General features: G+C 61.9%; 35 protein-coding genes (2 of these 35 cut by a window edge). 22 read left to right on the top strand and 13 right to left on the bottom strand.

Annotated features, from left to right (window positions below):
- Positions 1-637 carry the 3' portion of a hypothetical protein gene (locus CAF65_RS24435; RefSeq protein WP_085718578.1) on the top strand. Its footprint begins 317 nt before the window's first position, so 637 of the gene's 954 nt are visible here — the last part of the coding sequence; its start codon lies beyond the left edge, outside the window; it ends in the stop codon at positions 635-637.
- Positions 638-1,148: 511 nt separating this feature from the next.
- On the opposite strand, the gene CAF65_RS24430 is transcribed toward CAF65_RS24435, so the two are convergent.
- The 3 genes from CAF65_RS24430 to CAF65_RS24420 are packed head-to-tail and all read right to left on the bottom strand — an operon-like array spanning position 1,149 to position 3,617.
- Positions 1,149-2,219, bottom strand: coding sequence for an MFS transporter (locus CAF65_RS24430; RefSeq protein ID WP_218191729.1), 1,071 nt, complete (start codon positions 2,217-2,219; stop codon positions 1,149-1,151).
- A gap of 40 nt (positions 2,220-2,259) precedes the next feature.
- Positions 2,260-2,853 (bottom strand): NADPH-dependent F420 reductase, encoded by a 594-nt coding sequence (locus tag CAF65_RS24425; RefSeq protein WP_085718577.1) that lies wholly within the window; start codon positions 2,851-2,853, stop codon positions 2,260-2,262.
- An 11-nt stretch (positions 2,854-2,864) separates the two neighbouring features.
- Entirely contained in the window at positions 2,865-3,617 is a 753-nt protein-coding gene (locus CAF65_RS24420) for a 3-oxoacyl-ACP reductase family protein (RefSeq protein ID WP_085718576.1), read from the bottom strand.
- 110 nt (positions 3,618-3,727) lie between these two features.
- Between CAF65_RS24420 and CAF65_RS24415 the strand changes: the two genes are divergently transcribed.
- Positions 3,728-4,693 carry a LysR family transcriptional regulator gene (locus CAF65_RS24415; RefSeq protein WP_085718610.1) on the top strand — a complete coding sequence of 322 codons (966 nt, stop codon included), beginning with the start codon at positions 3,728-3,730 and terminating at the stop codon, positions 4,691-4,693.
- A gap of 47 nt (positions 4,694-4,740) precedes the next feature.
- Here CAF65_RS24415 and CAF65_RS24410 read toward each other — a convergent pair whose 3' ends face one another.
- Positions 4,741-5,829: an alkene reductase gene (locus tag CAF65_RS24410; protein WP_085718575.1), complete on the bottom strand. Its 1,089-nt coding sequence runs from the start codon at positions 5,827-5,829 to the stop codon at positions 4,741-4,743.
- Between the two features lie 33 nt (positions 5,830-5,862).
- Complete coding sequence (locus CAF65_RS24405) at positions 5,863-6,612, bottom strand: SDR family oxidoreductase (RefSeq protein ID WP_085718574.1); 750 nt, start codon at positions 6,610-6,612, stop codon at positions 5,863-5,865.
- Positions 6,613-6,671: 59 nt separating this feature from the next.
- Here CAF65_RS24405 and CAF65_RS24400 point away from each other — a divergent pair, with 59 nt between their 5' ends.
- A complete protein-coding gene (locus CAF65_RS24400; RefSeq protein ID WP_256578722.1) occupies positions 6,672-7,667 on the top strand; it encodes a LysR family transcriptional regulator in 996 nt (331 codons plus the stop codon).
- Between the two features lie 150 nt (positions 7,668-7,817).
- On the opposite strand, the gene CAF65_RS24395 is transcribed toward CAF65_RS24400, so the two are convergent.
- Positions 7,818-8,105 carry a barstar family protein gene (locus tag CAF65_RS24395; protein ID WP_085718572.1) on the bottom strand — a complete coding sequence of 96 codons (288 nt, stop codon included), beginning with the start codon at positions 8,103-8,105 and terminating at the stop codon, positions 7,818-7,820.
- 123 nt (positions 8,106-8,228) lie between these two features.
- On the opposite strand from CAF65_RS24395, the gene CAF65_RS24390 reads away from it, so the two are divergent.
- The 8 genes from CAF65_RS24390 to CAF65_RS24355 all read left to right on the top strand — a co-directional run bounded on the left by CAF65_RS24390 (position 8,229) and on the right by CAF65_RS24355 (position 20,134).
- Positions 8,229-9,659 (top strand): IS1182 family transposase, encoded by a 1,431-nt coding sequence (locus CAF65_RS24390; protein ID WP_085718571.1) that lies wholly within the window; start codon positions 8,229-8,231, stop codon positions 9,657-9,659.
- 1,004 nt (positions 9,660-10,663) lie between these two features.
- The gene (locus tag CAF65_RS24385) at positions 10,664-11,974 is read left to right on the top strand and encodes an MFS transporter (RefSeq protein WP_085718570.1); all 1,311 of its coding nucleotides are present in this window, start codon (positions 10,664-10,666) and stop codon (positions 11,972-11,974) included.
- Between the two features lie 23 nt (positions 11,975-11,997).
- On the top strand, positions 11,998-13,227 hold the full coding sequence (locus CAF65_RS24380; RefSeq protein ID WP_085718569.1) for a Zn-dependent hydrolase: 1,230 nt from the start codon (positions 11,998-12,000) through the stop codon (positions 13,225-13,227).
- 63 nt (positions 13,228-13,290) lie between these two features.
- Positions 13,291-14,316 (top strand): histone deacetylase family protein, encoded by a 1,026-nt coding sequence (locus CAF65_RS24375; RefSeq protein WP_085718568.1) that lies wholly within the window; start codon positions 13,291-13,293, stop codon positions 14,314-14,316.
- Between the two features lie 233 nt (positions 14,317-14,549).
- Positions 14,550-16,454 carry a sigma-54-dependent Fis family transcriptional regulator gene (locus CAF65_RS24370; RefSeq protein WP_085718567.1) on the top strand — a complete coding sequence of 635 codons (1,905 nt, stop codon included), beginning with the start codon at positions 14,550-14,552 and terminating at the stop codon, positions 16,452-16,454.
- A complete protein-coding gene (locus CAF65_RS24365) occupies positions 16,454-18,172 on the top strand; it encodes an ABC transporter ATP-binding protein (RefSeq protein WP_085718566.1) in 1,719 nt (572 codons plus the stop codon). The genes CAF65_RS24370 and CAF65_RS24365 overlap by 1 nt, the downstream gene beginning before the upstream one ends.
- Positions 18,162-18,839, top strand: coding sequence for a S8 family serine peptidase (locus CAF65_RS24360; RefSeq protein WP_085718565.1), 678 nt, complete (start codon positions 18,162-18,164; stop codon positions 18,837-18,839). The genes CAF65_RS24365 and CAF65_RS24360 overlap by 11 nt, the downstream gene beginning before the upstream one ends.
- Complete coding sequence (locus tag CAF65_RS24355; protein ID WP_085718564.1) at positions 18,836-20,134, top strand: lycopene cyclase family protein; 1,299 nt, start codon at positions 18,836-18,838, stop codon at positions 20,132-20,134. The genes CAF65_RS24360 and CAF65_RS24355 overlap by 4 nt, the downstream gene beginning before the upstream one ends.
- Positions 20,135-20,246: 112 nt before the next feature.
- Here CAF65_RS24355 and CAF65_RS24350 read toward each other — a convergent pair whose 3' ends face one another.
- A complete protein-coding gene (locus CAF65_RS24350; RefSeq protein WP_085718563.1) occupies positions 20,247-21,737 on the bottom strand; it encodes an aldehyde dehydrogenase in 1,491 nt (496 codons plus the stop codon).
- A gap of 526 nt (positions 21,738-22,263) precedes the next feature.
- Here CAF65_RS24350 and peaA point away from each other — a divergent pair.
- From peaA to peaD, 4 genes are all read left to right on the top strand, one after another.
- On the top strand, positions 22,264-23,844 hold the full coding sequence (gene peaA / locus CAF65_RS24345; protein WP_085718562.1) for a quinohemoprotein amine dehydrogenase subunit alpha: 1,581 nt from the start codon (positions 22,264-22,266) through the stop codon (positions 23,842-23,844).
- 82 nt (positions 23,845-23,926) lie between these two features.
- On the top strand, positions 23,927-25,357 hold the full coding sequence (gene peaB, locus CAF65_RS24340; protein WP_085718561.1) for a quinohemoprotein amine dehydrogenase maturation protein: 1,431 nt from the start codon (positions 23,927-23,929) through the stop codon (positions 25,355-25,357).
- A gap of 1 nt (position 25,358) precedes the next feature.
- Positions 25,359-25,682 carry a quinohemoprotein amine dehydrogenase subunit gamma gene (gene qhpC / locus CAF65_RS24335; RefSeq protein WP_008016081.1) on the top strand — a complete coding sequence of 108 codons (324 nt, stop codon included), beginning with the start codon at positions 25,359-25,361 and terminating at the stop codon, positions 25,680-25,682.
- 38 nt (positions 25,683-25,720) lie between these two features.
- The gene (peaD, locus tag CAF65_RS24330; protein WP_085718609.1) at positions 25,721-26,839 is read left to right on the top strand and encodes a quinohemoprotein amine dehydrogenase subunit beta; all 1,119 of its coding nucleotides are present in this window, start codon (positions 25,721-25,723) and stop codon (positions 26,837-26,839) included.
- Positions 26,840-26,923: 84 nt separating this feature from the next.
- On the opposite strand, the gene CAF65_RS24325 is transcribed toward peaD, so the two are convergent.
- Together CAF65_RS24325 and CAF65_RS24320 are read right to left on the bottom strand one after the other, a co-directional pair.
- On the bottom strand, positions 26,924-27,328 hold the full coding sequence (locus CAF65_RS24325) for a lysozyme inhibitor LprI family protein (RefSeq protein ID WP_085718560.1): 405 nt from the start codon (positions 27,326-27,328) through the stop codon (positions 26,924-26,926).
- Between the two features lie 66 nt (positions 27,329-27,394).
- Positions 27,395-27,793 carry a GFA family protein gene (locus CAF65_RS24320; protein WP_085718559.1) on the bottom strand — a complete coding sequence of 133 codons (399 nt, stop codon included), beginning with the start codon at positions 27,791-27,793 and terminating at the stop codon, positions 27,395-27,397.
- Between the two features lie 198 nt (positions 27,794-27,991).
- Here CAF65_RS24320 and CAF65_RS24315 point away from each other — a divergent pair, with 198 nt between their 5' ends.
- Positions 27,992-28,474, top strand: a complete 483-nt coding sequence (locus CAF65_RS24315) for an SRPBCC family protein (RefSeq protein ID WP_085718558.1) — start codon at positions 27,992-27,994, stop codon at positions 28,472-28,474.
- Positions 28,475-28,767: 293 nt separating this feature from the next.
- Here CAF65_RS24315 and inhA read toward each other — a convergent pair whose 3' ends face one another.
- The gene (gene inhA, locus CAF65_RS24310) at positions 28,768-29,454 is read right to left on the bottom strand and encodes an isonitrile hydratase (RefSeq protein ID WP_085718557.1); all 687 of its coding nucleotides are present in this window, start codon (positions 29,452-29,454) and stop codon (positions 28,768-28,770) included.
- A gap of 87 nt (positions 29,455-29,541) precedes the next feature.
- Between inhA and CAF65_RS24305 the strand changes: the two genes are divergently transcribed.
- Positions 29,542-30,525, top strand: a complete 984-nt coding sequence (locus CAF65_RS24305) for a GlxA family transcriptional regulator (RefSeq protein WP_085718556.1) — start codon at positions 29,542-29,544, stop codon at positions 30,523-30,525.
- Positions 30,526-30,563: 38 nt separating this feature from the next.
- Here CAF65_RS24305 and CAF65_RS24300 read toward each other — a convergent pair whose 3' ends face one another.
- From CAF65_RS24300 to CAF65_RS24290, 3 genes are all read right to left on the bottom strand, one after another.
- Positions 30,564-31,196, bottom strand: a complete 633-nt coding sequence (locus tag CAF65_RS24300) for a BRCT domain-containing protein (RefSeq protein ID WP_085718555.1) — start codon at positions 31,194-31,196, stop codon at positions 30,564-30,566.
- 11 nt (positions 31,197-31,207) lie between these two features.
- Complete coding sequence (locus CAF65_RS24295; RefSeq protein WP_085718554.1) at positions 31,208-31,597, bottom strand: hypothetical protein; 390 nt, start codon at positions 31,595-31,597, stop codon at positions 31,208-31,210.
- Between the two features lie 175 nt (positions 31,598-31,772).
- The gene (locus CAF65_RS24290; RefSeq protein WP_085718553.1) at positions 31,773-33,596 is read right to left on the bottom strand and encodes a glycoside hydrolase family 15 protein; all 1,824 of its coding nucleotides are present in this window, start codon (positions 33,594-33,596) and stop codon (positions 31,773-31,775) included.
- 241 nt (positions 33,597-33,837) lie between these two features.
- Between CAF65_RS24290 and CAF65_RS24285 the strand changes: the two genes are divergently transcribed.
- From CAF65_RS24285 to CAF65_RS24265, 5 genes are all read left to right on the top strand, one after another.
- Positions 33,838-34,572, top strand: coding sequence for a thioesterase II family protein (locus CAF65_RS24285; protein ID WP_085718552.1), 735 nt, complete (start codon positions 33,838-33,840; stop codon positions 34,570-34,572).
- Between the two features lie 244 nt (positions 34,573-34,816).
- The gene (locus tag CAF65_RS24280; protein ID WP_085718551.1) at positions 34,817-44,050 is read left to right on the top strand and encodes a non-ribosomal peptide synthetase; all 9,234 of its coding nucleotides are present in this window, start codon (positions 34,817-34,819) and stop codon (positions 44,048-44,050) included.
- 52 nt (positions 44,051-44,102) lie between these two features.
- Entirely contained in the window at positions 44,103-45,161 is a 1,059-nt protein-coding gene (locus CAF65_RS24275; RefSeq protein WP_085718550.1) for a TauD/TfdA family dioxygenase, read from the top strand.
- An 11-nt stretch (positions 45,162-45,172) separates the two neighbouring features.
- Positions 45,173-48,271, top strand: a complete 3,099-nt coding sequence (locus CAF65_RS24270; protein ID WP_085718549.1) for an amino acid adenylation domain-containing protein — start codon at positions 45,173-45,175, stop codon at positions 48,269-48,271.
- Positions 48,268-57,671, top strand: partial view of a non-ribosomal peptide synthetase gene (locus CAF65_RS24265; RefSeq protein WP_085718548.1) — the 5' portion only. The gene runs 2,401 nt beyond the window's last position; the window shows 9,404 of its 11,805 coding nt (coding positions 1-9,404); it begins with the start codon at positions 48,268-48,270; its stop codon lies off the right edge, out of view. Before CAF65_RS24270 ends, CAF65_RS24265 begins: the two co-directional genes overlap by 4 nt.

The following is a 57,671-nucleotide window of genomic DNA, read 5'->3' as shown; positions in this document are numbered from 1 at the left end:
TTGTGCGCTCTTTACAGCATCGACTTTGATTGCCGCCGTGCCTGCGCAACACGCCACAATGTTGCCGCTGGTGGGGCTTGCGATGATGGCCTGTGGAATTGGCTTGATGCGAATCTCTGTGTGGTTTTCCCGAAACGATCGGGCATGGCTGTCTGACGTCATTCGCACGGCGCTGAGTAATCAGGTCGCGATTGCATCAAAAGTTTTGTCGTCAGGTGAACTGCGGAGCTCCCCAAAGCGGCCACCCACAGTCATCGCGATTGTCACAGCTGTACTCGCCTTCCAAGGGCTCATGCTCTGCGTTTCTGCCATAACGGATATCCAGCCTTCCCAAGGCGGTCCAAGTGGTTCGGTCCTTATGCACTATGCAGACGTTAGACTTCGCTATCTTTCCATAATTTATGGCGCCATTACTCTCGCGCTGGCTTTCGGCGTTTACCGTCAGCGCATGTTTGCCTGGCGAATGGGGTTCCTGGTGCTTTTTGGGGGGGCAGCCATCCAGATGCTTGGCTTGCTTGCCCGAGATGATCTTGGCAATGCGCGTGTTCCGTCCTTGATCTTCTGCATCTTCTCCTTGGTGATCATCCTCGCCTTGGGGCGCTGGTGGTACGCGCAGCGCGTCCATTTTCACGATTGATCGAGGGAAGGTCCGCTTTTGGCCCAGGCTGTGTGAAAACGTTTTAGAGCGGGGTTTACGGTCAGAGGCGGACCGAAAATCGCGCTCCTACGCAAATTTTTGGTCTGCTGATTAACCCAAACGTTGGCAGATTTTACGTAGCAACGCAGACTTCAAAACGGTGCATACGTTTTCACACAGCCTGGGCCGTTATCTTCCTGTCGTGAAGGGTTCATTCGACCCAACATAGCGGGTGCTTATGGTTGAAGTCGGAAAGGGGTGTGCGCTACGTCGAATTCTGATGGCATGCGACTCATTTCGACCACCTGCCCTTTCAAAACTCGACGTGTACCCTATGTCTGTACGAACAAGCGGGGCAGGTGGCTGACCTGGGGCGAAACTCCCCAATTAGGCGACTTTGCAGGACGATCAGCCCTCCGGCTCCACTGCACTTTGACTGTCTTGGTGTATTCGCCCAGCAGAATCACCACTGCCGTCAGGATGGCCAGCATTCCGCCCAGCGTGACGGCGCTCAATACGCCGAGATGGTCAACGCGCCAACTCCGATTGAAACCTGCGCACTGGACACGAAGATCGCGCCCATGGCTTCCAGTCTGTCCGGCGCCATGGCGAACAGCCAACTTTGCATGGCGATCGGCAGCAAGCCGAAACCGACGCCCCATAACACCATGAGCATGACCACGGCAGAGGCCAGGGATGCCATACCCGACAGGAGGATCATGGGGATGCCCATCAAAAGTGCCGTGCCGATCAGCGTCCAGGAAGGACTTCTGGTGACCGCCCAGCCGCCCAGCAGATTGCCGATGAACCCGGTGACACCAAACCCCAGCAACAGGGCACTGAGCGATGCCGACGACATGCCTGCTTCGTTGATCAAGTACGGTGACAGGTAGGTGTACGCGGTGAATTGCCCGACAAAAATTAGAAGAACCGCCAACAGTCCGACGCGTGTCTTGCGCAGGCGAAGGGCTTCAGCCAGTGAACCCAGGCCAGCACCTAGCTGCGCGGGTAGTCGCGGCAGCGTGCGCCAGAGCAGCAGGGTGATGATGACTGACAGTCCTGCGGCCACTGCGAATACCACACGCCAACCCAGGACTTCTCCCAGCAGGGTGCCAGCGGGCACTCCGGCAACGGTGCCAATCGAAACGCCGGAAAATATCAGTGAGGTGGCCTTTGCCGCCTGCTCGGGTCGCAGCCGCAGCCCCAGTGTGCCGCCAATCGTCCAGAATCCACCGACGGCAATACCTAGGAGCGCACGGCCCAGCAGCAGTACCCACAGATTCGAACTCAGTGCCACGGCCAAATTCGACACAGCGAGCAATGCCAAAAGGGCGCAAAGCACCTTGCGTCTATCGATGCTGCGGGCCCAGAGCAGCGCCAATGGCGCTGTCACTGCTGCGAGCAAGCCGGGCAGTGTCACCATCAGTCCGGTTTGCCCTTCGGTAATCGCCAGCTCCCGAGCGATCTGGGGTAACAAGCCTACAGGCAGGAATTCGGTGGTCACCAAAGCGAAGGCGCCAATACCCACCGCGGCTACCAAAAGCCAGGAGGCCGCAGCATTGGAAGAAGTTGAGGTTTGCACAAATTTCTCCTGAAGCGAGGCCGGGTCAGCGGCCTGCTTGTCAGTCGTGTTTGACGAGGTTGAGTCCAGGTATCGGACCATCGGGGAACTGAGCCAACAGGCCTTGTTGCAGGCTGCCCAGGTCGATGCCGAAAAAGCCCAGTCGTGTGATGAGTTCAGCGACCTTCTGCTTGGCCTCTACATGATCGCCGGCGTAGAACAGCACGCGCCTCCCGCCTTCAGCGTTCGGGTTGGTGAGCAACCGCGGAGCCAGGTGGTTGAACCCCTTCACGAGCCGGGCTCCGGGCAGCAACTCTGCGACGACGTGGGACGATGTTTTGCCGTTCAGATCTAACGGCTTGAACAGTGGGGCTTCGATCGGGTTGTTGGTATCGACCACAATCCGACCCTCCCACGGGCCCAGCCCTTCAACCGCCTTTGGAATCTTCGACCAGTTCACCGCGAGGAAGACGATGTCAGCCTGGCTGGCCTGTCGGGCCGTCACCGCCTGAGCGAGTGGACCCAGCTCAGCGACCAACGTCGCGAGACTCTCAGGTCCGCGACTGTTGGCGAGGCTGACGTTCAATCCTGCATCCACCACCAGGCGGGCAATGGCCGCGCCGATGGCACCGGCACCTATGATGCTGATATTCATGGAGACACTCCTCAGGCGGTGAAACCACCGTCAACCATCAATTCGGCGCCGGTGACAAAACTCGCTTGCGAGCTGGCCAGATAAGCCACCGCATTAGCGATATCCTTGCCTTCGCCATAGCGACCGACAGCGATGTTGGGCCGGACAAAGTCAGCCACGGGACCATCACCGGGGTTCATGTCGCTGTCGGTAGGGCCGGGATGAACGGTATTGACGGTGATGCCGCGGGGGCCGAGGTCACGAACCAGCCCGCGACTGAAACCTGCGACGGCACCTTTGGTCAGCGTGTAAGCCGATGCAGTCCCAAACGCTGCGTACTGCACCATGGAGCTGCCGATGTGGATGATGCGGCCGCCCTGACCCATATGTTTGAGTGCCTCTTGAGTGGCGACAAACACACCGGTGACGTTGACGGCGAGGATTCGCTGGAAGTCTTCGAAGGCGATGTCTTCCGGTGCGCCGAGCACACTAATGCCCGCGTTGTTGACCAGGATGTCGATTTTCCCGTAACGCTTGGCTACTTCGCCAATGGCCGCACGCACGGCCTCAGGGTTGCCCGCATCGGCCGCTAATGCGATGGCGTGACCACCCGTGTCGATGATGTCCTTCACGACTGATTCAGCACGTTCAGGCGATGCGTTGTAGGTGATCGCAACGGTGGCGCCATCGGCGGCCAGACGTTTGGCGATGGCAGCGCCGATGCTGCGCGAGCCGCCGGTGACAATGGCGATTTTGCCAGTGAGGGAGAGGGTAGTTGCGTTCATGGTAATGCCTCGGGTGTGTGAGAAGTGAGGCTATGAGACGCCTTTAATCGCGCTTCCAGTAGCGGGTAATGGCTATAATCACTTTCAATGAATGCTTGAAGGTGGAAATCATGGAGACACTGGGGAATCTGCTGTCGTTCGTGCGCAGCGCTGAGTCAGGCAGCTTCTCCGCGGCAGCGCGACGTCTGGGCCTGACACCCGCGGCCGTCAGTCGCAACGTCGCCCAGCTTGAGGCAAACCTGGGCGTGCAGCTGTTTCAGCGCAGCACGCGCCGCGTCACGCTGACCGAGGCCGGCGAGCGATTTCTCGGCAATGTCGAAGAGGGTCTTGAAAGCGTCCAGGCAGCCATTGCGGATGTCACCAGCCACGCCGGTGAGCCTGCCGGCGTGCTGCGTGTCACCGCGGCGCCGAGTTTCGGTCGGGATTTTCTGCTGCCACTGATGCCGGATTTTTTGACGCGGTATCCGAGCGTGATACCGGAGTGGTATCTGGATAATCGACAGGTGGACCTGGTCGCGGAGGGTTTTGATGCGGCGATCGGCGGAGGTTTTGAACTGGCTCCCGGCCAGATTGCCAGAGAGATCGCCCCGGCCCATCTGGTGCTGGTCGCCTCCAGGGAGTATCTGGCGCGCCAACCTCACATTGCTGATCTTGATGATGTTTCCCGGCTGGACCATCTGGCCATGCGTTCGGCAAAGACGGGCAAAGTCCGCAGCTGGGTGCTGCAAGGCCCTGAGGGTCAGCAAGGTACCCTGGACATGAAACCCCGTCTGCTGGTCAACGATCCGCAAGCGCTTTGCCAAAGTGTCTTGCTTGGCTTGGGCGTCGCACTCCTGGCGGTGCCGGATGTGTTGAAACACCTTGAAGACGGAAGCCTGCAACGGGTGCTTCCGGACTGGCACGTCAACGCCGGGCAGATCTCACTGTATTTCTCCAGCCAGAAGCGACTCCCCGCCAAAACGAGGGCTTTCGTGGATTTTCTGGTGGAGCATGCGCGACGGGAGCAATGGGTTCAGCGGCTTGATGCGCGGACGTCGGTTCGCGGGCAGGTCTTTGGAATGGGCGAATCGATGTAGATGCCAGGCCGTAGGCCGTCACTGTTGACGGCCATCGTGCCGGGGCATCAGGCGATCGCCGTTTCGTACGCCGGATAGCTGGTGTAGCCCTCAGCGCTTTGTGTGAACCAGGTGCTGGCGTCGTCCTGTGACAACGGCAGCCGGTCTCGCAGGCGTTTTGGCAAATCCGGATTGGCGATAAAAGGGCGGCCAAACGCGATGGCATCAGCGAACCCCGCTTCCACGGCGGCCTGCGCCCGTTCGAAGTCATAGTCGGAGTTGAGGATCAGCACGCCCTTGAATGCCTGACGAATGATCGACGCCAGGGGGGGTCGCTCCGACGCCCCGAACGTGCCATCCAGCGGGGGCTCGCGCAGTTCGAGATGGGCAATTCCAATCTCCGACAGCACCTGTGCGACACGCACGAATAGCGGCTCCGGATCACTGTCTCGCACACCCAGATCGTAGCTGCTGGGCGATAGTCGCACGGAGGTCCGATCGGCACCGATCACCTCGGCGACAGCCTCAGTCACCTCCTTCAGCAGGCGGATACGATTGTCTATCGAGCCGCCATAACTGTCGGTTCGAAAATTCCCGCTGTCGCGCAGGAACTGGTCAATCAGATAGCCGTTGGCGGCATGGACCTGCACGCCGTCGAACCCGGCTTCGATGGCATTGCGGGTGGCTTGCTGGAACTGCTCCACCAGCTCGGGAAATTCTTCCGTACTGAGTGCCCGCGCAGCGATGTAAGGCTGTTTTCCCGCATAAGTGTGCGCCAGGCCAGGCGCGGTGGTCACCGACGCCGAGACGGGTTGCCCACCCCGCAGGAAGCTCGGGTGAACGACGCGGCCCATATGCCAGAGTTGCGCGATGATACGGCCGCCTTTGGCGTGTACGGCATCGGTAATGAGCTTCCACCCGGTCACCTGTTCCTTCGACCAGAGACCGGTGGCATACGCCCAACCCAAGCCCTGCTGGCTGATGCCGATGGCTTCCGAGATGATGAGGCCAGCGCTCGCCCGTTGGGCGTAGTAATCGACCATCACCGTCGTGGGCACATGATCACGGGTACCGCGACCCCGCGTCATCGGGGCCATGAGAATACGGTGGGGTAACTCGAGGGCACCCATTTGTAGCGGTTGGAAAAGCGATGTCATTGCAGATACTCCTGATCTTTGCTGAGGGGGGAGTTACACCAGACGGGCGCCGCCATCGATGTTGAGCACTGCGCCGTTCATGAAGGTGTTGGCCATCAGGAACACCACGGCATTGCCGGCCTCTTCGGCGGAACCCAGGCGATGCAGGGGCAGGGCTTGTTCGAGGGAAGCGACAAACGCGTCGCGGCCATCGCCCAGCGCTTTGCCGAGAATCGGCGTGTTGATCGGGCCCGGAGACAAGGTGTTGACCCGCACCGGTGCAAGCTCCAGCGCCATGCCCCTGGCCATGGCTTCCATCGCGGCGGAGGCGGCGGCCAGCACTGCGGTGCCATAGGCGTTCGGGCGGTCGGCGAGGTTGCCGGAGATGAAGGTGATCGAGCCGTTCTTCGACAGTTTTTCGCCCAGTGCCCGGATGGCATGAATAGACGCCCAGATACGCTCTTCAAATGCACGGCGCAGGTAATCGATTTCCGCCTCCATCACCCGACCCGCCACGAACGTACCGGCCAGCAGGACCAGATGGTCGACGTGGTCGATGTCCGCGACTGCCGAGTAGATGCTTTCACTGCGAGTGACGTCGGCAGTGCGCCATCCGGCCAGCCCGTGTTCCTCGGCCGCTTGCTGTGCACGCTCGGCGTTGGAGCCGATCACGATGACCGAAGCGCCTGCCGTTTTTGCCTGAATGGCGGCCGCGAGGCCGATGCCGGAAGTGCCGCCAAAAATGACGACGCGTTGGTCCTGAAGGTTTGAAGACAGTGCCTGGGCGAAAGAAGTCTGATGCATGTTGATCTCCCTGAAACGCCGAAGTGGCGTTCGATGGAGAAAGACTAAGGCTTGCCCGTTTGTTTGATAATTGGGCTGAAAGTCGCTTTACTAGTGCCATGAAGGCACAAGTTGGATTGGATCGTTTGACAGGGCTCATCGCGTTTGCGCGAGCTGCATCTCTGGGCAGCTATACGGCGGCGGCGCGTGCGCTGTCGGTTTCTCCCTCTGCGGTGAGCAAAAGCGTGCAGCGCCTGGAGGAACATTTCGGGCTGACTCTGTTCACGCGTACCACACGTTCGCTGACCTTGACGCCCGAGGGGCGCGACCTCTTCGAACGCGCCATGCGCATCCTGCACGAGGTCGAGGGCATCGATCAGGCAGCCGTTGCTTCCCGTGCCGAGCCTTCCGGCACTCTGAAAGTCACGGCTCCACTTCCAATAGGTCTGAACATCCTGGCGCCTGCGCTTCCCCGGTTTCGCGAACGCTACCCCAAAGTCAACGTGGACCTGCGCCTGGGCGATCAATACTCGGACATCATCGAGCAGGGCATCGACATCGTCATCCGGGTCGGGAACCTAGTGGACTCACGCTTGATCAGTCGACACCTCGGCCCGAACCGCACCGGCGCATTCGCCTCGCCGCATTACTTGGCGCGCAGGGGTACTCCTCATCATCCCCATGAACTCAGCAAACATGAGTGTGTGAATTTCCGTTATCAGAGTTCAGGTCAAGCCTTGAGATGGGCTTACACCGAGGGCGGGCGATCGCTTGAGGTCATACCGGAACCGGCGATCACCATCGACTTCAGTGATGCGGTGGCTGCGACCCTGGCGGCGGGTGGAGGTATCGGCATTTCGCCGAATTACGTGGCGGCGCCTTATGTCACGCGAGGCGAGTTGGTGCCTGTCCTGCCGCAATTTGTGATGGCGCGATTTCCGATTACTGCGCTGTGGCCGGAGAGTCGCCGGGGCAGCCCTAATGTGAAAGCGTTTCTTGAGTTTCTTGCGGAGGTTTTTCCTTCGCCTGCGCCTTGGGATCGGGTGATTGCTGAGCGTATGCCTACATTTGATTGAGTGGCTGCTTCTGGCCCAGAGTGTGTAAAAACAGATGGTGCAGCCAGCCACGGCAGTGAGCCAAGGATCTCACTGCGGGATCTACTGAAAATTTTCCTGAGGGAGGCTGGCGGTTTACGTGGCCCGGCCAAATGTCGGCCTAAAAATCGCTTAGTCGAACTCCACATTTGGTGCGAGTTCTGGATACTCGATCTTCATGTCTTCAAGGATTTTTTGCATCAGCTTCGCATCCCTCGGCAAACGTCTGGATAAAGTATTCCACCCTGAAATTTTCATGAGTATGGGCATTTCAACAAGCCCCGTAATCGCGTCCCAGAAAGCATCCCAATTACAGCCGTACCAGTCAGGGAATCCGAGTGCATCTTTCAAGATGGAATGGAGTTCGTCAGAACTCATCACCTCACTCAAGTCAACCTTTACAACCTGTAAGCGGGCCATCGTAAGCACCTCAAAAATTGTTCGCCCGTAAAAGGGGTAACTTAAGTTCGCCTCTGTCAGTGAGGCTATGCCGCTATACACCTTTGCTATGATTTTCCGAGGTATTTAACTCAGGAATCGTCAATGAAGCGCTTCATTCAAGGCGAACATCGCGGCCAAAGCACCTTACTTCCTGAGAGCCTTGACGACTACGTCAGCGATACCAATCCGGTGCGCGTAGTCGACGTGTTCGTAGATGAACTCGACCTAGCCAAACTTGGTTTTGACGGTGTCATACCGGCAGAGACAGGGCGCCCAGCTTATCATCCCGCGATCCTGTTGAAGATTTACATCTACAGCTATCTGAACCGGATTCAGTCGAGTCGACGCCTCGAACGGGAAGCCCAACGCAACGTCGAGCTGATGTGGCTGACCGGCCGTTTGATGCCAGATTTCAAAACCATCGCGAACTTCCGAAAAGACAACAGCAAGGCCATCCGAGGAGTCTGCCGCCAGTTCGTTGTGCTGTGTCAGCAGTTGGGACTGTTCGGAGAAAATTTGGTCGCCATCGACGGCAGCAAATTCAAGGCAGTGAACAATCGTGACCGCAATTTCACCAGCACCAAACTGAAGCGGCGAATGGAAGAAGTTGAATCGAGCATCAACCGTTACCTGACGGCACTCGATGCTGCTGATCGGCAAGAACTTACAGTCTCAGAGCCCAGCGCCGTGCGGCTGGAAGAGAGAATCACCAAGCTGAAGGCGCAAATGAAAGAGCTTCAAGCGATCGAAGTCCAGCTCAACGAATCGCCGGATAAACAGGTTTCACTGACCGATCCAGACGCCCGTTCCATGATGACGCGCGGAACGGGAATCGTCGGCTACAACGTGCAAACGGCGGTCGATACCCAGAACCATCTGATCGTTGCTCATGAGGTCACCAACTACGGTTCCGACCGCGATCAACTCAGCTCGATGGCGAAGCAGGCTCGCGATGCCATGGCGTCAGAAGCGCTGGTGGTGGTAGCTGACCGAGGTTACTTCAAGAGTGAAGAAATCCTTGCTTGTCACGACGCGGACATCACTGCCTACGTACCAAAGCCCATGACTTCAAGCGCCAAGGCGGATGGTCGATTCAACAAAGATGCTTTCGTTTATGACGCAACGAAAAACGAATACATCTGTCCGGCGGGAGAGTCGCTGCCCTGGCGCTTCTCCAGTATTGAGAAAGGCATGAATATGCTCTGTTACTGGAGTTCGAAATGCCAGAGCTGCGCACTGAAAACGCAGTGCACACCAAGCAAAAATCGTCGAGTAAGGCGCTGGGAACATGAAGCGGTGCTGGAGGAAATGCAGCGTCGGTTGAATCATGCACCGGACATGATGCGAATCCGAAAAAGGACGGTTGAGCATCCCTTCGGGACGCTCAAACAATGGATGGGCTCAACGCATTTTCTGACGCGCAAACTGGTCGGGGTAAGCGCGGAGATGAGCCTGAATGTACTCGCCTACAACATGAAGCGGGTTATGAACATCATCGGTACAGCAGACCTGTTGAAGGCGATGGCGGAGTAAAGCCTCGGTTTCCTCAGCTCCAGAAGGCGCTAAACCGCTCCATAACCGCTTTGGAACGTCAGTAATGCTTATCGCGGCAAACGCTTGGGCAATCGCATCGCCCATGAACGTATGCTTGACGCAATAAAGATACGAAAGCGTTTTTACACACTCTGGGCCGTTTTCTGCCCGTTACCACAGACAGCTTTGGCCGTTCTCTGCTGCTAATGACTCCACGAATCTTGCTGGTCAAACATGGAGCATATGACTGATCAGGTTAAGGCAAGCGGGGGCATACCCGTGCAATTACCCAACTGTGATCTGAAAATGGTCGAAAGCAACACTCTCATGCTCTGAGGATTTAATTCAAAGCATCTGGTCAAGTCCCATGCAAACAGCTGGTCAGGTCCGATGCAAATAGGTGGTCACATGCAACGCAAACGGGTGGTCAAGTAGGGTGCAATTTCGCAGTTGTGGATGTTGTTGTTTGTCGCCGCTGTCGTGCACGGTGTTAAGAATGCTCAGTTCGCGGACTATATTCTTGAAATGATCATAGTCTTCGCGACTTCAACCATAACCTGCTGGTTGACGGCGCGTTTTTTCTTGCCTGAAATGAACGTGATTAAGCGATGAGACAGAAACACAAATAGGCTTAAAGGGGATGCCATTTAGCTAATCTGTTGCGTCGATCGGTTGAATCCACAGCTGTGATTCAACCGGTCGATGCAACTGCTCGTCGTCTCTTTCTAAATTCCCACCTGAGCACTCTCCGTCCCTCTAGGCGCACCAGCACATTTTAGAATCTGGTGACGCCGTTTGACTGTCTGCTGAACGCCTACGCGTTGCACGTCGCGTCCAATTGCTGCTGCTCTCGATTATAAGTTGAAGTAATACTTCAAATAATAAATAGAAAATTGACTAATCATGGTCCTGAAACGAAAAATCATCCCTAGACCGGTGCCGTCAGAGCGCCGCGGATTTGCCGTTTCTCTCCTGCCAGAAAAATAACCAAAGGAGTCCACCCCATGAAGCCTCCCGCTTCGTCCCAGCCGCGCCGTGCGGCAGCCGCTGCCTTCATTGGCACGATGATCGAGTGGTACGACTTTTACATTTACGCCACCGCCGCCGCGCTGGTGTTCGGCGCGCTGTTCTTCCCCTCCGACGACAAGCTGTTCAGCACCATGGCCGCGTTCGGCACGTTCGCTGTGGGTTTCTTTGCGCGGCCGTTGGGCGGGATTGTCTTCGGCCATATCGGTGACCGCATCGGGCGCAAGAAGTCGCTGATCATCACTTTATTGATGATGGGTGTGGTCACGGTGTGCATCGGCTTGCTGCCGACCTACGCGCAAATCGGCGCCGCGGCGCCGGTGCTGTTGATTCTGCTGCGCATCGTCCAGGGCATCGCCGTGGGTGGCGAGTGGGGCGGGGCGGTGTTGATGGCCGGCGAGCATGCACCGAAAGGTCGGCGCAATTTCTTCGCTTCGTTTGCGCAATTGGGCAGCCCGGCGGGTTTGATCCTGTCGCTGCTGGCCTTCAGTGCGGTCACCCGTCTGCCGGAAGACGCCCTGATGAGCTGGGGCTGGCGCTTGCCGTTCCTCGCCAGTTCGCTGTTGCTGCTGGTGGGCCTGGCGATTCGCCTGGGGGTGAATGAGTCGCCGGAGTTTCTTGCCAGCCGCGAACAGGCCAGCAAAAGCCAGCGCAAGGAGCAGGCGCCGGTCATGGAGGTGCTGCGCACCGCGTGGCGTCCGCTGCTGTTGTGCATCGGCGCCAACACGCTGGGGATCGCCGGGGTGTATTTCACCAACACCTTCATGATCGCCTACACCACACAGCAACTCGAACTTCCACGCTCCCTGATTCTGGAGTGCCTGTTCTTCGTCGCGATCATCCAGTTCTGCATTCAGCCGCTGGCGGCCTGGGTCGCCGAGAAGATCGGCGCGACCCGCTTCCTGTGCCTGGTGTCGCTGCTGGCCATGGCGTCGCCGTACCCGATGTTCGTGCTGGTCAGTTCGGCCCAGGCGCCGTTGATCATCCTTGGCATTGCGTTGGCGGTGGTGTGCATGGCGTCGTTCTATGCAGTGATCGCCGGCTATGTCAGTGGCATGTTCGAGACCCGCGTGCGCTACACAGCGATTTCCCTGGCGTACCAGATTTGCGGTGCGGTGACCGGTGGCCTGACGCCGTTGATCGGCACCCTGCTGGCGCACAGGTTCGCCGGCCAGTGGTGGCCGATGGCGGTGTTCTACAGCCTGATCGCCGCGACTTCGCTGCTGTGTGTCCTGTCCCTTGCCCGTCGCCATGCCAGCGCTGAACGCGTCGAACTGGCCCGCGCTTAATCCTGATTTTCCTGGAGTGACTCATGTTGAAGATTAATGGCGAACGCCTCTGGGCGAGTCTGATGGCGATGGCCGAAATCGGTGCCACCGCTCGTGGCGGCAGCTGCCGCCTGGCCCTGAGCGACGAGGACAAGGCCGGTCGCGAACTCTTTGCCCACTGGTGCCGCGAAGCCGGCATGACCCTGAGCGTGGATGCCATCGGCAACCTGTTCGTCCGCCGCGCCGGTTCTGATCCGGATGCCGCGCCGGTGATGATGGGCAGCCACCTCGACACCCAGCCCGAAGGCGGGCGGTTCGATGGTGTGTACGGCGTGCTCGCCGGCCTGGAAGTGGTGCGCTGCCTGAACGATCTGGGTATCCAGACCCGCAAGCCGCTGGAGGTGGCGGTGTGGACCAATGAAGAAGGCGCACGCTTCACCCCGGCGATGTTCGGCTCGGCGGTGTTCACCGGCATCATGGCGCTGGACGCTGCGCTGGCGGTGCGCGACATCGATGGCATCAGTGTCGCCGAGGCGCTGCAACGTACCGGCTATGCCGGCGAGCGCCCGCTGGGCGGCGCGGTGGATGCGTATTTTGAAGCGCACATCGAGCAAGGGCCGATCCTCGAAGACAACGCCAAGAGCATCGGCGTGGTCAGCGGCGGCCAGGCGATTCGCTGGCTCGACGTACGGGTCGAAGGAATGGCGGCCCACGCCGGCACCACGCCGATGCCGCTGCGCAAGGATGCCTTGTACGGAGTGGCGCAGATGATCCAGGCCATTGAAGGCCTGGCGGCGGACTTCGCCCCCGAGGGCCTGACCACGGTTGGTGAATTGAGCATCAACAAGTCGTCGCGCAACACCATTCCGGGTCTTGTGAACTTCACCGTCGACCTGCGTCATCACCGTGATGAAACCATCGAGGCGATGGAGCAACAGGTCCGTGCGCGGCTTCAGGCCATAGCCGACGATCGCGAATTGCAACTGACGATCACTCCGCACTGGATCAGCCCGGCGACGCCGTTCGACGCTGATTGCGTGGCGGCGGTGCAACAGGCTGTGGATGCGCTGGGCTACGCTCAGCAGTCGATCGTCAGCGGCGCCGGACATGACGCGATCCATCTGGCGCGGTTCTGCCCGACGGCCATGGTGTTCATCCCGTGCGTGGGCGGCCTGAGCCACAACGAGGCTGAAGATGTGTTGCCCGAAGATGTGCGCCAGGGCACGGATGTGTTGCTCAATGCGGTGCTGGCACGCGCGGAAAAAGCTGAATAAACACAATCCCCTGTGGGACGCGGCCGGTTTCAAGATCCAGGTTAACTGACAGGTATTCACTCCATGCGCAGTTTTTTCCATCCCGAACAGTTGCTCCACCATCCACGCAGTTACTACTCCCGTGGCCTGATGCGTACGCCGCAGGAGGTGCCGGAGCGTGCACAGCGCCTGGTGCAGGCGTCCCGTGCGTTGGGTTTTACCGTTGAACAACCGGCCGATGCCGGTCTCGCTCCGCTGCTGGCGGTGCATGGCGCACCGTACCTGGCGTTCTTGCAGGAAGCCCATCAGCGCTGGAAAGAGATTCCCGAGGATTGGGGCGACGAGGTGATGTCGAACATCTTTGTCCGCGAGCCCAATGCCCTGCGCGGGATTCTCGCCCAGGCTGCGCGCTATCTCGCCGATGGCAGTTGCCCGGTGGGCGAGCAAACCTGGCGTTCGGCCTACTGGTCGGCGCAAAGCGCCATCGCCGGTGCCCAGGCGTTGCTCGAGGGTGAGCCGGCAGCCTATGCCTTGTGTCGTCCACCGGGTCACCACGCCCGGGCCGAAGCGGCGGGCGGTTTCTGTTATGTGAACAATGCGGCGGTGGCGGCCCAGGCGTTGCGCGCCGGTTTTTCGCGGGTGGCGGTGCTGGATACCGACATGCACCACGGGCAAGGGATTCAGGAGATCTTCTACGACCGTGATGACGTGCTGTACGTTTCGGTGCACGGCGATCCGACCAACTTCTATCCGGGTGTCGCAGGTTTTGCCGACGAGCGCGGTGTCGGTGCAGGCGAGGGTTTCAACCTCAACCTGCCGATGGCCCACGGCGCCAGCGAGGCGGATTTCCTGGAGCAACTGGATCTGGCACTGAGGGCGGTGACGGACTTCGGTGCCGAGGCGCTGGTGCTCTCACTGGGCTTCGACATTTTCGAACTGGACCCGCAAAGCAAAGTGGCGGTGACCCGCGCAGGGTTTGCCGTGCTCGGAGAGCGGATTCGCAGCCTTGGGTTGCCATGCCTGATCGTGCAGGAGGGGGGCTATCACCTTGAGAGTCTGGAGGATAATGCCAAGGCATTTTTTGTGAGCCCTGAGGTGTGGCAGTTTTGACTCTTCGGTGCCTGTGAAATCGCTTTCGCGAGCAGGCTCGCTCCCACATTTGGACGAGTTGAACGGCAAATTTGTGTTCAACGCCGACCATTGTGGGAGCGAGCCTGCTCGCGATGAACGATTACGCGGTCCACAAGCGCCGTAAGGCACTTGCCATAGCCCTTACGTTAACGTAAAGATTGCGGCAGGGCGCCAACGTATGAAGGCGCAGGGCGGATGACCCGGAGCGCTTGATGACGCTAATAAAAACAAACTCCCCCAAACTGCATCGCGAAGCCCGGCTGGCCCGGGAAAAGCTGCACCTGGAAGGCGAAGTGCCGGATGGCGTCCTGCGTGCGGAAATCGATGCCTCGTGGCGACGCAGCCTGAGCCATGGCGTGCATTTCAATGCCAAGCATGAGCTGGCGCTGGAATCGAGTGCCAGCCTTGACGTGCTGCTGGCCAGCAACCGCTTGCTGATCGACGCCGCGTTGCCGGCGATCGATTACCTGGCCGAGCGTCAGGGCAAGGAAGGGCTGATCATCCTGGCCAACTCCGATGCCACCATCCTCGCCGTCGAAGGCCGCGCCGACCGTCTCAAGGGCAGCGGCTTGCAGGACATCACCCTCGGCGCCTGCTGGAGCGAAGCCGTACGCGGTACCAACGCCCTCGGTACGGCACTGGTGGAGGCCCGGCCGACCCTGATCGATTGCGGCGAACATTACCTGGATCGTCTCAGTGATTTTTCCTGCACTTCGGTGCCGATCCATTGCCCCCAGGGCGATATTCTTGGCGTCCTCGACCTGACCCGCGAAGGCCCGCTCGGCCGCGCCCACGACAGCACCGCGCTGTTGGCGATGGCGGTCAGCCAGATCGAAAGCCGGGTGTTCAACGCCAGCTATCCGGACGAAATCGTCCTGGCCTTCCACAGCCGCCGGCAGTATCTGGAATCCCCGTGGCAAGGCCTGCTGGCCGTGAGCCTCGGCGGGAAGATCCTCGCGGTCAGTGCCCAGGCCTGCCAGTTGCTCCACGCCGAGCGCTCGGCCCTGGTCGGCCGGCGTTGCGAGGAGTTTCTCGGAGTCGATGGCCTGCAGTTGTTGGCGCGCCTGCATCAGGGCGGGGCCGGCAGCCTGCAAACCGCCAAGGGCGAATTCTTCTACAAAACCCTGCGCGCGCCGCAACGCTCAATCAACGTCGGCAGCCCGCCGCGCACGGTCACGAAACCGGCCAAGGCGCCACCGGACCTGGAAGCGCTCGCCGGCAGCAATACCCGCTACGCCCGTGCCTTGCGCATGGCCCGTCAAGGCCTGGCCAATGAACTGCCAGTTTTGTTATTGGGCGAAACCGGCACCGGTAAAGAGGTGATCGCCCGCGCCCTGCACATGGCCGGAGCGCGCTGCGAAAAACCCTTCGTGGCGGTGAACTGCGCGGCCATTCCCGAAGGCCTGATCGAGTCCGAACTGTTCGGCTATCGCGAAGGCGCGTTCACCGGTTCACGCCGGGGCGGCATGGTCGGCCGCCTGCAACAGGCTCACGGCGGCACCTTGTTCCTCGATGAAATCGGCGACATGCCATTGGCCTTGCAGGCCAGGCTGTTGCGGGTTTTGCAGGATCGCAAGGTCGCGCCGCTGGGGGCTGGCGAAGAGCAGGACATCGACGTCGCGCTGATCTGCGCCACCCATCGCGACCTCAAGCGTCTGGTGGAAGAAAAACACTTTCGCGAAGACCTGTTCTACCGGGTCAACGGCATCAGCGTGATGCTCCCGGCCCTGCGCGAACGCGAGGATTTCGGCGCGCTGATCAGTCGCATGCTGACGACACTGGGTGCACCCGCCGTGGTCCTGCACGACGATCTGAATCGCTTGCTCAGCGGTTATCACTGGCCGGGCAACATCCGCCAGCTGGAGATGGTCCTGCGCACCGCACTGGCGATGCGCGAACCGGGTGAAACCGTGCTGACCCTCGACCACTTGCCCGATAGCATGCTCGACGAATTGACCGCCAGCGAACGGCCCCAGGCCAGCAGCATCCGCGAAAACGAACTGGAGCTGATCCGCCAGTCCCTGGACACCCATCAGGGCAACGTCTCGGCCGCCGCCGACGCCCTGGGCATCAGCCGCGCGACCCTGTATCGCAAGCTCAAACAGTTGCGCTCGTGATGCAGCGCCTGATCGTTCGGCTGATCGACAGCCAGAACCCCGAGGCGCTGCAAGCGTCGCTGCGCTGGCTGTACAGCTTTGTGCGGCCCCATCGCCTGGCGATTGCCGGGCTGCTGGGTCTGTCGGTGTGCGCCTCGCTGCTGGTGCTGGTGCAACCCTGGCTGACCAAGCTGTTGATCGACGACGGCCTGCTGGCACGTAACTTCCCGAGGCTGGTCATGATCGCCGGGCTGATGATCGTCGCCGGGTTGTTGGGCACGGCGCTTTCGGGCATCAACCGCTACCTGCACACGCGCCTCTCCGGGCGCATGCTGTTCGCCCTGCGCGATGACCTGTATCGGCATTTGCAAACGCTGTCGCCGAGCTTTTACGGCCAGCGGCGCATCGGCGACCTGATGTCGCGCCTCGATGGCGATGTCGCGGAAATCCAGCGGTTCGCCGTGGACTCGCTGTTCTCGGCCGTGTCGAGCGTGATCGGCCTGGTGGTTGCCATTGCGATGCTGTTGACGTTGTCCTGGAAACTCTCGTTGTTGGCCCTGGTGCTGATTCCCCTCGATGTCCTCTGGCTGCGCTGGATGCGACGCAAGGTCGAGCGCGATGTACGGCAGTTGCGCGAGCGTTCGGCGGACATGTCGTCGTTCATGGTCGAGACATTGCCAGTCATGAAGTTCATCCAGTCCGCCGGCCAGCAGCAGCGCGAAGCACGGCGCCTCGAGACGCTGGGGCAGGGCTATATGAGCCAGTTGCTGCGCCTGCAAGTCACCGAATTTTTCACCCAGGCCGTGCCCGGTACGCTGACCTCGCTGTCCCGGGCCTGCGCATTCCTGATCGGCGGTTACTGGGTGGTGCAGGGCACCTGGCAGCTCGGTGCCCTGATTGCGTTTTCCACCTACCTGGGCATGGCCGTGGGGCCGGTACAGAGCCTGCTCGGGCTCTATGTCGCGATTCAGCGGATGACCGTCAGCCTGGGCCGGGTCATGGAATTGCGCGGCGAACAACCGACCGTGGTGACGCCCGCCACGCCACGCCCGATGCCCACTGGCGGCGATCTCTGGTTCGACAGCGTGCACTTCGCCCATCCCGGTCGCCAATCGACCCTGCGCGGCATCGAAGCGCGGATTCCCTACGGTTTGAAAGTGGCCCTCAGCGGCGGCTCGGGCGTGGGCAAATCCACCCTGATCGACCTGCTGCAGCGTCATCACGATCCGCAATCGGGCCGGGTGCTGCTGGGTGACGTCGATGTGCGCGAACTGGACCTGTTCCAGTTGCGTCGGCGTATTGCGGTGGTCAGCCAGGACATCGTGCTGTTTCGCGGCAGCCTCGCCGACAACCTGGCCTATGCGGTGCCGGACGCCAGCCGCGAGGCGATTGCCGAAGTGGCGCGGCTGGCGCAACTCGACAGCCTGATCGAGTCCTTGCCCGAAGGTCTCGACAGTCCGCTGGGCGAGCGGGGGCAGCAGTTGTCCGGTGGGCAGAAGCAGCGCATCGCGATTGCCCGGGCGTTGTTGCAGGACCCTTTGATTCTGGTACTCGATGAAGCCACTTCCGCGGTGGACGAAGCCACCGAGCGCGAAGTCATCGACGCCATCGACCGCTTGTTTGCCGGACGCACGCGCATTCTCATCAGCCATCGCCCTTCGACCCTGGCCGATGCCGATCTGCGTTTCGAATTGCTTGACGGCGTGCTGACCTCGAAAACGGTGCTGCATGAAACCTGAGTTGCGCATTGGTGTGGTGGACAGCGGCCATTCGGCGGCACAACGGGTGCAGGTGATCGCCGGTCGGCGTTTTTCATTGCTTGAAGACGGTCTGGCCGAAGGCGACTTGCGCGACGATCCGCTGGGGCATGGCAGTGCGGTGATCGAGGCCATCGGCCGGCGCGCCCCCTCGGCGCTGTTTTGCGTGGCCCAGGTGTTCGACCAGCGAGGCGTCACCAGCGCCTTGCAGATCGCCACGGCGATTGACTGGCTGCTGACCCAGGACGTGCGGCTGATCAATTTGAGCCTTGGCCTGCGTCAGGATCGCAGCCTGTTACGCGCGTCTTGCGCGGCGGCGGTGGCACGGGGCGTGCTGCTGTGTGCGTCGAGTCCGGCCCAGGGCGAAGGGGTGTTTCCGGCCAACTATCCGCAAGTGTTGCGGGTGACCGGCGATGCGCGGTGCGCCGAGCAGGAGTGGTCGTGGCTCAACAGCGACCAGGCGGATTTCGCCGCGTGTGTGCAGGGCACCTATCCGGGGCAATCCGGGGCGAGCCTCGGTTGTGCCGCGTTGAGTGGGCACATTGCCGGGTTCCTCGCCGAGCAGCCCGGCGCCAGCAATGAGCAAGTCATCGAGTGGTTGCGTGAACATGCCCGTTACCGTGGCCCTGAACGGCGATTCGGGCCATGACTGACATCGTCATTCTGGGGGCCGGACCGGCGGGCGCCGCAGTCGCGCTGGGGTTGCGGCGGCTGGGGCATGGCGTCACGCTGATCAGTGAATGGCGCCGGTTTGCGGCACTCGAAGGCGTGTCAGTGCGGGTGCTGGAAGCCTTGCGCAGCGGGGGCCTGCAGCACGCATTGGCGGATGCGGCGTTGCCGTCACAGCGCCAGGTCTCGTGGAATGGCCAGCAGCATGCGCAGAACGTCGAATACTTGCTCGACCGTCCGGTTTTTGACCGGGGCCTGCGCGAGGATTTGCGCCTGGCGGGGGTTGAGCTGATCGAAGGCCGGGTGTTGACGGTTCAATCATCGGCCAATGGCCATCGAATCGAAGTCGACGGCCGCGAACCGCTGCTCGCAGCATTTCTCGTCGAGGCCCGTGGGCGTCAGGCTCCGGCTGCCGGCAAAGGCTTGCGCGGACCCGAGACGGTCAGCTTGCTCAATCGCTGGCAGGGATCGCCAGGCAGTACCGCCAGCGCCGTGGAGAGCCTCGAGGATGGCTGGGCGTGGATGGCGCGGCGCGCCGACGGCCAGTGTTACTGGCAATGGACGGTGGACGTGGCCAGTGCCGGGTTGCCGGGCAAGGCCATGTTGCTCGATTACTGCCGGCAGCGGCGCCATGGTTCGAAGCTGGCCGCCGCATTTTTTGCAGGCCAGGCGGAATCTGATCTGCAACTGCACGCCCGCAGCAGCACGGCGATTCTGAGCCCGCAGGTGTGTGGCGAAAACTGGATTCGAGTCGGCGATGCGGCAATGGCCGTTGACCCGCTGTCAGGCAATGGCATTTTTCAGTCTTTGTCTTCGGCATTGCAGGCGCCGGTGGTGATCAACACGCTGCTGTGCAAGCCCGAACGAGCGGCGCTGGCCCAGCGTTTCCACCAACAGCGGGTGGAGCAGTTATTTTTGCGTTTTGCGCGGATCGGCCGGGATTTTTATGCCGATGAACAGCGCTGGCCGCAGCAGCCTTTCTGGCAGGCACGACGGCGCTGGCCGGATGCTGAGGTGGCCCATGCCGAGGCGGATTTCAATGCGCTGAGGATCGAGCGGGCGCCGGTGTTGCGTGATGGTCTGGTCGACGAGGCCGAGGTGGTGATCACGGCGGATCAGCCGTTGGGCATCTGGCATGTGCAGGGGGTTGAGGTGGCGCCGTTGGTGCGGCGATTGAAGCTCGGAGAGCCTGCGGCGCGTGTGTTGGCCAGGTTGACGGTGGAGCAGGGGCGGATGGTTCGCGGCTGGTTGTTGGCTCAGGGATTCAAACCCTGATATTTGCGGTGACAGGTCTGGCCTCTTCGCGAGCAGGCTCGCTCCCACATGGGAATGCGTTCCACTGTGGGAGCGAGCCTGCTCGCGAAGGCGGCCTAAAGAGCGGCGCAAATCATAACTTGATCAACACCGACTTAAGCTCCGTGTAATGCTCGATCGCTGCATACCCCATCTCACGCCCGATCCCGGACATTTTGTAGCCGCCGAACGGCAGCGCCGGGTCCAGGGCGCTGTGGCAGTTGACCCACACCGAGCCTGACTTGATGCGCGGAATCATCCGGTGCACCGCCGCCAGGTCATTGGACCAGATGCTCGCCCCCAGGCCGTAGGGGCTGTCGTTGGCCATGCGCAGGGCATCGGCTTCGTCGTCGAACGGGATGGCCACCAGCACCGGGCCGAAGATTTCTTCCTGCACCAGAGAGTGCTTCTGATCGACGTCGACAATCACCGTCGGCTTGACGAAGAACCCCGGGCCGAATTGCTCACCGCCGCAGGCGATGGTCGCGCCGCTTTCCCGGCCCTTTTCGATGTACCCGTAGACGCGCTCCTGCTGCCGTGCCGAGATCAACGGCCCCATTTCGACGCTCGGGTCCAGGCCGTTGCCGAGTTTCATGGCGTTGGCGATATCGCTGATGTCCGTTACCACATTGTCGAAATGCTTGCGCTGTACATACAGCCGCGAGCCCGCGCAGCAGACCTGGCCCTGATTGAAGAAAATCGCGCTGGCGGCCCCGGCCGCGGCGGTTTTCAGGTCGGCGTCGGCCATGACGATGGTCGGCGATTTACCGCCCAGTTCCAGGGTGACCCGGGTCATGGAGTCCATGGCGATCTTGCCGATCTGCTTGCCCACGGCGGTGGAGCCGGTGAAGGTCAGCTTGTCCACCAGCGGGTTGTGGGTCAAGGCCGAACCGGCGGTAATGCCGGTGCCTGTGACCACGTTGAACACGCCTTCGGGATACCCGGCTTCCAGTACCAGCTCGGCGAGTTTCAGCGCGGTCAGCGGGGTTTCGTCGGCGGGCTTGAGCACCACGGTACAACCGGTGGCCAGGGCCGGACCGAGTTTCCAGCAGGCCAGCAGCAGCGGGAAGTTCCAGGCGACGATGGCGCCGACCACGCCCACCGCTTCGCGACGGATGAAGCTGTGGAACTGGTCGTTGGGCATCAGCGGTGCCGACACGTCAACCGTGGAACCTTCGATCTTGGTCGCCCAACCGGCCATGTAGCGCAGGAAGTCGATGGCCAGTTGCACGTCCATCACCTGGGCCACGGCCGCGCTTTTACCGTTGTTCAGGCATTCCAGTTGCGCCAGCAGTTCGGCGTCTCGCTGCATCAGGTCGGCGAGTTTCCACAGCAGGTTCTGCCGCTCCCGGGGGCGGGTGCGGGTCCAGGCGGAATCGTCGAACGCCTGGCGGGCGGCGAGTACCGCGCGGTCGACATCTTCTGGCGTTGCCCGTGGCACCACGCACAACACCTCACCGGTGGCCGGGTTGTGCAGGGGCATGGTCTGGCCGTCGGCGGCCTCGACCCAGTCACCGCCGATCAGCATGCGCGGGGCGCGTTGGATGAAGGCTGAAGTGGCGGGAAGCAAGTGTGGGAGCGACATGATGAAACCTCGTCTTGTTCGTGTGGCGAGGTCATTCGCAATGGCTGTGCCAGTTGTGTTTTTTCGGCCCGAAGGCCCCGTTTGCCGGGGCATGACAGATTCTCTGCGGATCACCCTGCGATTGATAAACGTCGCAAATTGCGACGACGTGAGACGTCCCGAACACAACACCCTGTAGGCGCGAGCTTGCTCGCGATGGGCGAAAGAGCACCACGTTTAGCCTGTAAGCACGCGATATCGTTAACGACCATCGCGAGCAAGCGCGCTCCTACAGAAAACTATGTTTGTCTCAGGCTGAAACAGTTGTCGCGAAATTAAACGTGGAACGCCGACGACGCGATTGGCAAAACACCGGCCATTATCGGCAAATCATTGATTCATTGAGGTATTCGTAAGCTGGCACGCTCTGTGTATTGCACATCTCAGACGTTTCTCTTGCCTCCGTCAGCGGATCAAAGCTGACGGCAGAAACCATAAAAACGATAAGCCACAACAATAAGAACGCACCGTGCGAGGTTCGACGTTGATGAAGAGAAAACTCCGATCAGGCATGAGTGCCAGCCTGCTGGCAGTAGCCGCTTGTGTAGCGCTGCATTCGCCTCATAGCCTGGCAGCCCGCGACGCCCAGACAATCCTCAAGGAAACCTGTCAGGGCTGTCACACCCCGGAAGCCGATAACGCCCTCAGCCGCATCAGCCACCAGCGTAAAACGCCGGAAGGCTGGCTGATGAGCATTGCCCGGATGCAGACCATGCACGGTTTGCAGATCAGCGATGACGACCGTCGCACGCTGGTCAAATACCTGGCCGATACCCAGGGCCTGGCGCCGAGCGAAACCGACGGCGTGCGCTATGCGCTGGAACGGCGGCTCAACACGGTCGAGAAATTTGACGACCAGCACAGCCAGATGTGTGGCCGCTGCCACTCCGGTGCGCGGGTGGCCCTGCAACGGCGTCCGGCCCAGGAGTGGGAACGCCTGGTGAACTTCCATCTCGGTCAGTGGCCTTCCCTGGAATATCAGGCGCTGGCTCGGGACCGCGACTGGTTCGACATCGCCCGCAAAGACATGGTGCCGCTGCTGGCCAAGCGTTATCCGCTGGACAACCCGGCCTGGAAAAAATGGCAGAGCGTGGCGCCCAAGGCCGATGCTCTGGTGGGCGACTGGAGTTTCAGCGGTCACTTGCCGGGCAAGGGTGAACTGGCCGGTGTCATGACCGTGAGTGCCGATGGCAGCGACACCTTCAAGGTCAGCGTCAAGGGCCAGTACGCCGACGGCAGTCCGTTCAATGGCGACGGCAGCGCGATTCTCTACACCGGGTATGAATGGCGCGGCAAGGTGACCATCGATGGCGTGACCATGCGCCAGGTGTTCGCCGCCCAGGGCAATGCGATGCAGGGCCGGATGTTCGAGGCCGAGCACGACGAGCGCGGCCTGGACTTCGTCGCCGCCAAACAGGGTTCCCAGCGTTTGCTGGCGGTGCAACCGGGCTACGTGAAGGCCGGCAGCGAAACCGAAGTGACCCTGATCGGCAGTGGCCTGACCGGCAAACCGGACTTCGGCAAAGGCGTGGAAGTGGTCGAAGTCGTCTCGCAGAGCCCGGAACAGATCAGAGTCAAACTCAAGGCTGCGGCCAATGCCCAACCGGGCGCGCGTGCGGTCACTGTCGGTACGCTGAAAGGCCCGCAGCTCTCGGTCTATAGCAAGATCGACGCGGTCAAGGTCGTGCCGGAATTCTCGGTAGCGCGGATTGGCGAGGGCGGCGGCTCGACACCGAAAGTCCAGGGCCGTTTCGATGCCGAAGCCTGGGGCAAGGGCGCCGATGGCAAGCCGTATCGCATCGGCGTGTTCCCGGCGCAGTGGAAGGTCGAGGCCTTCGACGACCGCGCCAGGGAAGACGAAGACGTCAAGTTTGCCGGCACCATGCAGGCCGACGCCGGCGTGTTCACCCCGGGCGATGCCGGGCCGAACCCGGCGCGCAAGATGTCCACCAACAATGCCGGCAACCTCAAGGTGATCGCTGCCGTTGACGACGCAGGAAAATCCCTGACCGGCGAAGGCCACATGATCGTGACCGTGCAACGCTGGAACAATCCACCCATTCCATAAGTTGGCTGACCGTTAATCGCATCAGATACTTTTCGGAATGATCGCAAGTCCCGCCAGCCGGGGCTTGCACAGGAGGTTTGCCATGGGCGCTATCTTGAATCTGGTCGAACGCAACCTGCACGAAGTGCAGGTCGATGCCGACCGCATGCTGTTTCACATCCCCAGCAGTTCGCTGTTCGCCAGCGATGAACTGACGGGCACTATCATCGATACCCTGCGCGGCCCCGGCTGCTCCTCGGACGACCTGATCCAGCGTTTGGCCGCGCGTTTCAACGGTGAGGAAATCACCGAAACCCTGCGCGAGCTGATGGCCCTGGAACTGGTCAGCGACGGCTCACCGCTGAGCCCGGACATCGCCACCAAACGGGTCGAGCGCACGGCGATCAACACCGTGGTACTCAACGTCAATACGGGCTGCAACCTGAGCTGCACGTATTGCTACAAGGAAGACCTCGACAAGCCATCGGCGGGCAAGAAGATGGACGTCGAAACGGCGATTGCCTCGGTGGAAATGCTGCTGCGCGAATCGCCAGACGAAGAGCGTTTCACCGTGGTGTTCTTCGGTGGCGAACCGCTGAGCAACCGCAAGCTGATCGAGTACTTGGTCGATTACTGTGAGAAGCGTTTTCGTGAGGCCGGCAAGTTCGTCGAGTTCGTGATGACCACCAACGCCACACTGCTCACCGAAGAAACCGTGGACTACCTCAACGCCCACCGCTTTGGTCTGTCAGTGAGCATCGACGGTCCGAAAACCGTGCACGACCGCAACCGCATCACCGTGGGCGGGCAGGGCACCTATGACGTGGTGCGGCGCAAGGCCCAGATGCTGCTGTCGCGCTATAACAGCCGTCCGGTGGGGGCGCGGGTGACCCTGACCACCGGCGTGACCGACGTCGAAACGATCTGGGATCACCTGTTCAACGAACTGGGGTTCGCCGAAGTCGGCTTTGCTCCGGTGACCTCCGGCGACATCAGCAGCTTCAACCTCACCAGCGATGAACTGGTGCAGGTGTTCGCCAACATGAAAAAACTCGGCAAGCGTTACCTGGAGGCGGCGCTGGAGCACCGCAACATCGGCTTCTCCAACCTGCACCAGTTGATCACCGACATCCACGAAGGCCACAAGAAAGCCCTGCCGTGCGGCGCTGGCCTGAAGATGCTGGCCGTGGATCACAAGGGCGAGCTGAACCTGTGCCACCGCTTTACCGGTTCGAGCCTGCCGACCTTCGGCAACGTGCACAGCGGCGTGAAACAGGTGGAGTTGAACGACTTTCTGTCCCAGCGCCTCGACCGCACCAACACCGGCTGCGACGACTGCCAGATCCGCAACCTGTGCTCCGGCGGCTGCTACCACGAGAGCTACGCCCGTTACGGCGACCCAACGCACCCGACCTATCACTACTGCGAACTGATGCGTGACTGGGTCGACTTCGGCATCGAGGTCTACACCCGGATCATGGCCAATAACCCTGCGTTCATCAGCAGTTACATCACTCCGCGCAAGGCTCACTGATATGAAACATCTCAAGGCAATCAATAACAAAGCGTTGAAGCTGGATCAGGCCGCGGACGAGAACCGCATCGAAGAAGTGGTGGCGATGAGCTCCGTGGCGGGCTGCGCCTCGACCACCGACCCGGGCTGGGAAATCGATGCGTTTGGCGGTGTGTCGTCGCTGTGCCAGCCGATGGAGGCCGACCTCTACGGTTGCTCCGACCCGTGCTGGTGGCCGGCCCAGGTGCCCGACATGATGAGCACCTACCCGGACTGGAACAAGGATGCGCAAGCCTCCAACGACAACTGGCGCAACCTCGGCACTGTCTTCCCGAAGGACAAGTGATGCCTTTGAAAGCAGCGTACAAGAAGAAGGATTCCAGCATGCACAGCATCAAAGCCTGCGGCCTGGCCGCGTTCGCCATCCTGAGCACCTGTTCGGTCAATGCTCTGGCTGATGAAAACACTGCTCTTCAGGATGGTCACGAGTACATGTTGACCACCAACTACCCGAACAACCTGCACGTGATCGACCTGGCCACCGACACCCTGTTCAAGACCTGCAAGATGCCCGATGCCTTCGGCCCCGGCACCGTGCAACTGTCGCCGGACCGCAAGACCGCCTACGTGCTGAACAATCACTATGCGGATGTCTACGGTGTCGAACTGGACACCTGCAAACAGGTGTTCCACGCCAGTATCACCCAGAAGCCGGGGGAGAAAGCGCGGTCCATGTTCGCCTTCACCCTCAGCCACGACGGCAAGGAACTGTTCACCGTCGCCAACCCGACCTTGATGCTCAACGATCACTACGAGGTGCAGCAACCTCGGCTCGATGTATACAAGACCGACGGTGGCATGGACGCCAAACCCGTGCGCAGTTTCCCGGCGCCGCGGCAGCTGACCATTATGCAAAGCGGTGACGACGGCACGCTGTACGTGGCAGGGGCGGATGTCTACAAGGTCAACGTGCAGACCGGCAAGTTCGACGTGCTGATCCCCAGCCGGCACTGGAAACGCCCGAACTACAGCGCGCCGGACGTGCTCTACGTGTGGAACCAGCAGACGTACCGGCATGACTTCTCGCTGCTGTACACCGCGGCGAAGTTCAAGGACAAGAAGCAGGACCCGGCCACCGCTGAATACCTGTATGGCCTGTTCAGTGTCGACCTGAAGACCGGTAAGACCGAAACCACCGACTTCGGGCCCCTGACGGAGATCTACTTCAGCGGCATGCGCTCGCCCAAGGACCCGAACCTGATGTTTGGCGTGCTCAACCGACTGGCCAAGTACGACATCAAGCAGAAGAAAATGCTGCAGTCCGCCACGCTCGATCATTCCTACTACTGCATTTCCTTGAACAAGGACGGCAGCAAGATCTACCTGGCCGGGACGTTCAACGATGTGGCGATCTTCGATGCCGACAGCCTCAAGCAGGTCGGCAGCATCAAGATGCCGGGCGGGGACATGGCGATTACCACGGCGCAGGTGTTTGTCCGGTAAATCGTGGCGTCTGAACTGACGCTATCGTCGGAGCGCCGCCCGGGGCGGCGTTCCGACGATGGGGCCCGGACAGACGCTGGAGTGTCAAACCCCCGGCACCGGACACCCCAGATCCCCCTCCTGACACTTCAGGTAAGTCTTGAACGTCTCCACCCGCGCCTTGGTCAATTCAGTCACGCAATTGCCATAGATCAGCGGATACACACTCCCGCCTTCCACCCCGGACGCCGAGAACTTGCACTCGGCATCACGAAACGCAATCCACGACCGCTGCGCTCCCACCAGCAACTTCTTGCTGTCGGGATTGCCCTTCAGGCGCGAAGTGATTTGCTGGTAAAGCGCATTCAACTCCTTGTCCGCCGCCGCATTCTGCTGCGCCGCGCACTGGTTCATCGTGGCCTGGTCGGTGGCGTTGTCGCAGTTCACGGCAGCATGGGCCAGGGAGGTGAACAGCAAAGGCGTCAGCGCCAGGAGAAAACGTGCGTGCATGGCAGAAACTCGCTGTGACAGGGGAAGTTTGGGGGTGCAGTGTAGCGCTCTGGGAAGTTCAGTCATCTACGTCTGCCATTGCGGGTACTTTTTTACCGCCTCATATTCAAGCCAAGGCTGCTCATGGGATGTCCAGATATGCGCCTGTGGTGTCATTTTCGGGTCATCATCCAGTGTCGCTACCCGAACAATCACATGGGGCTGGGCCGAACGCTCTGCCATCAGGTGTGAACCGCAGGCCGAACAGAAATGCCGAAACTTGCCCGGTGACGATTCGTAGCTCGTCAGCCGGTCTTGCCCCTTGATCCAGCGAAAGTGCTCGCGCATCACCCCGGCAGTCGATGCAAAAGCCGCTGCGTGTGCCTTGCGGCAGGTTTGGCAATGGCAGTGACTGATGGGCATGTCGAGGCTATCGAGCTGGTATTCGATGGCCTTGCACAGGCAACTGCCGCGCAGTTTTGTCATGTCGCTATCCTTTTCGATATTTTTTCGAGGGAGAACGTTAGCAGCTTCGACCCTCTGACTTTGTGATTGCCCCAGAACTTATCACCGCACATGCAACCGAATATCACAGATATGGTTGATTGCTCATCCCGATTGGTACAACTTTAGGGTTGGTCTTGTGGTCTTACTGACCTACTGTTCAAGTACAGGAGGTGACTTATGAACCCAACATCTGATCGCATTGAAAGGAAAGTCCTGCTCAAAGCCAAGCGTTCACAGGTCTGGCGTGTGCTGGCCAATGCCGAAATGTTCGGACAGTGGTTTGGCGTGGCGCTGGAAGGCAAGCGCTTTGTGGCAGGCGAGTGGACCCAGGGGCAGATTACTTATCCCGGTTATGAGCATTTGCTTTGGAATGTACTGGTAGAGCGGGTCGAACCGGAACGGCTGTTTTCGTTTCGTTGGCATCCGTATGCGGTAGAGCCTGATTTCGATTACTCCCAGGAGCCCACCACACTGGTGAAATTCGAACTTGAGGATATGGACGACGGCACGTTGCTCCACGTCTCCGAGTCCGGTTTTGACCATGTTCCCCAGCATCGCCGCCTCAAGGCATTCCGTATGGACAGTCGCGGCTGGGATGAACAAATGAGCAATATCGAACAGTTTCTACTGGCCAGGGCACACGAACATCAGGGTGTTTGAGCGAAACTCGCGGCCTCCGAGCCTGAGGCGTCTAAGGGTTTTCGGAAGGTGGCTTATAGCCAATGTCTTACACGCGATGGTAGTGATATCTCCTGTTACAAATTGGATCCGATGCGTATTCTGGCCTCACCCACTGAAGCACAGGATGTGCTCAGGATCATGGATGATCGACCATATGCAAGGAACGCAGCGACAAGGAGTCGTCATGGTCTTGGAAAAACCCGCTTCGGCGGGTTTTTTTGTGGGCGCAGGAAAAGTAGTGGCGGCAGGAACCGGGTTCCCGCCGCTTTTTTTCACTGTCGGTCGAGTTTCGCCGCTGCGCGCTCGGTGATTTCCGCCCGCAGTTTCAACGAGCCGGCAGCCCGTTGGCGAGCCTCTTCCAGCACACTGACCGGGGCCGTCTCGGGGCTGCCCGCAGTAAACGGCGGGGCCGGGGCGTATTCCAGTTGCAGCTGCACCAGCTCGGCAGTGGCCTGGTCGAACAGCTCGGCGGCTAGGGTCAGGGCGAAGTCGATACCAGCGGTGATGCCGCCTCCGGTCAACAGATTGCCGTCACGAACCACCCGATCGTTCACCGCGATTGCGCCCAGCGGCTTGAGCAATGGGTGATACGCCCAGTGAGTGGTGGCGCGTTTGCCTTTGAGCAATCCCGCCGCGCCCAGCACCAGCGAGCCGGTGCACACCGACGTGATGTATCGGGCGTTGGCGGCCTGAGCGTTGAGAAAGCCCAAGGTCTGGTCATCCTCCATCAACGGCCCGACGCCGCTGCCGCCGGGCACGCAGATCACGTCCAGCGCCGGGCAATCTTCAAAGGTGGTGGTCGGCTTCAACTGCAGGCCGGTGCTGGCGGTGACCGGCATCAGGTCTTTCCAGATCAGATGCACTTTCACATCCGGCAGAGAGGCCAGCACGTCATAAGGGCCGGTCAGGTCCAGTTGCTGAACCTGTGGAAACAACAAAAAACCGATCTGCAGCGCCATGGTGTTTTCTCGTGAAGTGGGTGGACGGTTTGACTGTAGGCCCGTAGGCTTTGGCGTATACGCCAATCTCCCCACGAATTACGCCAAATGTCGAAAACCATCCACGTACTCGCTTTCGCCAACGTGCAAATACTCGACGTCACCGGGCCGTTACAGGTGTTCGCTTCGGCCAACGACATAGCCCGTCAGCAAGGCCTGCCGCCACCCTACGCACCGACGGTGATTGCCAGCGGCGGCGGGGCGGTAATGTCGTCAGCGGGGTTGGCGCTGTTGGCCGAACCGTTGCCGGATGAGGGCACTGATACCCTGATCATCGCCGGTGGCTGGGGTGTATACGCAGCGGCGCAAGATGCGCCGTTGGTCGCCTGGGTGCGCGAGCATGCCCGTGGCTGCCGGCGGGTTTCCTCGGTATGCACCGGTGCGTTTCTGCTGGCGGCCAGCGGCTGGCTCGATGGCCGGCGCGTGGTCACCCACTGGACCCGCTGCGAGCAATTGGCGCAGCAGCATCCGCAACTGCACGTCGAACCCAACCCGATCTTCATCAATGACGGCCCGGTCTGGACCTCGGCCGGGGTCACGGCCGGCATCGACCTGGCGTTGGCCATGGTCGAAGAAGACCTGGGGCGCACCATGGCCCTGGAAGTCGCCCGGCAACTGGTGGTGTTTCTCAAGCGTCCGGGTGGCCAGTCGCAATTCAGCGTGACCCTGTCATTGCAACAGAAAGGCAACCGTTTCGACGAACTTCACGCCTGGATCAGCGAAAATCTGACCCGGGACCTTGGCATCCCGACCCTGGCCTTGCAGGCCGGGATGAGCGAACGCAGTTTCGTGCGCCACTACCGCGCCGACACCGGCCAGACCCCGGCCCGGGCCATCGAACTGATCCGCGTCGAAACCGCACGGCGTCTGCTCAGCGATACCGGCGTGCCGATCAAGCGGGTGGCGGTGCAATGCGGCTTCGGCAGCGAAGAAACCCTGCGCCGCAGCTTCCTGCGGGCCATGGGCGTGACACCGCAGGCTTATCGGGAGCGGTTTTCGGTCAGTGTTGGTGCAGATCCAGTGGAGCGTTGAGCATCTTTTAGCCTGAGCCTGATGCAGTTACCCCACGGTCACCCGAACAGTACCCTTTGCCAGTGTTCTTCACTGATGATCGCGATAGGAACACCGCTCTCTCTTAGCTCAACCGCTTTTTTGATCTTGGTTCCATAAGTGCTATGAAGCCACTGATCGTTTCCGATGCTGCCCACCACGAGATAGTTGGTTTTTCTGCTGACCGAACCACCGATCTGACCGCCGCGTTCGACAATAAGCGATTCACATTCCTTGCGCGGACCGTAAGCCATGACTCCGGTGAACAGAAAAACCCGATCAACCCAGTTCAGTGTGGGGGCAGGGTTGTCGAGTGGAAGACTGCAAGGCGTTGTGAAGATCTGGTCAGAGCCAACGGGCAGACCTGCAAACTGGTGCAGCATATCCAGTAGCTCAGCCGACTCTTCGGAGTCCAGTACCCCATCACTCAGCATGTCGGAGAGGCGTTTGTAGAGGATGTTCACGACCGGATCACCCAGATGACACAAATGAACTTCGATCCAGCTCTTGAGAAACTCGGCTTCCTGCTGGTTGATCTGACCATCGGCAGCGAGTCCAGCCGTAATGCCTACCAACGCGTCGGCTGAACGTCTATCAATGCGTGCTTCGTGGAAGAACCCACTGTTTTGAAATTCCTGATGCAAATCGACCATCGTCCCTGCTCCTAGGATTCAACTTCCGCTATTTGATTGAAATACTTCGCCCGATCCGGCGTAAACGTCACCACCATCCCGGTTCGCGAGCAAGCCAGCGCCCGCTCCTGGTTCAAATCAACATCCAGATCTTCCCCACGCAACCCTTGCCACTGCGCGAGGTACTTGAGTGAACCGTACTTTTCGAGTTTCTTCAGGCTGCGGCTGACGCCACCTTTCCAGCCCAGTACCGGCAACTCGCCGGCGAGGCATTGTCGGGCGAGGTCGGGGAAGCGGGCAGCGCGCTGGCGGCCGACTTCCCAGCATTTGATCAGGCCCTTGTCGTCGGCCTCCCAGAGTTCTTCGCGGTTCAAACCGGTTCGGAGCGGGGAGGCGATGCTGCGATGGATGCGTTGGGTCATTCTGGTTCCTTGAATTCGGGTGGTTCTGCACAGCTCCGCTGTACCCGTTCAGCAAGGATGTTAGGTGGGGATGTCATGGCTGGCAACAAGGTATTCCTAGGAAGGCTCCGACGGTAGTTGTTTAAAAATGCAGGGCTTTGATTTGCGCAAAACCTGTGGTGTCAGAAACTTGTGTTCACGGCTGCCAGACGCTTTTCTCCCCACTCAACCTCCGGTCCAGAAAACACGCTGCACTGATCAACGCCAGATGCGTCAGCGCCTGCGGCGTGTTGCCCATATGCCGGCCGTGGCTGTCGAACTCTTCGGCATACAACCCCAACGGGTTGGCGTACCTGAGCAACTGTTCGAACTCCAGGTGAGCCTTGTCGAGCTGGCCGGCGCGGGCCAGGCATTCGACGTACCAGAACGAGCACGCGGCGAAGGCGCCTTCGCTGCCGGGCAGGCCGTCGATCTGATTGTCGTCGTTGCGGTAGCGGTAGATCATGCCGTCGCGCACCAGATTCTTTTCGATGGCTTTCAGAGTCGCCAGCCAGCGCGGGTCGCGGGCGCTGACGAAGCGCACCAGCGGCATCAGCAGCATCGAACCGTCCAGGCCCGTACCGCCGATGTGCTGGACGAAATGCCCGCGCTCTTCACTCCAGAAGTTCTCCCAGATGTCGGCGTAGATCGCCTGGCGGGTCTGGTCCCAGCGCGCGAAGGGTGCCGGCAGTGAGCGTTTTGAAGCGAGGCGGATGGCGCGGTCCAGGGCGACCCAACACATCAGCCGTGAATGCAGGAAATGGTATTGCGCGCCGCGCATTTCCCAGATGCCGACATCCTTTTGCTCCCAGGTTTCGCAGACCTGATCCACCACTTCCACCGTGTGTTTCCAGCCTTCATGGGAAATGGCTTCGCCGTATTTGTTGACCAGGTAAATCGCGTCCATCAGCTCGCCAAAGATATCGAGCTGGACCTGTTCGTATGCCTGATTGCCGATGCGCACCGGTTGTGCGCCTCCATGACCGGACAGATGCGCCAGCTCGACTTCCGGCAACTCTTGGCGACCGTCGACGGCATACAGGATGTTGAGTTTCATCGGCTTGCCCCGACAGTCACTGATCCGACCGCGTAACCAGCGCATGTAGGCGTTGGCCTCTTCGACGAAACCCAGGCGCATGAACGCATAGACAGTGAATGATGCGTCGCGGATCCAGGTGAAGCGATAGTCCCAGTTGCGTTCGCCACCAGGGCTTTCCGGCAGGCCGAAGGTGGCAGCAGCGAGAATGGCGCCGTGTTTGCGCGAGGTCAGCAGCTTCATCGCCAGGGCCGAGCGGTTGACCATTTCGCGCCAGCGGCCACGGTAGTTGGACTGGCCGATCCAGTCGCGCCAGAACTTCAGGGTGCGCTCCAGGCACAGTTGTGCAGCGCCTTCCTTGAAGCGCGGATCGTCAAGGGCGCCGAGCAGGAATTCGCTGGTCTGGTCTTGTTCGAGGGTGAATCTGGCGACCGCCACGTTGGCGTCGATGCGCAATGTCTGATTTGAAGAGAGCCGCAGTGTCGGTTGGTCGGCAGCCTCAAAAACTACATCCTTTTTGTCCTGGCGTGCGCGAGTGTTGGCGCGAGCGTAGTCATGGCGCACCGCGCAGCGCATGTGGAAGGTGGCGCGGCCGCTGACCACACGGATCCGCCGCATCAGCAGAGGCAGGTCATCCTCGGTGTCACCGACAGGCAGCAGATCGGTGACTTCGACCACGGCCCGATCACTGAGCCAGCGGGTCAGCAGCACATTGGTGTCGGGCAGGTAGATCTGCTCGCGACGGGCGTCCGGCAGGTCCGGTGACAACTGGAAAATCCCCGCCTCGGGGGTGTCCAGCAGCGCGCAGAAGATCGACGGACTGTCGAATTCCGGCCAGCAGAAAAAATCCACGCTGCCCTTGTCGTTGACCAGCGCCGCGCTGCGCATGTCGCCGATGATGCCGTGGGCGTCGATGGGGCTTTGGCGTTCGGGGTGATCAGCCATTGTCGCGATACTCCGGGAACCTGGGGCCTAAGCAGGTGACTGGTTTGGGTGTCCGAGAGTTCACTTGGCGAGGTGGTTGTGGTGGTCTTGCGGGCCGCTTCGCGAGCAAGCCCGCTTCTGCATTGGGCGGCGTACGCAAATCAACTGTGGGAGCGAGGTCGCTTCCACAGGGTTATTCATATGGCTAATTCCTGGGGCTCCTCGTCCGTTCTTCAAGCAGACAATTTTCGAGGAACGCCCGGTGACCCCGCTGACATTGCTGTGCCTGCCCTATTCGGGCGCGAGTGCCATGGTCTATAGCCGCTGGCGGCGCAAGCTACCGCAGTGGCTCAGGTTGCAACCGGTGGAGCTCCCGGGGCGTGGTGCGCGGTACGGTGAGCCCTTGCATACCAACATACGCCGTCTGGCGCTGCAATTGGCCCATGAACAGAAAGCCACGCTCAAGGCGCCGTACGCGTTGTTCGGGCACAGCATGGGGGCGTTGCTGGCCTGCGAGATGGCCCACGCGTTCCGCTTGCTGGGTTGTCCGGAACCGGTAGCGCTGTTCGCCTCGGGCACCGCCGCACCGACGATGCGCGCCGACTACGACCGGGGTTTTGCCCAGCCCAGGACCGATGCCGAACTGATCGAGCAATTGCGCACTCTCAACGGCACCAGCGAAGAGATTCTGGCCAATGCAGAGTTGATGAGCCTGACCCTGCCGGTGCTGCGTGCGGATTTCCTGCTGTGCGGACGTTTCGAGCCGATTCGACGCCCGTTGCTCAAGTGCCCGGTGCACGTGCTTGGCGGCAAGGCCGATCGCGCCACCACCGAGCAGTTGATCGGCTGGAGCCAGGAAACCCGTGGCAGTTTTTCGGTGGATATGCTGGCGGGCGGGCACTTCTTCATCCATGAGCAGGAAGCGAAAGTGCTGCAGGTGATCAAGGATCATCTGGAGGTGCATCATCGGCGGCATGGATTGATGGCGGTGGGCTGAGACGATTTCAAATATCACCTGAAAAGCTGTGGGAGCGAGCCTGCTCGCGAAAGCGATGTGTCAGACACCATTGATCTCGACTGACACGCCGTCTTCGCGAGCAGGCTCGCTCCCACAGTGGTTTTCATTGCGCTGTTTTGCGCATTTCACCTTCCGCCTGATCCGCTAATTTTTCCCGCCTGCATTCGTTTTATAGGGACGACGCGCCTTTGCGCTTCCTGCCTACTGATGCGGATGCTGATAGATGAATGCTGAAGACTCCTTGAAACTTGCTCGCCGGTTTATCGGGTTGCCCCTGGAAAAGCGCCAGATGTTCCTTGCGGCCTTGCACAAGGAAGGCGTGGATTTCACCCGTTTTCCGATTCCGGCCGGCATCGAGGCCGAGGATCGCCAGGCGCTGTCGTATGCCCAGCAACGCATGTGGTTTCTCTGGCAACTGGACCCGCATAGCGGCGCCTATAACCTGCCGGGTGCGGTGCGGCTGACCGGGCGCTTGAATCTGCCGGCGCTGAAGCAGTCGTTCGCCAGCCTGGTGGCGCGGCATGAAACCTTGCGCACGGTGTTCCAGCGTCAGGCCGATGACAGCTTGCTGCAAGTCCCCACCACGGCACAGCTGCAGATCGAACAAGTGGATTTCAGCGCACTGCCTGCCGAGGAGCGCGAACGGGCCGTGGCGCAAGCCGCCGAACAGCAATCGATGTTGCCATTCAATCTGTCGACCGGTCCGCTGCTGCGGGTCACCTTGCTCAAACTCGCGGGGCTTGAGCACGTTCTGTTTCTGACCCTGCATCACATCGTGTCCGACGGTTGGTCGATGAACGTGCTGATCGATGAATTCATCCGCAGTTACGACGCCTTCGATGCGGGCACTCAGCCGCAACTGGCACCGTTGCCGATCCAGTACAGCGACTACGCCTTGTGGCAGCGCCGCTGGCTGGAGGCGGGCGAGCAGGCGCGGCAACTGGCGTATTGGCAGGCGCAATTGGGTGATGAACATCCGGTGCTTGAATTGCCGCTGGACCATTCGCGTCCGGCGATGCCGAGCTATCGCGGCAGCCGTTACGAATTCGCGGTCGAGGCGCACCTGGCCGAGCAACTGCGCAGCACCGCGCAGAAGCACAACATCACTCTGTTCATGCTGTTGCTCGGTGCCTTTAACGCTTTGCTGTATCGCTACACCGGGCAAACCGACCTCCGCGTCGGCGTGCCCATCGCCAGCCGCAACCGTGCGGAAATCGAAGGCCTGATCGGCTTCTTCGTCAACACCCAGGTGCTGCGTACTCAACTGGACGGCCAGACCCGGGTCTACGACCTGCTGCGCGCCATCAAGGAAACCGCCCTCGGTGCCCAGGCCCACCAGGACCTGCCGTTCGAGCGCCTGGTCGAAGCGCTGAAACTGGAGCGCAGCCTTAGCCACACACCTTTGTTCCAGGTGATGTACAACCACCAGCCGCACGTGGCCGACATGGCCTCGGTCAGCACTGCGTCCGGCCTGATGCTGGGCAGCATCGACTGGCAAAGCCGTACCACCCAGTTCGACCTGACCCTCGACACCTGGGAGAAGGGCGGCAAACTGCACGCCGCGCTGACTTATGCCAGCGACCTGTTCGAGGCCGAGACGATCGCGCACATGGCTCGGCACTGGACGCGCCTGTTGCAGGCGATGGTGGCTGACGGGAACGCGCGGATCGGCGAATTGCCGATGCTGACGACAGAGGAGCAGCAAGTGCTGGTGCAGGACTGGAACCGCACCGCCGAGGCGTATCCGGTCGATCAGTGCCTGCATCAGTTGATTCAGGCCCAGGCCCGACGCACCCCGGACGCGCCGGCGCTGGTGTTTGGCGAGCGTCAGCTGAGCTACGCGCAACTCGATGCCCGTACCAGTCAACTGGCTCACTGCCTGCGCGAGCAAGGTGTCGGCCCGGATGTGCTGGTGGGCATCTGTGTCGAGCGTTCGCTGGACATGGTCATCGGCCTGTTGGCGATTCACAAGGCCGGTGGCGCTTACGTACCGCTGGACCCGGAGTACCCGGCCGAACGCCTGGCCTACATGATCGACGACAGCGCGATTGGCTTGCTGCTCACCCAAAGCTCGTTGCTCGGCACACTGCCCACCGATGGCGTCAAGGTCATCGCCCTGGATCAGGCGCAAGACTGGCTCGATGGCTACAGCGAGACCTGCCCGCAGGTTGACGTGCATCCGTTGAACCTGGCCTATGTGATCTACACCTCCGGCTCCACCGGTAAGCCCAAAGGTGCCGGCAACAGTCACGCGGCGCTGGTCAACCGTTTGTGCTGGATGCAACAGGCTTACGCAATCGATGGCAGCGACTCGGTGCTGCAGAAAACCCCGTTCAGTTTCGACGTGTCGGTCTGGGAGTTTTTCTGGCCGCTGATGACCGGCGCACGCCTGGTGGTGGCACCGCCGGGTGCGCACCGTGAACCGGCACAGTTGATCCGCCTCATCGGTGACTACGGCATCAGTACGCTGCACTTTGTGCCTTCGATGCTCCAGGCGTTCATCCATGAGCCGGGGGTCGAGGCCTGCACCCGCCTCAAGCGCATCGTGTGCAGCGGTGAAGCCTTGCCGCTGGATGCCCAATTGCAGGTCTTCAAAAAACTGCCGGGCGCCGGGCTGTACAACCTGTACGGTCCGACCGAGGCAGCCATTGATGTCACCCACTGGACCTGCATCGACGAGGGCGCCGACAGCGTGCCCATCGGCCGGCCCATCGCCAACCTGCGCACCCATGTACTGGATGCACAGCTGCTGCCGGTACCGGCTGGTGTGGCGGGGGAGTTGTACCTTGGCGGTGCCGGCCTGGCGCGCAGTTATCACCGGCGTCCGGCGCTCTGCGCCGAGCGTTTCGTGCCGTGCCCGTTCCATGATGGCGCGCGCTTGTACCGCACCGGCGACCGCGTGCGGCAGCGCGCCGATGGGGTGATCGAATACCTCGGGCGCCTCGACCATCAAGTCAAATTGCGCGGCCTGCGCATCGAACTGGGGGAAATCGAGACTCGGCTGATGCAGCATGCGCTGGTGCGCGAGGCCGTGGTGCTGGTGCAGGGTGGCAAGCATCTGGTGGCGTATCTGGTGCTGGACAACGCCGGCACCGACCCGCAGTGGCCACAAACCCTCAAGGCCTGGCTGCTCGGCAGCCTGCCGGAATACATGGTGCCCACGTACCTGATGCCGCTGGACGCTTTGCCGGTGACCGCCAACGGCAAGCTCGACCGCAAGGCTTTGCCGCAACCCGACGCCGCGCCGCAGCAGGCATTCGTCGCGCCGCAAAATGCGATGCAGGCCGCGCTGGCGCAGATCTGGCAGGAAGTATTGGGCGCAGAGCGTGTGGGCCTTGAAGACAATTTCTTCGAGCTCGGCGGCGACTCGATCATTTCCATCCAGGTGGTCAGCCGCGCCCGCCAGGCTGGTATTCGCCTCAGTCCGCGTGACCTGTTCCAGTACCAGACCGTGCGCAGCCTGGCGCTGGTCGCGGCGTTCGACAGCCGCAGCACCATCGATCAAGGCCCGGTCGGTGGCGCGGTGATCCTGACCCCGGCGCAGCATTACTTCTTCGAACAGGCCATCGCCCAGCGTCAGCACTGGAACCAGTCGCTGCTGCTGACGCCCCGGGAAACGCTGAATCCGCAAGCACTGGAACGGGCGTTGGTCGCCGTCATCAACCACCACGACGCCTTGCGCCTGCGTTTCATCGACGGTGACGAAGGTTGGCAGCAGCGCCATGCAGCGCCCGTCGAGTGCGCTGGATTGTGGCAGCGTCAGGCGTCTTCGAGCGAAGCCTTGACCGCCCTGTGCGATGAAGCGCAACGCAGCCTCGATCTGGCAAACGGGCCGCTGCTGCGCGCCTTGCTGGTCAGCCTCGACGATGGCAGCCAGCGCCTGCTGCTGGTGATCCATCACCTGGCGGTGGACGGAGTGTCGTGGCGGGTGTTGCTCGAAGACGTGCAACAGGCTTACCGGCAAGCGGCGTTGCCGGAAAAAACCAGCGCCTATCAAGCCTGGGCCGCACACCTGCAACAACATGCCGGCACAGTCGGTGCGCAAATGCCGTACTGGCAGGCGCAATTGGCGGATGCCCGGGAGCTGCCGTGTGACAACCCGCAGGGCAGTTTGCAGCATCGCCACGGGCACAGGATCGAATCGAAACTGGACGCCGAACTGACCCGGCAGTTGCTGCAACAGGCGCCGGCGGCCTATCGCACCCAGGTCAATGATCTGTTGCTCACGGCGTTGGCGCGGGTCATCTGCCGCTGGAGCGGGCAGGGCTCGACGCTGATCCAGCTTGAAGGCCACGGCCGCGAAGACCTGTCCGACGACCTCGACCTGAGCCGCACCGTCGGCTGGTTCACCAGCCTGTTTCCGGTGCGCCTGCAACCCGAGGCCGGGGCGGCCAGTTCGATCAAGTCGATCAAGGAGCAACTGCGCGCCATTCCCGGCAAAGGCCAGGGGTACGGCGTGCTGCGCTACTTCGGTGAACCGGCGCAGCGCCAGGCCCTGCAACATTTACCGGCACCGCGCATCACCTTCAATTACCTGGGGCAGTTCGACCGTCAGTTCGATGACGCTGCGTTGTTCGTCCCGGCCGCGGAAAGCGGCGGCCAGGCTCAGGGTGACGATGCACCGTTGGCCAACTGGCTGACCGTGGAAGGTCAGGTGTATGGCGGGCAGCTCTCGCTGCAATGGGGTTTCAGCCGCGACATGTTTACCGAGGCCACGGTGCAGCAACTGGCCGACGTTTACGCCGAAGAGCTCAAGGTGCTGATCGAGCATTGCTGCACGACAGCGGCAGGCCAGGTCACACCGTCGGACTTCCCGCTGGCGCGCATCACTCAGGCACAACTCGATGCCTTGCCTGTCCCGGCACCGGCCATCGAGGACGTTTACCCGCTGACGCCGATGCAACAGGGCATGCTGTTCCACACCCTGTACGAACCCCAGGCCGAGGCCTACATCAATCAATTGCGCCTGGATATCCACGGGCTGGAACTGGCGGCATTCGGCCGGGCCTGGCAGGCGGCGATCAACCGTCACGACATCCTGCGCAGCAGCTTCCACTGGCTGGGGCTGGAATCGGCGCACCAGGTGGTTCATCGCCAGATCGACCTGCAACTGCAAGTCATCGAAGCGGCCGACGTTGACCTCGATGCGTTGGCCGCCGAGGAGCGTAGCCGTGGCTTCGAGCTCGGCGCCGCGCCGCTGTTCCGTCTGATGCTGGTGCGCCAGGGGGCGCAAGACTGGCACCTGATCTACACCAACCATCACATCCTCATGGATGGCTGGAGCAACGCCCAGTTGCTCGGTGAGGTGATCCAGCACTATGCCGGCCAGACGTTGGCCAAGCCGTTGGGGCAATACCACGATTATCTGGGCTGGATTCAACAGCAGCCGCTGCTGGCCGCTGAGCAGTACTGGAAACAAGCGCTGGCGGCGCTGGAAACGCCGACGCTGCTGGCGCAAGCCTTGCCGACGCCCGCCGATGGACATGGCATGGGCGAACATCAATTGACCCTTGAGAGTGCCGCGCTACAGCGCCTGAGCGATTTTGCCCGCCAGCAGAAAATCACCCTCAACACCTTGCTGCAAGGCGCCTGGGGCCTGTTGTTGCAGCGCTACACCGGCCAGTCCTGTGTGGCGTTCGGTGCAACGATTGCCGGACGCTCCGCACCGCTGCCGGGCATCGAGCAGCAGTTGGGGCTGTTCATCAATACCTTGCCGATCATTGCCAGTCCGTCAGCGGGCCAATCCGTGGCCCAGTGGCTCAACGACCTGCAAGCCCAGAACCTGAGCCTGCGCGAGTTCGAACACGTGCCGCTGTACGACATTCAGGGCTGGGCCGGGCAACAGGGGGCGTTGTTCGACAGCCTGCTGGTGTTCGAGAACTTCCCGGTGGCTGAAGCCCTCAAGCAAGGGGCACCAGCGGGCCTGACCTTCGGCGCGCTGCACAATCACGAAATCACCAGTTATCCACTGACCCTCGGCATCGAAGTCGGTGCCAACTTGCGTCTGGATTTCAGTTTCGACCGGGCCAGGTTCAGTGCCGAGCAGATCAGCCAGTTGGGCGCCAGCCTGTTGCATGTGCTGGAGCAATTCGTCGCGCAGCCACAACAGGCGCTGGGCGCGATCAGCCTGTTGGACCCCGAGGCGCAGGCAAAGGTGCTGGCGTGTTCCCGTCCGCCTGCGCCACCGATCGACAGTCCGTTGCTGGTCCATCAGCGTTTCGAACAACAAGCGGCGCGCACGCCCGATGCACTGGCGGTGATGGTCGGTGACGAACGCCTGACCTACGCCCGGCTCAATGCGCAAGCCAACCAGCTCGCCCATCGCCTGCGCGCCCATGGTGTGGCACCGGGGCAGCGGGTGGGCCTGTCGGTGCGGCGCAATGCGCAGATGATCGTCAGCCTGATGGCCATCCTCAAGGCCGGTGCCGGTTATGTGCCACTGGATCCGGATTACCCGGCCGAGCGCCTGGCCTACATGATCGAAGACAGCGGCATGGACCTGTTGCTGGCGCAACCGGGCTTGCTGACCGATGTAGCGCTGCCGCAAGGTTTGCCGCGCCTGGCGCTGGAGGTGAGCGCCGATGGTTACTCCACTGAAAACCTGGAAAACCTTGCCAGCGCCGAAGACCTCGCGTACCTGATCTACACCTCCGGCTCCACCGGTCGCCCGAAAGGCGTATGCCTGGCCCATGCCGCACTGCGCGAGTATTGCGTGATCGCGGCGGACTATTCGCAATTGGTCCCTGAAGACCGCGTGCTGCAATTCGCCACGTTCAGCTTCGACGGTTTTGTCGAGCAGTGCTACCCGCCACTGTGCGTGGGCGCGGCGCTGGTGATGCGCGGCGATGAGTTGTGGGACACCGACACGCTTTATCGGCAAATCATCCGGCACGACGTGACCCTGGCCGACCTGCCGGCGGCCTACTGGTTCCTGCTGGCTCAGGAGTGGGCCGCCCAGCCTCGGCGAGACAAGGGGCGTCTGCGCCAGGTCCACGTCGGTGGCGAGGCCATGTCGCTGGAGGGTTTGAAACGGTGGCACGCGGCCGGTCTGGGCGATGTGCGCCTGCTCAATACCTATGGCCCGACCGAAGCCACCGTCGTTTCCAGTACCCACGAATGCACACAGGCCGATACCCGCAATCAGATTGACGTGCCCATCGGCAAAGCGCTGCCGGGGCGCGCGTTGTATGTGCTGGACAGCGAAGGGCACCTGCTGCCGACCGGTTGTGTTGGCGAGTTGTGCATCGGCGGCGACGCCGGCCTTGCCCAGCGCTATCACCAGCGACCGGGCCTGAGCGCCGAGCGCTTTATCGCCGATCCGTTTTCCGGCACGCCGGGTGCGCGGCTATACCGCAGCGGCGACCTGGCGCGCTATCGCGAGGACGGTGCGCTGGAGTACCTGGGGCGCATCGATCATCAGGTGAAGATTCGCGGTTTCCGGATCGAGTTGGGTGAGCTCCAAGCGCACCTGCAAGGCTTGCCGATGATCAGCGAAGCCGCGGTGCTGGTGCACGAAGGCGTTGGCGGCAAGCAATTGATCGGCTATGTGGTGCCGGCTTCAGATGAACTGCTGGACGCTGATGCGCGTCAACTCACCGACACCGTGCGCCGCGCCTTGGGCGAGCGCCTGCCGGACTACATGCTCCCGACGCAACTGGTGTTGCTGGCCGCGTTGCCGCTCAATCGCAACGGCAAACTCGACCGCGCCGCGTTACCGCCCCCGCAGGTTTGGGAGGCCGAAGTCGGCAGCGCACCACAAGGGGCACTGGAAATCGAACTGGCGCAGATCTGGCGGCAGGTGCTGCAGGTCAATCGCGTCGACCGCGAAAACAGCTTCTTCGAATTGGGCGGGCATTCGTTGCTGGCGACGCAAATCGTCTCGCAGATCCGCCAGCGCCTGGGCCTTTCGGTGAGCCTGCGCAGCCTGTTCGAACATCCGCGCCTTGAGGATTTCGCCGCTCAAGTGCAGGCGCTGCAACGCGCCTGTGAACGCCCGGCGCTGGTGGCCGACACCTCTGGCGAACGCCAGCCGTTGTCCTTTGCCCAGCAGCGCTTGTGGTTCCTGTGGAACCTGGAGCCGGACAGTTCGATGTACAACATGCCGGGTGCCTTGCGCCTGCGTGGCCAGTTGAATCCTGAGGCCTTGCGCCAGGCCTTCGACACCCTGGTGCAGCGCCACGCGGTGTTGCGCACCACGTTCTACGAGGAAGACGGCCAGACCTGGCAGCGGGTACACGGGCAATTGCCGTTGAGCTTCGAGGCCAGCGACCTGCGGCATCTGCCGACGCCGGACGTCGAAGCGCAACAACGGGCTCGCGAGGAAGTCGCCCGGCCATTCGACTTGCGCCACGGCCCGTTGCTGCGGGTGCGGGTGCTGCGGGTCGCGGATGACGAGCATGTGCTGTTGCTGACAGTGCATCACATCGTCGCCGATGACTGGTCGTTCCGGGTCCTGATCAATGAGTTCGTCACCCTGTATCCAGCTCTCAACCGTGGCCAGACCCCGCAACTGCCGGCGCACAGCGTGCAGTACGCCGACTTCGCCAAATGGCAGCGTCAGTGGCTGGAGCAGGGCGGTGAGTTGCAACGCCAGCTCGATTACTGGCAGCAGCGCCTCGCTGAACCACAGGCGGTGCTGGAGCTGCCCGCCGATGGCGACCGGCGCACTGCGCAAGAGGGTGCCAGCGCTCATTTCACCTTCAGTGCCGAACTCAGCCAGCAGCTGCGCGACTTTGCCCAACAACGCGATCTGTCGTTGTTCATGCTGCTGCTGAGCGGTTTCACCCTGGTCCTGCGCCAGCGTACCGAGGTCGGTCGGGTGCGCATCGGCACCGATATCGCCAACCGAAATCAAGCCGGGCTTGAAGAAATGGTCGGCTTCTTCGTTAACCAACTAGTACTGCAAGTGGAGGTCGATGCCGGGCAGTCGGCGGCGCAATTGCTGGAGGCCTGTCGCCGGGCGGTGCTGGAGGCTTCGGACCATCAGGACTTGCCGTTCGAGCGTCTGGTGGAGACCTTGCGCCTGCCGCGCCGGGCCGGACGTTCGCCGCTGTTCGACATCAAGCTGATTTACCAGGAAGGCGTCGCTCGCTTGCCGTCGATGGAGGGCCTGCAAGTCGAGGACTTCCCGTCCGGGCGGCAGGCCGCCGAGATCGGCATGGTCGCTGCGTTCTACAACGATGCGCAGCACATCCACTTGAGCTTCGAGACACCGGCCGGCCAGTACCTGCCAGGCACGTTGGAGTGTTTGTCCGAACAGATTCAGGCGGTACTCGAAGCGCTGATACGCAGTGACGGGTTGCAGGTCGGCGAGTTGCTGAGCCTAGCCAGCGATGTCCAGCGCCGTGCCGATACGCGCCAGAGCGAGCAACGCAAGGCCTTGCTCGGTGGCGCCATGGCGATCAGGCGCCGCTCGGCGAACCGGGGCGCGCCGGCAGCGCAATCCGCAGCGGACTGATTCAGTCGGCGGCGCCCTTGAGCGCTGTCGTCATCATTTTCTGGAGGGGTTTATGACCGTTTCAACGACCAAGTCCATGCCCAAGATGGGTCGTGGTGCCCGCAAAAGCCTGTCCACCGATCCGACGCGGCTGGTGAGTTTTGCGCCGATGTTCGAAGGCCACAGCATGCCGCTGGTGTGCCGTCCGGCCGTGTCCGGCGTGAGCCTGGTGGAATGGGCGGTCCAGAATCGCGCGCTGATCGAAAGCAAGCTGCTGGAACACGCGGTGATGCTGTTCCGTGGCTTCCAGGTGGCCGATATCGGCGAGTTCAACCGCTGCGTCGATGCGATTTCCGGCGGTGCCCTGGAGTACCTGTTCCGCGCCTCGCCACGGACCCAGATCACTGGCCAGTTCAAGATCTACAGCTCCACCGATTACCCGGCGCCGGAGAAAATCTTCCCGCACAACGAACATTCGTATTCACCGGTGTTCCCGCGTCACCTGTATTTCTTCTGCGACACGCCGTCGACCACCGGCGGTGAAACGCCATTCGGCGATACCCGCCGGGTCCTTGCGCGAATCGACCCTGCGGTACGTGAAGAGTTTGCCCGTAAACGCATCATGTACGTGCGCAACTACGGCGACGGCATGGGCTTGCCGTGGCAGACCGTGTTCCAGAGCGAGGATCGCGCCGAGGTCGAGGCTTACTGCGCCAGAATCGGCATCCAGGCCGAGTGGAAATCCGGTAACCGCCTGCGCACCCGGCAGAACGGTCCGGCGATCGTGCGCCATCCACTGACCGGCGAGCGCATCTGGTTCAACCACGGCACCTTCTTCAATGCACTGACCCTGCCGGACAGCATTCGCGACAACCTGCTGCGTGAATTCGGCCCGCAAGACCTGCCGCAAAACACCTTTTTCGGCGACGGCTCGCCGATTCCCGACGAGGTGATTCGCCACCTGCAAGGCATCTACCGCGACGTGATGGTCGAGTTCGCCTGGGAGAAGGGCGATGTGGTCCTGCTCGACAACATCCTCAGCGTGCATGCGCGCAACGAATTCACCGGCTACAGAAAAATCCTCACGGCCATGGCCATCGCGCAGAAAAGCGCCGACCTGGATCAGGAATAAGGACACCCGACATGAACACCACCGCCCTCGAACCCTCGGTAGACGTATTCCAGACTTCGGCCCAGCAGGCCTTTTATTTGCGAACACAGGAGCTGGGCGCACGGCCGCTGTTCGCCACACTGACGTTGCCGGTCGCCAGGCCAGTGGAGGCTCAGGCGTTGCAAACGGCACTGGAAACACTGGGCCGGCGCCATGAAATCCTGCGCACGGTGTACCGCCGCTTGCCGGGCATGAGGTGGCCGGTGCAAAGCCTGTGCGATGAATTACCGGTTGCACTGCCGGGCATCCAGCCTTCGGTGGTCGAGGCCTTGAGCAGCAGCCGCGAAGCAATGCTTGAAGATGCGAGTCGAGCGCTGGTGGTGGCGCAGGTCGAGGGTGAAACCGGGCAGCATTTCGTCACCCTGCTGGCCCCGGCCAGCAGCTTCGACGAGGTCTCGTTGCGAGTGCTGTCGGCCGAACTGGCCAGCCTGTTGCGCGGCGAAACCCTGGCCGACGACCAGGATGCGCTGCAATACCTGGACTACAGCGCATGGCAGGAAGAGTTGCGCGAGGAAGACATCGGCCACCAGGGCGCGGCGTTCTGGCGCAACCTGCATCAGCAGTTCGCCGTGGCCCATCGCTTGCCGTTCGAAAAAACCGTCGAGGTTTCCCTGACCCGCCGTCTGGCCATACACACCGACGCCAGTTGGTTCGCCGAGGTGCAACGGCTGGCGGCTGACCTGAAAGTCGAGGCGCAGCAAGTGGTGTTGCTGCTATGGAGTGCATTTGTCGCCCGCATCGGCCAACAGGAAAAAGGCCTGATGGGCTGGCATGTGGACGGTCGCAACGAGCAAACCGCCACCACCCTTGGCCGTTTCGCCCGGCGTTTGCCGGTGGCATTCGAGCATCGCAGCCAGCAGACTCTGGCACAAGCAATGGCAGCCTTTGCCGCCAGCGTCGAGCAGTCGTTGTCGTGGCTCGATTGCCTCAACGAGTTCGAACTGAGCGCTGAAGGCTCCGCGCCATTGCGTTACGGCTTCGTCTATCAGGCCGCCATTGAAAGCGCTATCGAGGTGGACGACGGCAACCCTGAAGTCTTGCGCCTGCGAGTGCAGGGCGATCAGTTGCAGTTGTCGTGTCTTGACGGTGCGCTGCCGGAGTCGATGCTGGCCGAATGGCTGGAGCAGTTTGTCGAGTTCAGCCGCCAGCTGCTGGCATCACCTGAACTGACCCTGGGTCAGGCTGACCTGGTGAGTGCTGCGCAACGAACCCGATTGATCGATGGCTTCAATCTGAACGCCACCGGGCAGGCATTGCCGTGCCGCTTCCTGCACGAGTTGTTCAGCGAGCAGGCGCGGTTGCATCCGCAACGCATTGCCCTGAGCGTCAACGGCCAGCGCCTGACTTATGCCGAACTGGACGCACGCTCCAACCAGGTGGCCAATGCCTTGCGCGCCCAAGGTGTGGCGCCGGACCAGGTCGTGGCGGTCTATGGCCAGCGCTCGCTGGAAATCGTCATTGCGCTGTTGGGCACGCTCAAGGCCGGTGCTGCGTACTTGCCGCTGGACCCGAACTACCCGATCGAGCGTCTGGCCTTCATGCTGGCCGATACCGGGGCATGCCATGTGCTGGCCTGCCAAGCGCTGCCGGATGCATTGGGTCGTGAGCAGACCATTTCACTGATGCCGGGGGCCGAGGTCTGGTCTGCCGCGCAATCCCTGCCTGAGCCACAAGGCGACAGCGCCAATCTGGCCTACGTCATCTACACATCCGGCTCCACCGGCAAACCCAAGGGCGTGATGATCAGCCATGCCAACGCCGTGGCCTCGACCCTGGCGCGTAACGCTTTCTATCGCCAGCCGCTGCGCGGGTTCCTGATGCTCTCGTCGTTCTCCTTCGACAGTTCGGTGGCCGGGGTTTTCTGGGCGCTGGGGCAGGGCGCGACCCTGTGCCTGCCGGACGAAGACAGCTACAAGGATCCGGCCAGACTGGCGGTGCTGATCCGGCAGGAAGAGGTTTCCCACTACCTGACCTTGCCGTCCTATCACGCGCAGATTCTCGAACACCTCGAGCGCCACGCCCTGGCCTGTGTGATTGTCGCCGGCGAAGCCTGCAGCAATACACTGCTGCAGCGACATCGCGAGGCATTACCGGAGGTGGCGCTGGTCAACGAATACGGCCCGACCGAAGGTACCGTGTGGTGTTCGGCCTGGGAGTTACCGCTCGGCCAGGACGACGACAGCATCCCGATTGGCCAGCCGATTGCCGGCATGCGCATCCATGTGCTCGGCCCGGACCTGCAACCGGTGGCCGTGGGTGTCGAAGGCGAGCTGTATGTCGGTGGTGCCGGTATTGCCCGGGGCTATCTGCAGCGAGCCCCGCTGACAGCCGAACGCTTTGTCCCCGACCTGTTCGCGAAGGCGGCGGGCCAGCGTCTGTACCGCACCGGTGACCTGGCGCGCTATCGCGCCGATGGCGTGCTGGAGTATCTGGGACGGGTCGACCATCAAGTGAAAATCCGCGGCTTCCGCATCGAACTGGGCGAAATCGAGTCGGCCATGCGCAGCTCGCCAGGTATCGAGGATGCCGCCGTGATTGCCCGGGAAACCCCGACCGGCCCGCAACTGCTGGGCTTCGCGGTGTCCCCGGCCGACACCGCCGATATCCGCCTCAACGAGTTGCGCAGCCACCTGGCCGAGGCGCTGCCCGAGCACATGCAGCCGGCGCGCTTGCAGGTGCTGGAGCGTTTCCCGCTGATGCCCAACGGCAAACTCAATCGTCAGGCCTTGCTCGATCTCGATGTGCGCCGCAGTGCCTTCGTCGCGCCGCGCAACGAACTGGAAAAAAGCCTCGCGGTGATCTGGGCCGAAGCGCTGCACGTCGAGCGCGTCGGCGTGCACGACAGCTTCTTCGAACTCGGCGGGCACTCGCTGTTGGCCACGCGCATTCGTGCGCGGATTCAGGAAGAACTGAACCTGGCGATCCCGCTCAAGCTGTTTTTCGACGGTGACACCCTGGAACGTCTGGCGGCGCAGATCGAGCAGTTCCGTCAGCAAAGCGAACACCAGGAAAACGATGTAGACGCCCTCGAAGCGTTGTTCGACGAAGTGGATGAGGAACACGCGCAATGAGTGCTGCACCGGACAGAATGATGACCCTGGCCCAGCGATTCTGTGGCTTGAGCGCGGACGCCCGGCGTGCGTTGCAACAAAAGATGCACGCTCAGGGGCTGACCCTTGAGTTGCTGCCGATTCCGCCACGGGACCGCGACATCGACACGCTGCCAGCGTCCTATGCGCAGCAGCGCTTGTGGTTCCTCTGGCAGATGCAGCCCCAGGCCACCGCCTACAACCTGACCGGTGCCTTCCGCCTGAGCGGTGAGCTGAACCGCGATGCACTGGCGCAAACCCTGGTGACACTGGTGCAACGTCATGAAGTGTTGCGCACCACCTTTATCTTCGATGACCGGCAAGTGCTGCAAAAGATTCACCCGCAGATGGACACCTCGCTGGTTGAGGTCACTGCTGCCGACGACATCGAACTGCAACGGCAGATCGGCCTTAACGCCGGGCAGCCGTTCGACCTGCAGCATGGCCCGTTGATGCGTTGCCGCTTGATCCGCCTCGATGCGCAGCAACATGTACTGGTGCTGACCTTGCACCACATTGTCACCGATGGCGGCTCGCTGCCGATCCTGCTGCAGGAATTCACCCAACTCTACGGGCAATTGAGTGCCGGACAGGGTGCGCAACTACCGGAGCTGGCGATTCAATACGCCGATTTTGCCCGTTGGCAGCGCCTGTGGCTGGAGGCGGGCGAGGCTGAGCGCCAGCTTGATTATTGGCGCAGGCAGTTGGGAAGCGAACACCCGCCACTGAACCTGCCGACCGACCGTCGTCGCCCGGCGATCCCGAGTCAGCAGGGTGCCAGCGTCGAGCTGAAAATCACCGCCGCACTGACCGCTCGACTGCGCGAGCTTGCCCGTCGCGAAGGCTGCACCCTGTTCATGGTGCTGATGGCCGCGTTGCAGACGTTGTTGCATCGCTACAGCGGTGAACAGGACATTCGCGTCGGTGTGCCGATTGCCAACCGCACCCGCCAGGACGTGGAAAACCTGCTGGGCTTTTTCGTCAACACCCAGGTGCTGCGCAGCCAGCCCCGGGCCGACCAGCCATTCGTACAATTGCTGGCCGAGATCAAGGCTGCGGCACTCGGCGCGCAGACCCATCAGGACCTGCCGTTCGAGCAACTGGTCGATGGCCTGGGCGTCGAACGCAGCCTGAGCCACACGCCGCTGTTCCAGGTGATGTTCAACCACCAGCGTGACAGCGGCGGGGCGCAACGCTGGGACCTGCCGGAGCTGAGCGTCGAACCGCTGATCTGGGATGAGAAAACCACCAAGTTCGACCTGATGCTCGACACCGTCGAGGGCGACGAGGGCATCCACGCGTCGTTCGTCTACGCCACCGAGCTGTTTGACGCCACAACCATCGAGCGTCTCGGCCGGCACTGGCTGAACCTGTTGCAGGCGATCTGCACTGACAGCACGGTTGCCCTCGCGGACCTGTCCATGCTCGACGCCGCCGAGCAGCAGGCCACCTTGCTCGACTGGAATCGCAGTGCCGAAATCAACGCTACTGAAGTCGCGAACGCCCTGTGTGCCCATCAACTGATCGAAGCCCAGGCCGCCGCGCACCCGCACAACATTGCCGTGACCTGCGACGGCATCACCCTCACGTACGCCGAACTCAACAGCCGCGCCAACCATATCGCCCATCGTCTGCGCGAGCGCGGCGTCGGCCCGGATGTGTTGGTGGGCATCGCCCTGGAGCGTTCGCTGGAGATGATCGTCAGCCTGGTGGCGATCCTCAAGGCCGGTGGCGCCTATGTGCCGCTGGACCCGCAATACCCGCAGGATCGCCTGGCCTGGATGCTCGCCGACAGCGGCACGCGCCTGTTGTTGACCGATTCGGCATTGATGCCGCGCCTGCCATTGAACCAGGGCATTGAAGTGATCTGCCTCGATCACGCCAGCGACTGGCTGTTCGAGGCCAGCGCCGACAACTTGCCGAACCTCACCGCTCCAGCGAACCTGGCCTATGTCATCTACACCTCCGGTTCCACCGGCAAACCCAAAGGCACGCTGCTGCCCCACAGCAACCTGACGCGTCTGTTCAGCGCCACCGAGCACTGGTTCGGTTTCAACGCGGACGACGTCTGGAGCCTGTTCCATTCCTATGCCTTCGACTTTTCCGTCTGGGAAATCTTTGGAGCGTTGTTCTATGGCGGCAAGCTGGTGGTGGTGCCGCACGCGGTCAGCCGCTCCCCGGAAGACTTCGCCCGGTTGCTCAGCGAAGAGGGGGTCACGGTACTCAACCAGACCCCTTCGGCCTTCCGCCAGTTGATGCCGTTCGCCTGCGCCAACGCACCAGGCATGGCCCTGCGCTATGTGGTGTTTGGTGGCGAGGCGCTGGATGTGGCCAGCCTGCGTCCGTGGTACGACGCCTTCGACGACCGGCAGCCGTTGCTGATCAATATGTACGGCATCACCGAAACCACGGTGCACGTGACCTGGCGACCGTTGTCCCGCGTCGACCTCGATGGCGCCAATAGCTCGCCGCTGGGGGCGCCGATCGGCGATCTGCGCTGGTACGTGCTCGACCCGCGCCTGAACCCGGTGGCCAAGGGCTGCGTGGGTGAGCTTTACGTCGGCGGCGCCGGCTTGGCCCGGGGTTATCACCAGCGTGCCGAGCTGACCGCCACGCGGTTTGTGCCGGACCTGTTCGCGGCCGAGTCGGGCGCGCGCCTGTATCGAACCGGCGATCTGGCGCGTTACTGCGCCGATGGCAGCATCGAGTACGCCGGGCGTATCGACCATCAGGTGAAGATCCGTGGCTTTCGCATCGAACTGGGGGAAATCCAGGATCGCCTGCAAAGTCATCCGGCCATCGGGCAAGCGTTGGTGTTGGCACCCGAGGTCAATGGCAGCCCGCAACTGGTCGCGTGGTTCACCGCCAGCGGCAAAGACAGCGATCTGCGCCAGTCCCTGCGCGAACATTTGCAGGCCGTTTTGCCGGACTACATGGTGCCGGCGCACCTGATCAAACTCGATCACTGGCCGCTGACCAGCAACGGCAAACTCGATCGCGGTGCATTGCCCAAGCCCGATACGGCGTTGCTGCAGCAGGCTTACACGGCGCCGATGGATGAACTGCAAACCGAGTTGGCGGCGATCTGGCAAGACGTGCTCAAGCTCGAGCGCGTCGGCATCGACGACAACTTCTTCGAACTGGGCGGCGACTCGATCATCTCGATCCAGGTGGTCAGCCGCGCCCGTCAGGCCGGGATTCGCATCACCCCGCGCGACCTGTTCCAGCATCAGACCGTGCAGAGCCTGGCAAAGGTCGCGGTGCGCAGCGCCGGGTTGGTCATCGATCAGGGGCCGGTGCGCGGCGAGGTGCTGCTGACGCCGATCCAGCACTGGTTCTTCGAGCAGCCAATCGAGGCTCGCCATTACTGGAACCAGTCGGTATTGCTGGAACTACGCGAGCCACTGGACAGCAGCTGTCTGCAGCAAGCGCTGGCGGCGTTGCTGGAGCATCACGATGCGTTGCGTTTGCGTTTTCATCAGGTCAACGGCGTGTGGTATCAGGCGCAAGCCGAACAATGGAGCAGCGCTGAGGTGCTGTGGCAGCGTCAGGCGGCAAATGCCGATGAGCTGCTTGAACTGTGCAACGCCGCACAAGCCAGCCTGAATCTGCAGGACGGTCCGCTGTTGCGTGCCTTGCTGGTGGACATGGGCGCCGCAGGCCAGCGCTTGCTGCTGGTGGTGCATCACCTGGCGGTTGACGGCGTGTCCTGGCGTCTGCTGCTTGAAGACCTGCAAACCGCTTACGCTCAAGCACGTCAAGCCGGGCCGTTGCGCCTGCCGGCCAAGACCAGCGCCTATCAGGCCTGGGCGGCGCGTTTGCAACGGCATGCCCGCAGCCCGGAACTGGCGACGCAAGCCGCTTACTGGCAAGCCCAATACCATGACGTCGCTCTGCAACTGCCCGCCGACAACCCCGACGGCAGCCTGGCCAGCCAGCACGCGGTGAGCGTGGAAACGGTGCTCGACAGCACCTTCACCCGCCAACTGCTGCAGGACGCTCCGGCGGCTTACCGCACCCAGGTCAACGACCTGTTGCTGACCGCCCTGGCGCGGGTGCTGGGCCAATGGACCGGTCAATCGTCGACGCTGGTGAAGCTCGAAGGCCACGGCCGCGAAGACCTGTTCGACGACATCGACCTGACCCGCACCCTGGGCTGGTTCACCTCGATTTTCCCGGTGAAGCTCACCCCGGCCGACGATCTGGCCGGCAGCATCAAAGCCGTCAAGGAGCAGCTGCGCGCCGTGCCCGACAAAGGCATCGGCTTCGGCATCCTGCGTTATCTGGCCGACGCCGGCCTTGAGGATCTGCCGTCACCCCAGGTCACCTTCAACTACATGGGCCAGTTCGATGCCAGCTTCGACGAGCAGGCGCCATGGCGCCCAGCCCGGGAAAGCGGTGGCGCCGAGCAGGGCGCGTCGGCCGGGCTGGACCGGGGCCTGAGCATCAACGGCCAGGTGTATGCCGGGCAACTGCACCTGAGCTGGACTTTCAGCGGTGAGGTGTTCAAACCGCAAACGGTGCAGCGCCTGGCCGATGGCTACGCCACCGAACTGCAACAGCTGATCGAACATTGCCTCAGCGGCGCCGGCGGGTTGACCCCGAGCGATGTACCGCTGGTATGCGTCGATCAGGCGCAACTGGATGCCTTGCCGCTGGCGGCGGGGCAGATCGAAGACATCCTGCCGTTGTCGCCGATGCAGCAAGGCATGTTGTTCCACAGCCTGTTCGCCCCGGATGCCGGTGCCTACGTCCCGCAGATGTGCGTGGATGTGCAGGGGCTGGACGTCGAGGCATTCCGTAATGCCTGGCAGCAGACGCTGGAGCGCCATGAAGTGCTGCGCGCGGCGTTCTTCAGCGAGAGCAATGGCTCGCGACCGCTGCAAGTGATCCTGGCCGATGCCACGCTGCCGCTGACCGTGCTCGACTGGCGCGACAAAACGCGCCTGCATCAGGCACTGGATCAATTGGCGGATGAAGATCGTCAGCGCGGTTTCGACCTGACGGCAGCACCATTGCTGCGCCTGACCCTGGTACAAACTGCCAGCGATACTTATCACCTGATCTTCACCAACCACCACATCCTGCTGGACGGCTGGAGCACTTCGCAGTTGTTTGGTGAAGTGCTGCAACGCTACTCCGGAATCATGCCCGCGCCGAGTGTTGGCGGTTATCGCGATTACATGACTTGGCTGGGCACTCGCGACCGCGCCGCGTGCGAAGCGTTCTGGCTGGAGCAATTACAGTTGTTCACCGAGCCGACGCGACTGGCCGGCGCCTTGCCGGGGCCGGTTGCAGGGCAGGGGGCTCATCGCACCCTGCACCTGAGCCTGGACCGCGCAGCCACCGAGCGCCTGAGCGGGTTTGCCCGGCAGGCCCGCGTCACGCCCAACACCCTGCTGCAAGCGGCGTGGCTGTTGCTGTTGCAGCGCTACACCGGGCAGCAAACGGTGGCGTTCGGTGCCACGGTGTCGGGGCGTCCGAGCGAATTGCAAGGCATCGAGCAGCAGATCGGGCTGTTCATCAACACCTTGCCGGTGATCGCCACACCGCACCCTGAGCGCACCGTCAGTCAATGGATCGATGAAGTCCAGGTGCTCAACCTGCGGTTGCGCGAAGTCGAATACACACCGCTGGCGGATGTGCAGCGCTGGGCCGGTCACTCCGGCGAGGCGCTGTTCGACACCCTGCTGGTGTTCGAAAACTATCCGGTGGCGCAAGCGCTGGAGCAGGGCAACAGTAGCGCGTTGAAATTCTCCGGGATCAGTCATCACGACCAGACCAGTTTTCCCTTGGCGATTGCCGCTGAGATGGGCGACTGCCTGGACCTGCGTTTCAACTACGACACGGCGCTGTTCAACGCCGAGACCATCGAAGGTCTGAGCACACGCCTGCTGGCCTTGCTCGATGCCATGGTCAGTGCGCCGCAACAACCATTGGGGCGCTTGAGCCTGCTCGACGCCGCACAAACGGCGCAGCAGGTCGAAGGTTTCAACCGCACTGCGCGGACCTGGTCCGATGTGCGCCCGGTCTACCAATGCTTCGAAGCCCAGGTACTGCAAACCCCCGAGGCCCCGGCCTTGGTGTTTGCCGGCCAGACCTTGAGTTATCGCGAACTCAACCAACGGGCCAACCGCCTGGCGCACCTGCTGCGCAGCCAGGGCGTGGGCGCCGAGGTGTTGGTGGGGATCGCCGCCGAGCGTTCGCTGGAACTGGTCATCGGTCTGCTGGCAATCATGAAGGCTGGTGGCGCTTACGTGCCGCTGGACCCTGACTACCCGCGCGAACGGCTGGAGCATATGTTCGACGACAGCGGCGTGCACTTGCTGTTGACCCAGCGTCATCTGCTTGCGCAGTTGCCGATTCCGGCCGCCACCACGGCGATCTGTCTCGACGACATGGGCGGATTGCTCGATGGCCTGAGCGAAGAAAACCTGTCCTGCGTGGTCGAGCTGCAATCGCTGGCCTACATGATCTACACCTCCGGCTCCACGGGGAAACCCAAGGGCGCGGCCAATCGTCACGATGCCTTGTACAACCGTCTGGCGTGGATGCAGGGCGCCTATCCGCTGGACGGACGCGACACCGTGTTGCAGAAAACCCCGTTCAGTTTCGACGTATCGGTCTGGGAGTTTTTCTGGCCATTGATGACCGGCGCACGCCTGGCCGTGGCCGAACCGGGTGCCCATCGCGATCCGGCGCAACTGGTCAGCCTGATCGAGCAGTACCGCGTCAGCACCCTGCATTTCGTGCCGTCGATGTTACAGGCGTTTGTCCAGGGCGAAGGCTTCGAACGGTGCGCCAGCCTGCGCCAGATCCTGTGCAGCGGCGAAGCGTTGTCGGCGGATTTGCAGCACAGCCTGTTGCGCGTGTTGCCGACCGTTGGCCTGTACAACCTGTATGGCCCGACCGAAGCGGCCATCGACGTGACCCATTGGACCTGTGTCGACGATGGCGGCATCAGCGTGCCGATCGGCCAGCCGATTGCCAACCTGGTGACCTACATCCTCGACGACAGCCTGCAGCCGCAAGTACAAGGTTGTGTGGGTGAGCTGTACCTGGGCGGCATAGGCCTGGCTCGCGGTTATCACAACCGTCCGGACCTGACCGCCGAGCGCTTCGTCGCCAGCCCGTTTGGCGAGCAGGGTGAGCGCCTGTACCGCACCGGCGACCTGGCGCGATACCGCAGAGACGGCGTGATCGAATACGTTGGGCGCATCGACCATCAAGTGAAGATCCGCGGCTTGCGCATCGAGCTGGGGGAAATCGAAGCCTGCCTGCTGGAGCATCCGTCGGTGCGCGAAGCGGTGGTGATCGCCCTTGATGTCGGTAAATCCAGACAGTTGGTGGCTTACGTCGTAGGTGATGTCGCCATCGAACCACTCAAACAACATCTGCGTAAGGCGCTGCCTGAACACATGCAGCCGAGCCATGTGCTGCTGCTCGATCAGCTTCCGGTCACACCCAACGGCAAGCTCGACCGCCGCGCGCTGCCACAGCCGGACCAGCAAGTGCGCGAGTACGTGGCGCCGCGCAATGCCATGGAATCGACGTTGCAAGCAGTGTGGCAGGCATTGTTCGAAGTGCCGCAGGTGGGCATGCATGACAACTTCTTTGAACTGGGCGGCGATTCCATCGTCTCGATCCAGGCCGTCAGCCGAGCGCGCAAGGCCGGTTTGAGCATTTCTCCCAAGGACCTGTTCAGCCATCCGACCCTGGCCGAACTGGCGACGGTGGCCCGGCCCGTCGCAGTGCAAGCGTCTGTGCCGGCGACGCTTGCACCGGCAGCGAAGATCGAGCTGAACCCGGCGCAATACGTGGCACTGGCATTGAACGCCGACGAGATCGAAGACGTCTATCCGCTGTCGCCCATGCAGCAGGGCATGCTGTTCCACTCGGTGCAGGACGGTGATTCGGGGCTCTACGTCAACCAGATCGAAGTGGGCGTGCGTGGCGTTGATGGCCCGCGCTTTCGCGAAGCCTGGGCCGAGGCCGCCCGGCGTCACGCAATTCTGCGTACCGCATTCCTCTGGGAAGGCGACAAGGAGCCGCTGCAAGTGGTGCGGCGCGATGCGCCTTCGCTGCTGACCGAAATGGACTGGCGCGGGCTGGATGATCAGCCTGAGCGCGTCCGCCAACTGGCCCTGGAGGAACGCGAACGCGGCTTCTCGCTGAACCGTGCACCGTTGTTGCGCCTGTTGCTGGTGCGTCTGGAGGATGATCGCTATCGCCTGATCTGGACCTACCACCACATCCTCATGGACGGCTGGAGCGTGTCGCGCCTGATCGGTGAAGTGCTGCGCCATTACCGTGGCGATGAGCACGAGCCGGTGGCTGCCTATCGCGACTACATCGACTGGCTCGGCCAGCAAACCGCCGAGGCCAGCGAGGCGTTCTGGAAAGGCAAGCTCGACAACCTGCAAGGCGCCACGCATCTGGCCCGCGCCTTACCGGTCAAGGCGCCGCAAGCGGGTTACCACGCGATCCATACGCACCTGAGTGCCGAGCAGACCGCAGGTTTGCAGGCCTTTGCCCAGCAACAGCAGGTGACGCTCAACACCCTGGTGCAAGCTGCGTGGCTGTTGCTGTTGCAGCGCTACACCGGCCAGCGCACGGTGACGTTCGGCGCCACTGTGTCCGGGCGTCCGGAAACCCTCAACGGCTCGGAGAGCATGCTCGGGTTGTTCATCAACACCTTGCCGGTGATCAACACGGTGCCGACCGACATGAACGTCGGTGACTGGCTGCGCGAGATCCAGGCCTGCAACCTCGACATCCGCGACTTCCAGCAAACCCCGCTCAGCGATATCCAGCGCTGGGCCGGGCAGGGCGGGCAGGCGTTGTTCGACAGCATCATCGTGTTCGAAAACCAGCCGGTGGACCGTACCCTGCGCGAATGGAGCGGCGACTCGCTGCGCTTCGAAGACGTCAGCGACTTCGGCCTGACCAGCTTTGCCATGGACCTGATGGTCAGCCTCGACGAGGGGCTGCGCATCGAGTACATGCACCAGCGCGATCAGTTCGATCTGGCAACCGTCGAAACCCTGCGCAGCCACATGGAAAGCCTGATGCAGCGCTTGTGCGACGACGCCGGACGCGCTGTCGGTGAGCTGGGCCTGTTGACCCTGGACGAAGGCCGGGCGCTGGACGGCGAACGGCCGGTGGTGGCCGACGGTGACGAGACGCCGGTGCACGAGCTGATCCGTCAGCGGGCGCGCCGGCAACCGGATCACACGGCGCTGGTCCTGAGCCATGCCGACCGCGATGCCGAACACTTGAGCTACGCCGAGCTGGACCGGCGCTCCGATGCTTTGGCGGTGTATCTGCTGGAGCAAGGCGTGCAGGCCGAAGACGTGATCGGCGTGTTCATGGAGCGTTCGCT

Origin of the sequence: Pseudomonas sp. B28(2017), from assembly GCF_002113025.1 — a bacterium.
In the GTDB taxonomy this organism is placed as follows: Bacteria; Pseudomonadota; Gammaproteobacteria; order Pseudomonadales; family Pseudomonadaceae; genus Aquipseudomonas.
The sequence above is the reverse complement of the archived record's forward strand: the minus strand, read 5'-3'. Positions and strand labels throughout refer to the sequence as shown.

Excerpts from the sequence above, each read along its gene's own strand:
- CAF65_RS24415 (WP_085718610.1), top strand. The coding sequence starts at position 3,728 with ATGGAGACACTGGGGAATCTGCTGTCGTTCGTGCGCAGCGCTGAGTCA.
- CAF65_RS24425 (WP_085718577.1), bottom strand. The coding sequence starts at position 2,853 with ATGAATATCAGCATCATAGGTGCCGGTGCCATCGGCGCGGCCATTGCC.
- inhA (WP_085718557.1), bottom strand. The coding sequence starts at position 29,454 with ATGGCGCTGCAGATCGGTTTTTTGTTGTTTCCACAGGTTCAGCAACTG.
- peaB (WP_085718561.1), top strand. The coding sequence starts at position 23,927 with ATGGGCGCTATCTTGAATCTGGTCGAACGCAACCTGCACGAAGTGCAG.
- CAF65_RS24405 (WP_085718574.1), bottom strand. The coding sequence starts at position 6,612 with ATGCATCAGACTTCTTTCGCCCAGGCACTGTCTTCAAACCTTCAGGAC.
- CAF65_RS24420 (WP_085718576.1), bottom strand. The coding sequence starts at position 3,617 with ATGAACGCAACTACCCTCTCCCTCACTGGCAAAATCGCCATTGTCACC.
- CAF65_RS24370 (WP_085718567.1), top strand. The coding sequence starts at position 14,550 with ATGACGCTAATAAAAACAAACTCCCCCAAACTGCATCGCGAAGCCCGG.
- CAF65_RS24385 (WP_085718570.1), top strand. The coding sequence starts at position 10,664 with ATGAAGCCTCCCGCTTCGTCCCAGCCGCGCCGTGCGGCAGCCGCTGCC.
- CAF65_RS24280 (WP_085718551.1), top strand. The coding sequence starts at position 34,817 with ATGAATGCTGAAGACTCCTTGAAACTTGCTCGCCGGTTTATCGGGTTG.
- peaD (WP_085718609.1), top strand. The coding sequence starts at position 25,721 with ATGCACAGCATCAAAGCCTGCGGCCTGGCCGCGTTCGCCATCCTGAGC.
- CAF65_RS24410 (WP_085718575.1), bottom strand. The coding sequence starts at position 5,829 with ATGACATCGCTTTTCCAACCGCTACAAATGGGTGCCCTCGAGTTACCC.
- peaA (WP_085718562.1), top strand. The coding sequence starts at position 22,264 with ATGAAGAGAAAACTCCGATCAGGCATGAGTGCCAGCCTGCTGGCAGTA.
- qhpC (WP_008016081.1), top strand. The coding sequence starts at position 25,359 with ATGAAACATCTCAAGGCAATCAATAACAAAGCGTTGAAGCTGGATCAG.
- CAF65_RS24320 (WP_085718559.1), bottom strand. The coding sequence starts at position 27,793 with ATGACAAAACTGCGCGGCAGTTGCCTGTGCAAGGCCATCGAATACCAG.
- CAF65_RS24290 (WP_085718553.1), bottom strand. The coding sequence starts at position 33,596 with ATGGCTGATCACCCCGAACGCCAAAGCCCCATCGACGCCCACGGCATC.
- CAF65_RS24270 (WP_085718549.1), top strand. The coding sequence starts at position 45,173 with ATGAACACCACCGCCCTCGAACCCTCGGTAGACGTATTCCAGACTTCG.
- CAF65_RS24300 (WP_085718555.1), bottom strand. The coding sequence starts at position 31,196 with ATGGTCGATTTGCATCAGGAATTTCAAAACAGTGGGTTCTTCCACGAA.
- CAF65_RS24305 (WP_085718556.1), top strand. The coding sequence starts at position 29,542 with ATGTCGAAAACCATCCACGTACTCGCTTTCGCCAACGTGCAAATACTC.
- CAF65_RS24395 (WP_085718572.1), bottom strand. The coding sequence starts at position 8,105 with ATGGCCCGCTTACAGGTTGTAAAGGTTGACTTGAGTGAGGTGATGAGT.
- CAF65_RS24375 (WP_085718568.1), top strand. The coding sequence starts at position 13,291 with ATGCGCAGTTTTTTCCATCCCGAACAGTTGCTCCACCATCCACGCAGT.
- CAF65_RS24365 (WP_085718566.1), top strand. The coding sequence starts at position 16,454 with ATGCAGCGCCTGATCGTTCGGCTGATCGACAGCCAGAACCCCGAGGCG.
- CAF65_RS24380 (WP_085718569.1), top strand. The coding sequence starts at position 11,998 with ATGTTGAAGATTAATGGCGAACGCCTCTGGGCGAGTCTGATGGCGATG.
- CAF65_RS24295 (WP_085718554.1), bottom strand. The coding sequence starts at position 31,597 with ATGACCCAACGCATCCATCGCAGCATCGCCTCCCCGCTCCGAACCGGT.
- CAF65_RS24275 (WP_085718550.1), top strand. The coding sequence starts at position 44,103 with ATGACCGTTTCAACGACCAAGTCCATGCCCAAGATGGGTCGTGGTGCC.
- CAF65_RS24325 (WP_085718560.1), bottom strand. The coding sequence starts at position 27,328 with ATGCACGCACGTTTTCTCCTGGCGCTGACGCCTTTGCTGTTCACCTCC.
- CAF65_RS24360 (WP_085718565.1), top strand. The coding sequence starts at position 18,162 with ATGAAACCTGAGTTGCGCATTGGTGTGGTGGACAGCGGCCATTCGGCG.
- CAF65_RS24350 (WP_085718563.1), bottom strand. The coding sequence starts at position 21,737 with ATGTCGCTCCCACACTTGCTTCCCGCCACTTCAGCCTTCATCCAACGC.
- CAF65_RS24315 (WP_085718558.1), top strand. The coding sequence starts at position 27,992 with ATGAACCCAACATCTGATCGCATTGAAAGGAAAGTCCTGCTCAAAGCC.
- CAF65_RS24390 (WP_085718571.1), top strand. The coding sequence starts at position 8,229 with ATGAAGCGCTTCATTCAAGGCGAACATCGCGGCCAAAGCACCTTACTT.
- CAF65_RS24355 (WP_085718564.1), top strand. The coding sequence starts at position 18,836 with ATGACTGACATCGTCATTCTGGGGGCCGGACCGGCGGGCGCCGCAGTC.